The organism is Streptomyces sp. NPDC058459, assembly GCF_042721685.1.
Classification (GTDB): domain Bacteria; phylum Actinomycetota; class Actinomycetes; order Streptomycetales; family Streptomycetaceae; genus Streptomyces.
In genome coordinates, this window is record NZ_JBHXLV010000016.1 from 1 (window position 1) to 54,932 (window position 54,932).

The window sequence follows — 54,932 nt, forward strand, 5'->3', positions numbered from 1 at the left end:
GCCTCGGAGGGGCTGGGCGCGCCGGTGAAGGCGGGGATCGCCACCGGCGTGGTCGCGGTGGCCGCCGCCGTCGTGGCGCTGGCACTGGTGAACGACAGCCGGCCCGCCAAGGAGATCGCCGAGCCGTCGCCGTCCGCGCCGGTGATCCGGCAGACCCCGCCGCCCGCGCCCCCGCCGGCCGAGCAGCGGCGGCCCGCGCCGAACCCGCCCGCTCCGCCCGCCCCCGCCCCCGCCGTGCCGGTGGCGGCGACGCCGGCCCCGCAGCCGGAGCCCACCCCGGCCCGCAGGCCCGCTCCGACCCCGACCCCAAGGCCCATTCCGACCCCGGAGCCGACCCCCACCCCGACCCCGACGCCCACTCCGACCCCGACCCCGACGCCTCCGCCGCCGAAGGCGTACGAGCTGAGCGAGCTGAGCTACGACCTCACCGGGGACGGCTCCGGGCCCGAGGTGCGGCTCGGCACCGGCGGCTGGGTGTGGCAGCGGTACGGCATGTCGATCGGCGGGCGGCACTACTCCCCCGGTGTCACGGTGCGCGGCGGCTCCTCGGTGACCGTCGACCTCAACGGCGAGTGCGCCGCGTACGACGCGGTGGCCGGCGTGGACGACCTGACGCTGGGCCTCGGCGAGGTCGCCTTCGCGGTGTACGCGGACGGCGTCCGGCTCTGGCGGTCCGGCACGGTCTCGGGCGGCGACCCGGCGGTCCCGGTCCATGTGGACCTGGCCGGACGGAAGACGGTGCGGCTGGTGGTGGAGCCCCGGGGCACGAGCCTCGACGACGCGGCCCTGGCGGACTGGGCCGAGTCCCGCTTCAGCTGCGGTTAGGGCCGGCCCCCGCCCGTAGCGCCCCCCGCTGCGGGGTGATGCCGGCCGGGACCGCGCGGGCGCGGGCCGGGGTGCCGGTCCAGCAGGTGCCCCGGCGGGACAGCAGGCGGTTCAGCCAGAGTTCGAGGGAGACGAGTTCGGCGAGGCCGTCCAGCGGGAGGGGTTCGCCGGCGGCGGCTTCCCGGAGGGCCTTGCGGACGACGCGGGCCTCGACCAGGCCGGCGTCAGCGAGCAGCGGGGTGTCGAAGAGGTCGACCAGGGTGTCGGCGGCCAGGCGCAGACCCGTGCGGGCGGCGGCGGCCGAGGAGGCGTGGGACGGGGTGCCCCAGCCGGGGGGCAGGTCGGCGACCCCGGCGCCCTCCAGCACCGAGCGCAGTACGGCGGCGCGGGCGCCGGGTTTGACGCGCAGGGCCTCGGGGAGGTCACGGCAGGCGCGGACGACCTGGTTGTCGAGGAAGGGGGCGTGCAGCCGCTGCGAGCGGACCTCGGCGGCCTGTTCGAGGACGCGGAGGTCGGCCGCGTACCGGGCGAGGACGGTACGGGCGCGGAACTCGCCGGGTCTCTGTCCGGGCCCGCCGGCCGCCCGGTCGGCCCCGGTCTGGAGCAGAACCGATACTTCAGCCAGCGCCTCCCCGGTGAGCCACCGGGCGGCCGGACCGGGTCTCGCCCAGGTCAGCGCGGCCAGCGAGGCGCCGACCGGCCCCTTCGGCTCGTCGAACCGCCGCCGCATCAGCCGCTCGGCCAGCGCTTCCAGACCGGTGCGGTACGGGGTGCGGGACAGCCGCCGGGCGGCGCCGTACACCCGGGCGGGGACCAGGACCGAGCCGTCGGCGCGGGTGAGGGCGGCGACCGGGCGGACCAGATGGCGCCGCCGGCGGTCCAGCAGCAGGTCGGCCAGGCGGGCCGGGTGGGCGTCCAGCACCTGGCGGGCGCCGTGGCCGGTGAAGTGGTCGGCGCTGCCCGCCGCGAGCCGGGCGCGGTGCCGGGCGGCGGTGACCAGGGAGGGGCCGGGCTCGTCGGTGAGGGGTCCTTCGAGGTCGGCGTAGGGGAGGGTGTCCTCGGCGCCGGTGACCACCATGTGATGCAGGCGGGGGTTGGCGGCGAGGGCTCCGGCGCGCTCGAGTTCGGCCTCGCGTCCGCCGACGGCCAGGTCGTTGAAGGTGACGGCGAGGAGGCGCTCGCCCGCGCCGGTGCCGTGTCCGAGGAGGGTGCCGGGCCGGCCGGGGAGCCCGGCGGCGAGCAGGGCCAGGGTGCCGGAGGCGGGGCCGCCGGAGAGGTCGGCGCCGATGCCGGGCACCGGCATGCCGCGCGCCGCCCGGCGTTCGGCCGGGCCCATGCCGGGCACCGGTCCGGGGTCGAGTCCGGGTGCGTGCCGGGGTGCAGCGAGCCGGACCCGTACGGCTTCCACCAGGGCGTCCCGTACGGCGTCCACCGCGCGGTCGGGGTCGGCGGGGGGTGCGGCGACGGCGAGGGAGGCGACCGGCTCGTAGCCGGCGATCTCGCGCGCTCCGGCGCGCAGCACCAGCGCGTGACCCGGCGCGACGCGGCGTACGCCCTCGTAGGGGGTGGTGTCGCGCAGGGCGGCGGGTGCCTCGGGGGCGGCGAGGAGGGCGGCGAGGTGACCGAAGTCGAGGTTGGCCTCGGTGAGGTCGGCGAGCGGGAGGGCGGCGGTGGCGTAGGCGGTGCCGCCGTCCCAGGGGGCGTGGAAGACCGGGCGGGCGCCCGCGAGGTCACCGCAGACGGTGATGCGCCGGCCGGCCTGGACCACGGCGGTGTAGCTGCCCGGCCAGGCGGTGAGATGGCGCAGGGCGCCGCCGCGCGCGGTGAACAGGCCGCGCCGCAGCTCCTCGTCGGAGGCGCCGCAGATGCCGAGGACGGCGATGCGGTTCTGCGCGTCGGCGTGGACCACGCGGACCTCGTCGGGGCGCCAGTCGCCCACCGCCCACAGCGGATCGGGGTCGCCCCACAGGAGATGGGAGCCGACGGGGCGCAGGGTCTCGCCGTCGTACCCGGTGGCGCCCGCGGAGTCGGCACCGAGGGCGCGCGCGGCGGTGCTGCTCCAACCCACCAACCACCGCATCGACGCCTCCACAGGCTGTGGACCACCAGAGCACCGCACGAACGGACCCATGCTGCCACGAAGAACGCGCGGGGGAAGGGTGGTGGCGCCGCCTTCGATCGAGGGAAATCAGCAGGAAACGCGGTGGGACCCGGCGTGCGGCCGGGGCGGGCCGGGGCACGGCGGGCGGAGGGAACTCCCCTCCTGCCTGCGGGGGATGAAAAACGGACGCGGGACGGGGCCGATGCGAATGCGCCCCGCTTCACTCCCCCAGAACGCCCTTCGCGCCCTCAAGTGCCATGGTGGGAACGGGAATCAAGGAAGCGGAACGGCGGTAGTTTTCGGCCAATTTGGCGACCAGGCGCGGGATTTGAGCACGCTCCGTACAGGCCCTGCGGAGCGCACGGCGGTCCGGTGAGCGCGCTCGGCCCGGGAGGCGGGCGTCGCCTCCCGGACCGGTCCGCCGCCCGCGGGGATGTAGGCGGCGGCGTCCCCCAGCCCGCTGCACTCAAGTACAGCGGGCCGACCCACGCAGAGCCATGGAACCGCTCCCCCGGTGGCCGGAGAAGAGCGCACGGACAGGCGCACGGCCACACGCGCGGGGGCACGCCGCGACGCTCTGTGCACGGTGCGTACAGGGCCGCACTCCCGTACGGACCGCAATCGCGCCATCCGGAACAATGCCCCTTAACGCTTGGGATGCGGCGAACTACGCTGTGTTTACGAATGCCGCGTGGTTATGCCAGCGGGGCAGCCGTCTGTGTCGAGGGGTGGCGCATGTCCAGGGAGCAACGCGGGCCGAACGAGAAACTCGGCGCCGTTCTCGCCCTCGCGGGAATCAGCAACGCGGGCCTGGCGCGGCGGGTCAACGACCTGGGCGCGCAGCGGGGTCTGACGCTTCGGTACGACAAGACCTCGGTCGCGCGCTGGGTGTCGAAGGGGATGGTGCCGCAGGGTGCGGCGCCGCATCTGATCGCGGCCGCGATCGGGCAGAAGCTCGGCCGGCCGGTGCCGCTGCACGAGATCGGCCTCGCCGACGCCGACCCGGCGCCCGAGGTGGGGCTCGCCTTCCCCCGGGACGTGGGGCAGGCGGTGCGTTCGGCGACCGACCTGTACCGGCTCGACCTGGCCGGACGCCGTGCCGGGTCGGGGGGCATCTGGCAGTCGCTGGCGGGGTCCTTCGCCGTGAGCGCCTACGCGACGCCCGCTTCCCGGTGGCTGATATCCCCCGCCGACGGTTCGGTCGAGCGGGAGGCGAACTCCGCCGAGGGCGCCGTCGCACCGATCAGAGTCGGCCACAGCGATGTGCGGAAGCTCCGGGAGGCCGCCGAGGACGCCCGGCGCTGGGACTCCAAGTACGGGGGCGGCGACTGGCGTTCCTCGATGGTGCCGGAGTGCCTCAGGGTGGAGGCGGCCCCGCTGCTGCTCGGCTCCTACTCCGACGAGGTGGGCCGCGCCCTGTTCGGCGCGGGCGCCGAACTGACCCGGCTGGCGGGGTGGATGGCCTTCGACACCGGCCAGCAGGAGGCGGCCCAGCGGTACTACATCCAGGCGCTCCGGCTGGCCCGCGCGGCGGCCGACCTCCCGCTCGGCGGCTACGTCCTCGCCTCGATGTCCCTCCAGGCGACCTACCGGGGCTTCGGCGACGAGGGCGTGGACCTCGCCCAGGCCGCCCTGGAGCGGAACCGGGGGCTGGCCACCGCGCGCACGATGAGCTTCTTCCGGCTGGTCGAGGCGAGGGCCCACGCGCGCGCGGGCGACGCGCACGCGGCAGGCGCCGCCCTGAAGTCGTCCGAGGGCTGGCTGGAGCGGTCCCGGGAGGGCGACAGCGACCCCTCCTGGCTCGGCTTCTACGGCTACGACCGCTTCGCCGCCGACGCCGCCGAGTGCTACCGCGACCTCAAGGCACCCCGCCAGGTCCGCCGCTTCACCGAGCAGGCGCTGTCCCAGCCGACCGAGGAGTTCGTCCGCTCGCACGGGCTGCGCCTCGTGGTCTCCGCCGTCGCCGAACTGGAGTCGGGCAACCTGGACGCGGCCTGCGAGCAGGGCGTACGGGCGGTCGAGGTGGCCGGCCGCATCTCCTCCGCGCGCACCACCGAGTACGTGAAGGACCTCCTGCACCGCCTTGAGCCCTACGGGGACGAACCCCGGGTGGTGGAGCTGCGCGAGCGGGCCCGCCCGCTGCTGATGGCTCCGGCATAGCCGGCACAAGCCCGCTGTGGCGCGGTTTGAAGGCGTTGTCAGTGGCGCAGTGCACTATCGAGGCCGGGAGGTGGTGCGGATGCGGGCTGACGCGTACGACTGCGATGTGCTGGTGGTCGGCGGCGGCATCGTCGGGCTGTCGACGGCGTACGCCCTGACGCGCGCCGCGCCCGGCACGCGGGTCACCGTGCTGGAGAAGGAGCCAGGACCGGCCCGCCACCAGACCGGGCGCAACAGCGGGGTCGTGCACAGCGGCATCTACTACCGGCCCGGCTCGCTCAAGGCGCGGTACGCGGTGCGCGGCGCGGCGGAGATGATCAAGTTCTGCGCGGAGTACGGCATCGACCACTCCGTCACCGGCAAGCTGATCGTCGCCACCGACCGCGCCGAGCTGCCCCGGCTGCACGCCCTGGTGCAGCGCGGCCGGGAGAACGGCATCCCGGTCCGCGAGCTGGGCGGCGCCCAGATCGCCGGGTACGAGCCGGAGGTGCGCGGCCTGGCCGCGATCCACGTCGGCACGACCGGCGTCTGCGACTTCACAGCCGTCGCCCGGCAGCTGGCCCGCGCCTCCGGCGCCGAGATCCGGTACGGCGCGCGGGTCGTCCGGGTGGACCGGCGCCCCGAGCGGGGCGTGGCGGTGCTGACCTCGGCCGGCCAGGTGGTCCGCGCCCGCGCCCTGGTCAACTGCGCGGGCCTGTACTGCGACGAGCTGGCCCGCCTCACCGGGGACGAGCCGGGCGTGCGGATCGTGCCGTTCCGGGGCGAGTACTACGAGCTGGCCCGCCCCGAGCTGGTGCGCGGCCTGGTCTATCCGGTGCCCGACCCGGCGTTCCCCTTCCTCGGCGTCCATCTGACCAAGGGCCTCGACGGCGGGGTGCACGCAGGCCCCAACGCGGTCCCGGCGCTGGCCCGCGAGGGGTACGGCTGGGGCGTGGTCCGCCCGCGCGAGCTGGCGGGCACCGCGAGCTGGCCCGGTGCGTGGTCCCTGGCCCGCAGACACTGGCGGTACGGCGCGGGCGAGCTGTACCGGTCGGTGTCCAAGGGCGCCTTCCTGGACGCGGTGCGCCGGCTGGTGCCCGGGGTGGAGGAGCGGGACCTGGTGCGGGCGCCGGCCGGGGTGCGGGCGCAGGCGGTGAGGCGGGACGGGACGCTGGTGGACGACTTCCTCATCCGGGAGGGCGCTCGCGCGGTGCACGTACTGAACGCCCCGTCCCCGGCGGCCACGGCGTCCCTGCCCATCGGCCGCGAGGTGGCCCGGCGCACGCTGAAGACGCTGCGGGCCCTGTGAGGGGCGCCGTGACCGACCGCACGGCCCTCGGCGGCGGGGGGCGGGCCGGTGGAGCGCCTAAAATCGGACCCACTGTGTCTGACTCCGTGAACACCCCCGAAGCCGCCCGGCCCGCCGACGCCGAGCCGCGCACCGCGCTGCCCTCGGCGCCCGGACCGTCCGCCCGGACCTCCCGGAGCAAGGGCGAGCCCCGGTTCCCGGACGGCCCGCGGCCCGACCCCGCCGGATCGCACTTCGAGCGGCGCATCCGCAGCTTCCAGCCCCGGCGCAGCCGGGTCACCACCGGCCAGGCCGACGCGCTGGCCCGGCTGTGGGCCCAGTGGGGGCTGGACATCGACGGGCAGCGGGTCATCGACCTCGCGGAGCTGTTCGGCAACGCGGGCCCGGTCGTGCTGGAGATCGGCTTCGGCATGGGCGAGGCCACCGCGCAGCTGGCGGCGGCCGCCCCGGAGACCGGCATCCTCGCCGTCGACGTGCACACCCCCGGCCAGGGCAATCTGCTGAACCTCGCCGAGCAGGGCGGCCTGACCAACATCCGGGTCGGCAACGGCGACGCGATCATCCTGCTGCGCGAGATGCTCACCCCCGACTCCCTCGACGGGCTCCGCGTCTACTTCCCCGACCCCTGGCCGAAGAAGCGGCACCACAAGCGGCGGCTGATCCAGCCCGAGTTCCTGAACCTGGCCGCGACCCGGCTGGCGCCCGGCGCGATCGTGCACTGCGCGACGGACTGGGAGCCTTACGCCGAGCAGATGCTGGAGGTGCTCACCGCGCACCCCGACTTCGAGAACACCGTCCCGGACGGCGGTTTCGCACCGCGCCCCGCGTTCCGGCCGCTGACCCGGTTCGAGGGCCAGGGGCTGGACAAGGGCCATGTGGTGAACGACCTGCTGTTCCGCCGCGTACCGCACGAGAGCACGTAACCGCCTGCGGGCCGGAGAACGCCCGAGGCCGTCCGGTCCGGTCACCGTTAGGGTCGATGCCGTGGCCATCAGTCCGCCGTATCCGCACGGCTCCCCCCGACCTCCCTGGTGGCGGCGGGAGTGGGTGCGGCACGGAGCGCCGGCCGCGCTGCTGGCGCTGTCCGGGCTGGTGATCCTGGCGCTGGTGCGCCGGCAGACGGGTACGGAGGGCTTCCTCGTCGGGCTGGGGCTGGCCGTGGTGCCGGTGCCCTGGCTGACAGCCGCGTTCCGCTGGCTGGACCGGGTGCGGCCGGGGCCCTGGCGGAACCTGGTGTTCGCGTATGCGTGGGGTGCGTGCGCGGCGGCGCTGATCGCCATCGTCGCCAACAGCTTCGCCACCCACTGGATCGCCACCGCCACCGCGGACCCGGCGGACGCCGACACGCTCGGCGCGACGGTGATCGCTCCGGTGGTGGAGGAGTCCGCGAAGGCGGCCGCCGTGCTGCTGGTGTTCGTGTTCCGCAGACGGGACTTCACCGGGCTGGTCGGCGGCGCGGTGACGGCCGGGGTGACCGCGACCGGTTTCGCGTTCACCGAGAACATCCTCTACCTGGGCAACGCCTTCGGCACCGACCGGTCCATCGGCACCTCGGGCCTCGTCTCGGTGACCGCCGCTACCTTCTTCGTGCGCGCCGTGATGTCGCCGTTCGCGCACCCGCTGTTCACCGTGCTCACCGGCATCGGTTTCGGCCTGGCCGCGCTGCCCGTCCGGCGACGGCCGCTGGTGCGCGTGCTCTTCCCGGTGGGCGGGCTGCTCCTCGCCATGAGCCTGCACGCCCTGTGGAACGGCTCGGCCGCCCTCGGCCAGTTCGGCTTCCTGGTCGTCTACGGCGGCTTCATGGCCCCCGCCTTCGGCCTGCTGGCCTGGCTGCTGATCTGGTCCCGGCAGCGCGAACTGCGCGTGACCCGAGAGGAACTGCCCGTCTACGTCCAAGCCGGGTGGCTCGGCCCCGCCGAACCCTTCGCGCTCGGCTCGCTGCGCGCCCGCCGGCTGGCCCGCGACCACGCCCGCCGCTTCTTCGGCGGCCGCCCGGCCGCGCGCGCCGTGGTCCGCTACGAGAGCGACGCCACCGAACTGGCCCTCCTGCGCCACCGCGCCCGCGCCGGCCGCGTCGGCACCGAATTCGCCGGCCGGGAACGGGAGCTGCTGGCCGCGCTGTGGCAGAACAGGCATCCCGCCCGCCCCGCCCTCGACCACGCGGCCCGCGCCACCGCTCCCCCGCCGGCCCCGGTCCCGTACTGGCAGCGCTACGGCCACCCGGCGCCGCCGTACGCGGGGTACAACCCGTACCGCACGTGAGGGTGCGAGTGCGGTTCCGGGGGCGCCCGTCCACCCCGGGGGCGCGGGGGCGCGACCAGCCACGACGGACCGTCGATCGCGCACGCGCCCCCGGCCGGGCTCAGGCAGACGCCTCCGTCAGCCGCTCCAGCTCCGCGGCGGTCAGGGTCAGCTCGGCCAGGTCCAGCAGCGCCGGGAGCTGGTCGACCGTGCGGGCCGAGGCGATGGGCGCGGCGACCGTCGGCTGGGCGGCGAGCCAGGCGAGGGCGACGGTGGCGACGGCGGTGTCGTGGGCGGCGGCGACCTCGTCCAGCACGGCCAGCACCTTCCGCCCCCGCTCGGACTCGAGATGCTTGGCGGCGGAGCCGGCACGCGCGCTGTCCACCGTCGTACCGGGCCGGTACTTGCCGGTGAGGAAGCCGGAGGCGAGCGCGTAGTACGGGACGGCCGAGAGGCCCTCGCGGGCGGCGACGTCCTGGAGCGGGCCCTCGTAGGTGTCGCGGGAGACCAGGTTGTAGTGCGGCTGGAGGGCGACATAGCGGGCCAGGCCCGCGCGGTCGGAGAAGTCCAGGGACTCCTTCAGCCGCTCGGCGCTGATGTTGGAGGCGCCGATGTGGCGGACCTTGCCCGCCCGCACCAGCTCGTCCAGCGCGCCGATGATCTCCTCGACCGGCACCTCCGGCTGGTCGAAGTGGGTGTAGTAGAGGTCGATGTGGTCGGTGCCCAGGCGGCGCAGGGAGGCGTCGGCGGCGGCCTTGATGTTGGCGGCGGACAGGCCCTGGTACTCGGGGTGCTGGCTGACCTTGGTGGCGATGACCACCCGGTCGCGGACGCCCCGCGCACGAGCCCACTCACCGATGAGCGTCTCCGACTCGCCGCCCTTGTTGCCGTCGGCCCAGGCCGAGTACGCGTCGGCGGTGTCGATGAAGTTGCCGCCCGCGGCGAGGTAGGCGTCGAGGACGGCGAAGGACGTGTCCCGGTCGGCGGTCCAGCCGAAGACGTTGCCGCCCAGGGCGAGCGGGAAGACGTCGAGGGAGGAGGAGCCGAGCTTGCGCTGAGAAGCAGTCATGCCTCTAGTCAACGATCACCCGGGCCCCGTCCATTCCGCGTCTCAGGGATTGAGCCCCTTGCCGTGCAGCCAGGCGGCGGGGTCGATGCCGGTGGGCTGGCCGCCGGGGTGGACCTCCAGGTGCAGATGGGGTCCGGTGACGTTGCCGGTGGCGCCGACGCGGCCGATGACCTCGCCGGTGGCGACCTTCTGCCCGGCGCTGACGCTGATCGAGGACTGGTGGCAGAACCACAGCTCGGTGCCGTCGTCGAGGGTGAGGATCGTGCGGTAGCCGTACGCCCCCGCCCAGCCGGCCTCGGTGACCGTGCCGCTGTGGATCGCCTTGATCAGCGTGCCGGTGGGCGCGGCGAAGTCGAGCCCGGTGTGGTACCCGGAGGACCACATCGAGCCGGCCTGCCCGAAGGTCGAGGTGATCGTGTACGAGGAGGTCGGCAGCGTGTACTGCTTGGCCAGCGCGGCCAGCCGGGCCGTCTCGGCCTTCTTCTCGGCGTCGGCCTCCGCCTTCTCCTTGGCCTCGGCGGCCTTCACGGCGGCTTCCTTCGCGGCCTTGGCGGCGGCGTCGGCGGCCTGCTGGTCGGCCTTGGCGACGGCTGCGGCGGCGGCCCGGCTGTCGGCCTTGCTCTGCTGCCGCTCGGCCTGGGCCATGATCCGGCTGCGCAGTGCCTCGCCCGCGTCGGCGGCGGAGTCGTCATTGGCGACGGTGGCCGTGGCGGTGGCGGTGGCGACCCCGGAGAGGGAGGCGGCGGGCGTGTCCGTGTGGTGGTGCCCGTCGATCAGGGAGTCCACGGAGGGCAGGTCGGGCAGCGCGAGGGACACGGGCGGCTTGCCGGTGTTGGCGCTCGCCATGCCGCCCGCGCCGACGGCTGCGATGACGCCGACGCCGAGGACGGTGGAGCTGCGGGCGAGTCCGCCGCCGCGCTGTTTGGTCACCCGGTGGCGGCCGCGTACGGCGGCACCGAGGGAAACGGGGGAACCGAGAGACACGGACTCCTCGGTGGGGTTCCACTCCTCCCACGCGCCTTCCGGGGCACGGGGGGCGCCATAGGCGAAGGGCTCACTCGCGACCGGCGCGAACGGGGCTTGTGGGGCAGGCCGGTTGGACGCCACGCGGGCGCACTCCTTTCCCTCCTCCGCCTACCGGGTTAGCTGACGGGTTCGGAGCAGGAAGGTCTCCTACGCGCGTAAACCCGACGTGCTCCGAGGGCGGTGCACGGCGGATCGGGGCGCGATTCACCCCATGATGGTGGGTCCCCGGTTCCCTTGCGGGATTAGGCGTGGGCGCACGGCGCCGTCTCTGCTGACGGCTGTGACGACCGCACTGCGTTATCGAACGTTAATAGACACGCGCCCTGGATTCCAAGCCCGTCCGGCTTGATCGTTTGCAATTCCGACCGGGTGTTTATCCGCCAGGAACGGCACGAAAAGGGCGAGTTGACAGCGCTTCAGGAGTCACGGGGGTCTCGCTGGTGACTCAAAAACACCACGCACCCCGGGAAAGCACCGGAAAACACTCGGAGCCGGAATCCGATGTACTGGATTCCGGCCCCGAGTTTCAGTAGCGGGGACAGGATTTGAACCTGCGACCTCTGGGTTATGAGCCCAGCGAGCTACCGAGCTGCTCCACCCCGCGTCGTTGTGTCTGAAGCATACGTCATCCGGAGGGTCCGGCGCACACACCCGGCCGTGACGTGGGCCTCAGCGCGAGAGGTGGGCGTTCGGCCGCTGTGCGAGAGCGGCGTACTCGGGCACCGTCACCACCACCGCGCCCCCGGCGCCGAGCACTCCGGCGCCGTCGGCCGCGGTGACGAAGGTGTCCGGCTCGCGCCAGGCGGTGACCACCCGGCGCACCCCGGCCGCCAGGATCAGCCCGGCGCACGGAACGGGGCGGGAGGCACGGTGCGCGCAGGGCTCCAGGCTGCTGTAGACGGTGGCGCCGGGCAGGCGCGGGTCGGCGGGGTCCAGCTTGGCGAGCGCGGCCTCCTCGGCGTGCACCACCGGGTCGCCGCCCTCGCGGGAGTGTCCGCGCGCCAGCTCGGTGCCGTCCGCCGCGACGACCACCGCGCCGACGCTGAAGGCGGTGGCCGAGGGCGGGCAGAGCGCGGCCAGCTCACAGGCGGTGCGCAGCCAGCGCCGGTCGGCGGCGGTGTCCAGCGGGCCGGTGCCGGGGGCGGTGGGCTCGTACGTCATCAGGACGACGTCCTCGATCCGGCGCGTGCCCGTCAGCCGCAGCCGGCCGCCCTGGTAGGCGCCGGGGCCGAAGAGGCGGGGGGCGGCCGGGTCGCCGACGAGGAGCGGGGCGAGGACCAGCTGGAGTTCGTCGGCGAGGCCCTGTCGCAGGAGCTGGGTGTGCACGGTGCCGCCGCCCTCGACCATCAGCCGCCGTACTCCGCGCACGTCGTGCAGATGCGCGAGCAGCGCCCGCCAGTCGAGGCCGGCGCCGAGCGGGACCACGTCGGCGGTGTCCCCGAGGAGGCCCGCGGCCCGCTTCGCCCCCTCGTCCGTCGTGTAGACGAGCCTGGCCCCGCCGGAGTGCCAGAAATTGGCCCCCGGGTCCAGCTCACCGGTCCCGGTGACGGTCACCTTGAGCGGGTACTCCGTCCGCCCTTCGGCCAACCGCGCCGCCCGCCGCTCGGCCGAGTTGACCAGGAGCCGGGGGTTGTCGGCGCGGATGGTCCCGGCGCCCACGAGGATCGCGTCCGCCGACGCCCGCACCTCGTCCACCCGGTCGAAGTCGGCGGGGCTGGACAGCAGCAGCCGCTCGGGGCCGGTGTCGTCCAGGTAGCCGTCGAGCGAGACGGCGGCGGACAGCAGGACATGGGGGTAGGGCATGGAGGCGCTCTCTTTTGGCTCTGGTGGCTCTGGTCGGCTCTGGGCTCTGGGCTGTGCGGCTCTGGCTGCGCGGGGTGTGCCTGTGCGGGTGTGCCTGTGCGGGGTGTGCCTGTGCGGGGTGTGCCTGTGCGGGGTGTGCACCCCTTTTCTACTCCGTACCGGTGCGCGTGCCGCCCAGGGAGGGATGAGTACGGCTACTCATCCCCGGGCGCGCGGCCTGTCCCACTGTGGAGGTCACCGAACCGAAGGAGACCTCGTGCCGCCCACCGTCCGCCCTCGCCGCCTCTTCACCCTCGCCACCGGCAACTGGTTCTCGCGGGGCTATCTCGCCGTGGTCGCCGTGGCGATCGGGTTCTTCCTCTGGGCCGTGTACCTGTCACCCGACCCCGGTTTCGCCGGGATATGGCCGCTGATGGCCACGGCGCCGCTCAGCGTCCTCGTCGTCGCGGTGTCCGGGCCCCTGGAGGGCCTGCCGAGCCCGCTGCTGTTCACCGCCGGTACCGCCCTGGCCGGCCTCTGCAACGCCGCGCTGCTCGGCCTGCTGGTGCGCTCCCTGCGGCGCTGAAACCCACGGCGGGTATGGAGCGAGGAAAAAACTGCATAAGCCACCGGATGGCATGGCCTCATCAGCTACGGTGCCCCTTTGGCCATCTCCTTCACCAATTCCCCCTGGAGACGGGGAAGTCGTGAAGGCTCAGCAGGTCAGTCATCCAGGGGAAGGCATCCGAACCGGTATGAGAGCGCGTTGGTGGGGGACGGGCACGGTAGTCGTCGCGGCGGCCGTGTGCGGGACGTTGGTCGTACAGGGGGTGGGCGGGGACTCCGGGCAGGACGGCAAGGCCGTCGCAGGGCGTCCCGCCATCACTACCGACGGCATCGTGTACCTGAAGTAGCCCCACCCCGCGACGGCGGCGCCCCCAGCTCAGCACCTCTCCGGGCTGGGGGGGTTCCCGCAAAAACGTCGGCTCATCCGCATCCGGGACTTCGTCGCCCGCCATCGGGAACCCCGGCCACCGGTAGCGCGTTCCCCCATCGCCGCTGCGGGTGTCCCTGGCGGTTTCGGCGGCCGCCCGAGAGTGGCTGCCGGCCGTACGCGAGCGGGCGCTCGACGCGGCGTACCAGGGGTTGCTGGAGAAGGAACTGGTGCGGGAGCAGGGACGACGGGTCCTCGGCACCTTCGGATCGGTGAAGTACCCGGTCACGGGCCGGTCGGACTCGTGGCGCTGCGCGGACGACTGGCAGCGGTCCTGGCGCGGGGCCAGGACCCTGATGAGCGTACGGCGGCACTGATACACCCTGCTGCACCACGCGGGCCTCCAGGCCGTCATTCCGCGGGACCCCGCGGCGGAGACACCCGAGTACCGCCTGACATCGACCACCGAGGGACAGGGCCCGGCCGCGGCACTCGGCGACACGATCCGCACCACGCTGGCCGCCCGCACCACGGTCATCGCCTCGTCCGCCGTCTTCGGAGGGTGAGGCCGTTTCGTCATGTCTGGACCCGATGCGGGCGGAGTGCCGAGCCGGTAGCCTCCCCCGCATGGCTGATCACCTGACCATCTCCACCGCGACCGAGACCCGCGAACAGGCCGTTGCTCTCGCTCAGTCCGCCGTGCAGGCCCGGCTTGCCGCAGGCGCCCAGATCATCGGACCTGTTGCCAGCGTCTTCTGGCATGACGGGGAGTGCGGCACCGGCGAGGAGTACCAGCTGCTGCTTACGACCAGCACCGCCCGCTACGCGCAGTTGGAAGCGCTGCTGGTGGAGCAGCATCCATGGACGAACCCCGAGGTCCGAGCCACACCGATCGTCACGGGCGCGGCCACCTATCTGGACTGGGTCGACCGCAGCACCGCTGACTAGACCTTCTGCGCCATCAACTCGGCCACCGCCGGCACCGTCGCATACTCCGCTGCAAGTGCGGACACGACATGTGCAATGCGGTGGCGGGGCCGTGCCGACGCGACGCCGTCAGCTAGCTCGATGGCGCGCGCGGTGATCCGGGCTGCCTCTTCGACCTCACCTGCGTGGGCGTATGCCTCGGCAAGCCACGTCGAATACAACGCCTTGTCCCGCGCGTGTGCATCGTCGAACTGAGCGAGGGCACGCACCAGCAGCGGGACCGCACGCAGGGGCCGTCGCAGCTCCGTCCAGCACCGGCCCGCCATGATGTCCAGCTCAGTGTGATCCACCCACGCCGCCCAGTCGGGTTGCGGCTCCCCAGCCTCGGCGCTGCCGAGCGCCTCTCGGGCGGCGGTGAGAGCCCGATCTGTGGCATCTGAGTCCCCGGCGACGGCAGCCGCGTAGGCGTACCGCTCCCACAGCAGGGCCCGGACAGTCGCCGGAGTACGAGCGGTGACGGCCTCGCAGGCGCGGCCCGCAGTGGCGGCAGCCACGCGTGGGTTGGCGGCCACTGCCTGGTAGTCCATGAACGCAAGTGCGTTCCCCGCGAGGTCAACCGCACCGGCCTGCTCAGCCGCTGACCGGCTCTCCCGGTACAGGGTGCTTGCGTCCTGCTCCCGGCCACCGTCGAAGCCGGCCCAACCTGCCTGCTGCGCCTGCTCGGCGCACAGGGCAAGCAGTTCGCGGCCTACGCTTTCGCTGTAGGAGCCAGTGCGCAGGGCTCGCTTGGTGTCCTGGTATTCGGCAACGTAGACACGGTAGGTGTCACCGCCGCCGAGCAGGTCGTCCAGGCGGCGCAGGCGGGCGACGCGCTCCCGCAGCCGCTTGACGGCGGCTTCCCCGATCCGGCCCGGCGCCGAGGACGACGAGAGCCCCACGGGCAAGGTCGCGGCCAGGCCGGCCGCCCCGGCGGTCTGGAGAATCGCCCGTCGCCCTACGGAATGTTCAGCTGCGGTCTCCCACGGCCGGGGTGCGAGGCCGACCATGCATCCGGGGACTCTCATCGCGTCGGCTATGGCCGCGATCTTCTCGTAGGTCTCCACGCGGCCTCGCCCACGGGCGAGTGCACCGACCCGTTCCGGCTTGATACCGCACTCGGCCGCCAGCTTCGAGTAACTGATACCGGCCTCCGAGCGGGCGAGCCGAAAGACTGTGCCGAAGTCGTGCGTCCGCAGCGCCTCGCGCAGCTCGGGCAGGTCAAGAACGCCGGCGGGCAGGGCCGTAGGCGGCTCGATCACCGTCATATTTCCTCCCGAGCGTGGCGGCCTGGCTCGCCGGCCGGCCTACCCATGGTGGGGATACCCATCGACGGGATGGTCACTGCCCCGGAAGCCCGCATGGTGAGTATCAGTCCCCAGCCACCGCGCTACCGGCCCTGGGGTTCGGCCGACCTCTAGGGAGTCGACATGGCGCACCGTACCGCCGCACCCACCACACCACTACTGCCTCCCCTCCTCGGGCCGGCCCGGCGGCGAGAGGAGCCCGAGCCGCCCGACACCGTGACCGCCTGGCTGGCAGGCGCACACCCCCAGCCCGAGCGGGTGCTTCGACACTGGGACGAGGGGCACGACGAACTCATGCCGCTGGGCGGGCGCTTCGCCGCCGTGCGCGTTCCCGGCCGCATCATGCACACCGCCGCAGGAGACGGCTCCCCCGAGGCGGTCGCCGCCCTCGCCCGCGACATCCTGCGAGGCCCCCTCATCACGGGTATGTACGCCGAGCAGCGAACCTACTGGGCGCTCGTGCCCAGCCGGGCCCACGTCTACTGGCCCAGCTACCTCACGGACACCCCACACCTCGGGACGGGCAGCTACCTCACCATGCCACCGCCCTCCTGCACCACACCGCCCACCGAGGCCGAGCTGCCCACCCCCTACTGGGTGACCTCACCGCGGTACCGCTACGACCTCTGCTCCCGGGAGCAGGTCTTCAACGTCATCACCCGCGTCACATCCCGAGACGGAGGCACTACGTGATCTGCGCACGCTGCAACAAGCCCATCGAGCGGGACGAGCTGTCAGAGAAGGTGGAGCACTTCGGCGGTACGGGGGTGGGGGCAACGATGGATGTGCACGCCCGCCGGTGCCGGCCCGCCCCGCAGCAGACCTGCCCGAGGCGACGCAGCCACTGACCCCCGACCGGTCAGGGCCGGGCGCGGGCCGGCAAACGGACCGAAAAGTCCAGACGAAACGGGAAGGGCCCCAGTTCAACGGCTGCTGAACTGGGGCTTTCCGGTAGGCCCTGTGGGACTCGAACCCACAACCAATGGATTAAAAGTCTGCGGCTCGACCGAAAGCCCCAACCCCGCCGCATTCACCTCACCCCACCAAACCTCAAGAAGCGCAGGTCGGTGGGCCGTTCTTGTAGGCGCGGCACGGCAGTTCACCCCACCAAACCCCACCACGTATGACGCTCTTGCCTGGCGTTCGGGCCAGCGGCGGGCCAGCAGAAAGGGCCCCTGACCCGCAGGTCAGAAGCCCTTCGCTCGCCACCCCAAATGTACGCTGCGGACTGCCGGATGTCAGTGCGGGCGCCTACTCTGGGAGGGTCCCATCAGCGCTCGTTGGCTGCGACGCTGCACTCGGCCGCTGCTCTGGCACAGAACCCGGAGCAGGGGCCGTTCCATGCTCCCGCCGTGCTCGGGGCACGGCCGCTGCGGCCGCCTCGGTCAGCTCGTCCTCGTACTCCTCGAACAGCTCCATGTAGGTGTCCGAGGTGAGGGTGATCGTGGAATGCCTCAGCTTCACCTTGGCATCGTGGAGGTCGCCGCCGCCAGCCTTCACCAGCGCGGCAGCACCGTGGCGGAGATCGCGCAGGTTGATGGGCGGCAGGCCGGCCCCGTCGGCGATGCGGCGGAACGCAGTACTGACCGTGTCCGGGTGCAGCCACGCGCCGTCCTCCTGGACGAACATCTTCCCGGTGTCCGCCCAGTCCGCCGTCTTCTTGCCCTGCTCGCGGTCCGCCGCAGCCTTCGCGTTCCACGCAGCCCGCTCGCGCTGCTGGCGTTCCTGGTGCTCTATGAGGACGCGGACGGTCCCGGCATCGACCTTGACCACGCCGATCGAGCCGTCCGTCTTGGGCTCGGTCTCGATTGGCGTCCAGCCGTCGACCACGATCTCGGCAGACACGCGGATTTCTTTCCGAGTCGCCGAGAAGTCCGACCACCCCTGACCGACTCCCTCACCGCGGCGCAGGCCATGATGGGCGACCAGGTGGAAAAAGGCGTACAGCCGGTCCGCCATCGCCGCGTCCAGGAAGGCACCGAGCTGCGCGGGCGTCCACACCATGACAGGGCTCGGCCGGACTCCAGTCTCCCGCCAGCGTGCGACTCGCTCGTCAGTCCAGAGGAGACCCTTGGGTCGGGCAGCCGAAGCCAGTTCAACGTGGGAGGCAGCGTTGAAGGTGATGAGCTGCGCGCCGATCGCCTTGTTCAGCGCCATGCGTAGCGTCCGTCGGATCGCCTGCTTGGTGGCTGGTCCGGTGATACGGCGGTACGGCGGCAACTCGGCGAGCTTCGCCCGCTCGGCGGCCAGGCGCTCGCGCTCCCTCGTCGGCGGTCGTCCCGGCCGGGGCCAGGTGGCACGCGCCATCTGCTCCCGGCGAGCAGCGTTCTCGGCGCGGACGGTGTCGTTGCGGTCATCGATGGCGTTGAACATGTCCTGGCAGTGGCCGACGCTCAGCCGGTCCAGCCGTAGGTGCCCAAGCGCCGGACCGAGGTGCACACGGATGTGGCTCCCATAGCTGTTGTTCGTGGTGGGCCGGGTCTTCTTGTTGGCCATGACGTGGTCGAGCCAGTCGCCGACGGTAGTGCTGCCGTCCAGCGGGACGCCGACCCCCAACTTGCGGGAGACATCAGCGATCTCGGGGAGGTCCGCGCGGCGGGCGTTGATGTCGGCGAGGAAGTCGCCGATCCGCTGCGCCTCGGTCTCGTCACCGGCGAGGTCCAGGATGGACTGGAGTCGGGTGAGGTCTGCCTGCGCATCGGTGACCAGCTTGTAGCCGGTTCGACGGAAGGTTCGCCGCGTCCCGGTCTCGCTGGGTGGCAGCTCCTGGCGGACTGCGGGGGCACCGTGGTTCTTGCGTGTCAGCTTGGGGCACTTCTGGCCCAGCAGCTTGCCATCCGGAGCGCGGCACTCGCAGCGCTTGAAGACGCTTCCGGCGCGGCGTGATGCGGGCATGGGTGCCCCTCCTGTTGTGCAACGTGAGCAAATGGCGCGGCGGATCGGCGGGCCAGCGGGCGGGAGAGGACGCCCAGGGCCACCGTGTCCGCAGCAGCGATGTGGCTACTCTGGCCGCTGTTCGGGCGGCTTATGAATCTGGCCTACATGAAGCACTCCTGTCTGAACCGCCCAGTTGAGCACGCGGTTGAGGTCGCTGAGGATCTCGTCCACCTTCGCCTCCGGGCGCACTCCGAGGGCCAGGCCCTCGGGAGTGCTGATTGGCGTGATCCCCTCCCCTTCAGGCAGGTCGTCGCTGGCGAAGAACCAGACGCGTGGCGCCATCTGCCCTCCCTCATCTTCCGCTCAAGCGTTCGAATTAAAGCGCGGACCAGCGAACCTGCACCGCCGAACCTCGGCCATGATCGCACCGTGCGTCACAAATCTCTACGGCCTGCTTTCAATCATCACTCAGAGTGAAACGCTGGGGGGTGGCTGGATTAGACATCCCCGCTCTCCGGCGGCACAAGCGTGTCGATCAATCGCAGCAGCCGATCGCGCTGTTCGGCGGGAAGCTGGTCCAACTTCCTTACGTATGCGGTGGCTTCACCCGATCCGCTCCGTAGGGGATCGACGCCATGGAACTGACTGCCGGCCGCATCTTGGAGTCGCTCCAGCGGGAGCCAGGTTGCGGCGGCAAGAGCCTTCAGTTCCTCATAAACGGGGGGCGTGACCCGCTCTCCCTTCTCCAGGCGGTAGATGTAGCCGCGCGTGACCCGCGTTCCACTGTCCTGGTCTACCGCCTTCGCGGCGAAGGTATCCAAGCTCTCCCCCAACTCGGCGCGGCGCGCCCGGATCAGGTCGCCGAGTTGGGTTCGACGTTCAGGGCTGCTCACTGTCTCACTCCGCGTTCCATCCTTGGCCGCCATGGCAATCATCCTGCCACTCCTGTGGTTTCAGTCATTCAAAGCCTGTTCAAGGGTTTCCCCCATCGCTGAGGCTTACGGGCTGGTCAGTCCCTCTGTTCATTCATCGCGCTGAACGGATTGTTCAGCAGGTTGGGTGAGCGCGCCAGGTGGCGTTGCGTCATTGGCCGGTTACAGGCGCGCGCCCCCGTCTCATTCAACAAGCTAGACATTCTGTTCAACCCATGGAATGCTGCACTCACCTCGTTCAGCGAGATGAATGATCTATTCCATGAGGTGAACGTGAGCCACGAGAGCAGCACCCCGCCCACCATGTGGGCCGTCGCCAGCAGCGACCGACTAAAGATGCTGATGGAGCGCACGGGCACCGGTGAGTCCATCACCAGCAGGGCCCTCGCCGACGCAGCCGGAATCGCGCACGGAACGGTCGGCGCGCTCATGGCCGGCACCCAGCGCGCCGTCCCGGAGGACAAGGCCAAGGCCATCTGTGCCGCAATCGGCGTCGACCTCCTCGTCTTGTTCATCCCCCTGGAGCGCGCCGGCCGGGCCTTCATCCCGTCGCAGGCCACCGCATGACGGCGCCCATGCCCGCACTCACCCCGGAGCAGGTCCTCGCCCTGCCCGCGATGCCCGGTGTCAAGCAGGCGTTCGCCGCGATGAACATTTCTGAGGGGACCGGCTACAAACTGATCAACGACGGCACCTTCCCTGTCGAGGTCATCGAGTTCGGCCGCGCGAAGCGGGTCCGCAAGGCCGACCTGCTGAAGTTCCTCCGCCTCTCGGAGATCAGCCCGGCGGGGGGCGGGTCATGACCGAGCCCCTCACAACCGCAGGTGTCCTCGCCGACATCGAGGCCGCCCGGCTCCTCTCCGGCCCCGACCTTGGCGAGTGCTTGGAAGCACTCGCCAACATCGTGCGAACCACCAGCCACCCGGCCGCCGTACTCGCCTGGGCCATGGACATGTTCGGCCGCGAGACCCTGCGCCACCTCGCCCGGCAGTACCGCATCACCCTGCACGAGACGCGCGCAGAACCGGACGACCAGCCCTCCTCCGTGACCGTCATCTGGGTCACCGGCGGCGCGGGCATCGCCATCATTCCCGCAGGTCAGAAGGTCACTACCACGCTCCTCCAGCTCCGCGAGCACATCACCGAGCGCGACGAGGCGATCCAGGGAGAGCGCCGGTGGCAGGCCGCCGCGCAGGGCGGAGCGGGCGAGTGACCGGCCAGCGGGTCGATGGCGAGCTGGTAGTCGACCTCGTCGGCCGGCGGGCCCGCTACGACTGCCTGCGCCTCGGCTGCCCGCACCCCCGTGAAGGCCCAGTGCACATCGCCGACCAGATCCCTGACCCCGACGACGGGATCAGGCGTATCCGCCGAGGCGTGGCGGGCCTCGCCTCCTGGATCTCCGGCGTCTCTGAACGCCACTTCGCGCAGCACCACGGGAGCACCTCTTGACCGACTCACAGACCTCCGATCTCCGGGCCGCAGCCCGCGAGCTGGATGACGCTGGCCTGTGCGTGCTGTCCATCAAGGCCGACGGCAGCAAGGCGCCAGACGTCCGCAGTTGGACGCCGTACAAGCTCGAACGCTCGACCGCCGAGGACCACGACCAGTGGTTCAGCGGCGACCGCCCCCACGGAATCGCTGTGGTCTACGGTGCCGTCTCGGGTGCGGTGGAAATGCTGGAGTTCGAGGGTCTGGCCATCCGCGAGGGGCTGCTGGACGCTGTCACCGAGATCATGGATGGCTCTGGGCTGGGAGAGCCCTGGGCTGCCGTACTCGGAGGCTGGGCCACCGAGTCACCGTCCGGCGGCCGGCACTATCGCGTCCGTGTCGAGGGCGCCGATGTCCCTGGTAATACGAAGCTCGCCAGCCGCCTCGCCCGTGAAGACGAGTACACCGACGAGGAGCGGCAGCGGCTTCGGGAGAAGCCGGGCACGCGCATCGTCCGGGTCCTGATCGAGACTCGCGGCGAGGGCGGGTACGGGCTGGTCGAACCGTCCGGCGGCACAGTGCACGCTTCCGGGCGCCCGTACGTCCGCCTCGCCGGCGGCCCGGCGAGTATTCCCGTCCTGGACGCCGAGACCATGGCGTCGATCCGGGACGTCTGCCGGATGCTCGACAGGCTGCCACGGCCCGAGCCCGCGAAGGCGGCACCCCGTCCTGCTGTGCCCCGGCAGGACGGAAGTCTGAGGCCGGGCGACGACTTCGAGGCCCGCGCGTCCTGGGAGGACATCCTCCGTGGAGTCTTCCGGCCGCTCACCATCCGCGGCACTGAGACGTACTGGGGGTGGGCCGACGGTGTCGGCGGCGTGAAGGCCACCACCGGCCGAGACGAGCACGACCGCCTGTTCGTCTTCGCCACCGGCAGCGAGTTCACACCCGAGGTTCCGTACAGCAAGTTCGGTGCCTATGCCCTGCTCGACCACGGCGGCGACCACAAGGCGGCGGCCAAGGAACTGGCCCGTCAGAACTACGGCAGCCGCCACCTGGCGCCGGTCGGGGCCCCTCGCCCCGCGTCTGCCCCCGGGCAGCCGGGCCCCGGCGAGGTGCCCGCCGAAGACGACCAGGCCGAGGCGGCGGAGCAGGCCGACACGGGCGACCGGGAGGGCTACGACTACGCCGCCAAGTTCGACCTCCCCGCCACGGTGCGCACCCCGTACGACTACCGGGTCACCAGCCGGGGGGTTCAGGTGCTCAGCACCAGCGGGGAGAACTGGCTGCGTGTCACCTTCGCCCCGCTGGTCATCAGCGCCACTTTCGAGGACCCCGAGGGTGACCAGTACGTCGAACTGTCCTGGATCGATCGCAGCCTGGGGCGGCCACGCCGCATCTCCCGCATCGTCAGCCGCGAGACCGCGAAGCGCGGGCGGAAGCTGATCGAGACGCTGGGCTCGGCCGGCCTGCCCGCGGTCGAGGGCGACGCGCGGGCCGTGGAGAAGTGGCTAGCCGAGTTCGAGGCCGCCAACTTCGGACGCATTCCGTCGGAGCAACTGGCGCGCTGGCTGGGGTGGCAGGACGACGGCACCTTCGTCTCGTCTCCTGAGGACGGCATCAAGGTCGACGTTCCGTTCGAGGAGCAGCGCGGTCCGGCCCGTGCGCACGCCAGGAAGGGGACCCTGGACGGCTGGCGGGACACCGTCGCGCATCTGGCCAGCTACCCCGTGCCTCGCGTGGCCGTGGCGGCCGCCCTGGCCGCGCCCCTGCTGAAGCCTCTGGGCCTGAACTCGTTCACGCTGGACATCTCCAGCCGGTCCACTAAGGGTAAAACGACCGCTCTTCAGTGCGCGCTCAGCGTATGGGCCGACCCCTCCGAGCACGCCTCGGCGATGTCCAACTGGCGCACCACGCTGTACGCGATCGAGAAGCGCCTGAACCTGGTGCGCGGCATCCTGACCGTCTTTGACGAGACCATGGCCGTCACGGACGACACCCTGATTGACGAGGTGCTGTACCAGCTCCCGATGAACCACGGGAAGGCCAGGTCCGGCGGCGCCTTCGGCAACATGCTGCCCTGGGAGACCATCCTCCTGTCGTCCGGTGAGCGGCCGGCGCTCTCCTTCACTACCAGCCAGGGCGCGGCGGCCCGCATCCTCGGGACGACCATCGCTCCGTTCGGTGAGGGAGGCGGGCCTACGGCGGCTGCCGCCCGCGAGGGCGTCCTGGCCAACCACGGTCACGCGGGACCGGAGTTCATCCAGTACATCCTCAGCGGCCTCGCCCAGCCGAACGGCCGGGAGAAGCTGAAGGAGCACCACCGCACGCTGGTGGACGAGTTCCGTGGCAGCGGCGACATGACGAACCGTCGGGCCCCCATGGTCGCCGCTCTGGTCCTCGCCGAGACGCTCGCCTGCCGCACCGGTCTCCTACCGTACGAGCCGCTCGCGCACGACGTGTGGCGCGGTCTGTTCACCGCCCACAACCCGACCGACAACCGGCCCGATATGGCGCTGGACGTCCTGCGGGAGTACGTGGCGGGGCACGCGCACGAGCTGTTCAGCGCGACTCGCGCGGTCCTGAACGAGAAGCCCCCGTACTCCGGTTGGCTCGGCGTCCTGTCCACCAAGGACGGCGTCACTGAGGTCGCGCTCCTCCCCGAGCGGGTACGGAAGATCCTCGCCGACGCCGGGTACTCCCTCGACGCCGTGGTCGGTAGCTGGGTCGACTCCGAGTACCTGAAGACGCTGAAGAGCCAACGGCCTGCGCACCTCGTGCCCCGGCGCTTCGACGGTGTCCGCGCGAAGTGTCTCGCCTTCACGCCCAAGGGCCTCAGCTTCGGCGATGAGGACGAGCTGTCATGACGGCCGCCACCGTGGTGGTACGCACCGACTGCGTACCACCCAGCCGCCCGAGTCTCCGCAGGTCAAAGGAGTTCCGGATGCCTCTTTCGGGGTGGTACGCAGTCGCCCGGAAATGGCACCCCTCAGGTGTGTGCGCATGTGCGTGTGCGTGCGGGCGTGCGCACACGCATCGACCCCTGTCTGTTTCTGCGTACCTGCGTACCACTGTCTCTAGAGAGAGACATAAGAGCAGCTCAGAGCCGCTTTGTGCCCGGTACGTAGCCGGTACGCAGCCGGTACGCAGTGCGTACCGCTCCTCTCCCCCTTCCACCGAATTGAGGTGACCCATGTCCTTCACCCCCCGCCCGTACCAGCTCGACGCCATCGAGGCGCTGCGCAAGGGGTGGGCCGACGGCCGCAACCGCTTGGCCGTCGTCCTCCCCACCGGCGCCGGCAAGACGGTCGTCTTCTCCCACCTGGCCCACCAGATGCTCGACAGCCTCGGCGGACACCGCGTCCTGGTGATCGCTCACCGGGAGGAGCTGATCGAGCAGGCCGCTTCCAAGCTCTTGGCGGTCGACCCCATGCTCCGCGTGGGCATCGTCAAGGCCGCCCGTGACGACCACGCCGACGCCGACGTGATCGTGGCCAGCGTCCAGACCCTGGCCGTGGCCCGCCGGCGCGAGGCCATCCGGGACATCGGCCTGATCATCGTGGACGAGTGCCACCACGCCGCCGCCCGCACGTATATGGATGTGCTCAGGCACTTCGGAGCCTGGGACGGCGTCCCGGTCGCGGGCTTCACCGCCACCATGACCCGCACAGACGGCGGCCTCGCCGAGGTCTGGCAGGACGTCGTCTTCCGCCTGGACATCCTCGACATGATCAGCGACGGCTACCTGTGCGACGTCCGCGGCAAGCGCGTCACGGTCGACACCCTGGACCTGAACAAGGTGAAGACCCGGGGCGGCGACCTTATGGACGGCCAGCTCGGCAAGGCGCTGGAGGAGTCTGGCGCGCTGGACGCCATCGCCAAGGCGTACCTGGAGCACGCGGCCAACCGGCCCGGTGTCGTCTTCACCCCGACCGTGGCAACCGCGCAGGCCGCTGCGGACGCGCTCCAGCGGGTCGGCATCACGGCGGCGCCGGTCTGGGGCGACATGGGCCGTGATGAACGCAAGGCGACGCTCGCCCGGTACACCGCCGGTGAGGTCCAGGTTCTCACCAACTGCATGGTGCTCACCGAGGGGTTCGACGCCCCCCACACGTCCTGCGCCGTCATCGCTCGGCCTACCAAGTCGCCTGGCCTGTACGTGCAGATGGTCGGCCGCGCGCTTCGGCCGGCGCCGGGTAAGGCGGACGCCCTGGTGCTCGACGTCCTGGGCGCGTCAACCCGGCACAAGCTCGCCAGCATGGTCGACCTGACCGAGCGCGAGATCGGCGAGGAGACCAAGGGCCGGAGCCTGCGCGAGGTTGCTGAGGAGGCCACGGCCGCCGAGGAGCGCCGCCAGCTCGCCGCGCGGGTCGAGGTCGAGGAGATCTCGTTGTTCGGCTCCAGCCAGATCCGGTGGCTCAGGACGACCGCCGGGACCTGGTTCATCCGCCTCACCCCGCAGGCGTTTCTGTTCCTGGTCCGGGACGCCGAGACCCGCCTGTACCGGATGCGCCGCTGGACGGACGGGGCTGGCGTCCAGCCGCCGCGCGACGACACCGCACGGCCGCTGCCGGACGCACTCGCCTGGCTGGAGCAGCAGGCCAAGGTGCTCGGCGGGTCAGGGGCGTTTGTCTCCAAGGCGTCCCGCTGGCGGGCCGGCCAGCCCAGCCCGAAGCAGGTGGGTCTCTGCCGCCGCCTCGGTATCGCGGTGCCGCGCGGCGCCAGCTCCGGCGATGTCGCCGACCTCATCGACCAGGACCGCGTCAGCCGGGTCCTGGGCCAGCTCATCACCACTGCCTGACGGTCCGGGCCTGTCGCTATCAGGCCCGGACCGCCCGCCCATCACATCACGGAGGAATCTATGACCGACCGTTCGGCTCTTCGTTCAGTCAGCTGCGGCAACCAGGCGGTGCGCTCATGAAGGTTCGGGCAGACATCGCCGAGCTGCTGTACGCCGGCCTCTCCGACAGCGCCATCGCCCGTCAACTCGGCGTCGACCGAGCGGCAGCCGTGGCCCCGGCCCGTGCGGCCCTCAGGCTACCGAAGGCCAAGCCCGGCCCGAAGGCGTACGCCAGCGCGGAAGACCTGTTCTGGCGCCGCGTCAAACCGACGGACGACGGTCACATGGAGTGGACGGGTTTCCACGTCGGCCGGACTCCGGCCATGCGCCACGGTGGCAGAAACCTGACGGCCTGCTCGATCGCCTACCGCATCGCCAACGGCCGCCCCGCTAAAGGGCAGGCGCGGCCGTCCTGTGGGCGCGACCACTGCGTGATGCCGGGCCATCACGCCGACCAGGCCGACCGGGCCCACGCCCGAGCCCGCTCGAAGGTCATCCAGGCGTGGGCGGGGGGGCTACGGCGGGCCGGCCGGGCACTGGAGCGCGAGCGGGAGAAGCGCGTGGACGCCCTGTATGCGCAGATCTTCGGGACGCCCGAGTGACCGCCCGCCCGCGCTGTACGGCCGGCCATTTCCTGCCCGCTGGTGTCCGGCCGGGCGCTGCCTACGAGCACGCCCGCCCGGCCGGGGCCCGCTACTGGCCGGACATGTGGGGGCAGGGCCTGGCCCGCCGCCACACCACCCGTATCCGCACCGTCCACCTCACCGGGAGCTACCTGTGACCAAGCTGCACCTCGTCATCAACACCCCCGAGCCCGGCGGCTGGAACGGACGCCTCGACGTCGGCGAAGCCCTCGAAGCCGCCCACTGGACGACCGACCCGACGTCCGGAGCCCTCCGCCACCCGTCCGGCGCCGTCTGGGTCGTGGTCAACGACGCCGACGACTCCGGCCTCGACCTGCCCAACGGCACCGTCATCGAGTTCCCCGGCAGCACCCCCACCGTCGTCATCGTCGCCGCCTGCCTCGCCGCGGCCGCCACCCCGGCGGTGTCCCGGTGACCGCCCCGTTCCCCGGCCTCCGCCCGGCCTACGTGGCCGGCGCCGTCTTCCTCACCGCCCTCGCCTACACCTCCGTCCAGCACGGTGCGCACGGGTATGCGGCCGCCTTGTGCTGCACGGCCGCCCTGCTGCTGACCGCCGCCCGCCGGGAGACCCTCGCCGCCCGGCAGGCCCGGACGGTCGCGGTGCGCGCCGAGCGTGCCGCCCGCGCCCGCGCCCGCGCGCTCGCCGACGACCAGCAGCTCGCCGACGTGTACGCGCGCGGCTGGCTGGACCTACACGCCTCCTGCTGCCTGACCGCCTGGCACACCGGCGGCACCGACCACGACACCCGTCACTGCACCCGGAAGGACACCAACCGATGACCGAGCAGCGGTACACCGCCGACACCATCACCGACGACGCCCTGGACGCGCTGTACGCCGAACTCGTCGCCCTGGGCGAGGAACTGGGCGGCCGCAACGAGGAGGCGCGGGAACGCTGGGTGCGCAAGCAGGAGGAGCAGCTCGGCATCAAGTGGGCCGACTTCCGTGCGGGCAACTGGCAGATGGACCTGGCGGCCGGCCGGGACTTCGCCGCCGCCTACGTGGCCGCCGCCAGCGCCCTCCTCGGTGACGCCCCGAACTACAGCGAGACCCGCCTGGAGTTCGACGTGAAGATCGCCGAGTCCCCCGAGACGTACACGCTGGTCGTGCAGCGGCACGGGCCTGGTGTGCTCACCCCACACGAGGCCCGGCAGCGCGCCGAGGCCGAGCGTGACCGCTACCGCGCGGCGTGGCAGTCCGCCCGAGAGCGAGCGCAGGCTCACCACGACGGCACCCTCCGGCTCGTCGCCGACCGGGAGACCTACCAGCGCTGGCTGAAGGAGGCCGAGGCCGAGGTGGGGCAGTGGCGGGCGACCTTCGGCCGTGACGCCCTCCCCGGAGCGCTCCGCCGCCTGGAGGGCGCCGAGACCGTCATCGAGCGGGTGCGCGTCATCGGCCGCCGCCTCGCTGCGCACGCCGCAGGCTTCCAGGACGTTCTGGACGAGAGCGACCACGGTCCGTGGGGCAAGACGGTCGGCGCCGACATTGCCGAGCTGACCGCCACCCTCGACGGCACCGCGCAGCCCACCGCCGCGAAGGAGCGCTGATGGCCTCCCCCTGGACCTGGTACGGCGACTGCCCCAAGTGCGGTCGGGCCGTGGCCCTCGTCAACCCCCGTCACGGCGACGGGTCCACCCGTCACACCCGCTGGCACAAGAACAGCCAGGGCGACTGGTGCCGCGCCGAAGTCGAGGCCGGATGGCGCCGCACCCGCGAACAGCAGCCCACCCAGTAGCAGCACCGGCCGCCCGCAGGGAGCGCGGGCGGCCGGGCCAGCCCCACAGTCCCACACCGCCCGACACGAAAGGCACAAGCATGACCACGCTCGCCACCCTCCTGGACACCGGCCTCGGCTGGCTCTTCGACACTGTCCAGCCCGGCGACTGCCACCAGCACCACCTCGGCATCGTGCTCCACCTGCCCGAGGCGAACCGTTGGTACGGCTTCATCCCGGAGGGCACGCGCGCCCTGCCCGTCGTCTCCGTGGCCGTTACCAAGGTCGACTGGATCGACGACGGACCTCTCCAGGTCCCGGCCAACCCGCTCCGCCCTGACGAGCTGCCCGCCCTCGCCGGGGAGCTGCGCGACCGCGGCTTCGAGTCGTTCGGAACCTGGAACGGCCACCCCGGGGCCACCGGAAGCGTTGGTCTCATCCGGCCCGCGCACCCCACCCTCGTCGGCGCAGTCGACCGCTATCGCCGCGGCTGCATCACCCACCCGAAGCAGTCCGTGTTCTGCGACTGCGAGGACTGGCGAGCCGAAGCCGCCCGCGCCAACGACCCCACGCGCTCCACCGCCTGAGCGTACGACTCTGGCCGCCCGCGATCTCACCGCGGGCGGCCGGCCAGCCCCCACAGTCCCACACCGATGGAGAACGATCGTGAGCACCTGCGAGCTGTGCGACAGCGAGACCGGTAGCCGGTACCTGTGCACCCGCCACCGTGACCGGCTCGGCGAGCAGCTCGCCGCGCTCCCCGCCCTGTACGCCGAAGTCGGCGAGTACCTCGTCCCCCGGCAGACCGGATGGGGCGACCTCGTCGCCACCCGCGCAGCCGCCGGCCCCCGGTCCCCGATCAACGAGGACGTGCTCGACACGGTCAACTGGGGGCGGGCCACCGAGGTCATCAGCTCCTGGCGCACGGACATCCGCCGCGTGCGCTGGCCGCACCGGAAGGGGGCGCCCGCCGCCCGCCTGGACGCCGACTGCGCATGGCTGGTGCGCGAGCTGGACTGGATCGCCGGGAACTACCTCGCCGCCGGCGACCTCGCCCGCGAGGTGTGGACGCTCTACACGCAGGCACGCTCGGTCGTGGGCGACCCCGAGCCCCGCGTGCAGCGGCTCGGCTACTGCGTGGCCACCGTGGACGACCAGGGCACCGTGTGCGACGCCGTGCTCAAGCGCCTGCCCGGCGAGCCGGTGCGCTGCCGCTGGTGCTCGACGGAGTACCGGACCGAGACCGATCTGCTGCTGCTCCGGCACTACCAGCCGGAAGAAGTCGCGTGACGAGGCGGGCCCCGGCTGCGTCGGCCCACGTGAGCAGCGAGTCGAGGAACGGACGGGTGAAGGAGCGGACCGCTGGCAGGCCGAGGTGCCGGCGGACCGCCTCATCCACCCCGCAGGGTCCGCAGATCCGCAGCTCGCACACCCGGGACACCGCGCCCGTATCCCCCGCGAAGGCGGCCAGCGGGCCGGCGCATCTCGGGCACTGCTCGGCGGTCAGCGGCACGTGGCACCCCTTGGTCGGTGAGCTGATCACTGCCCAACGAGCGGGTAAGCGGCGGGTGTCGGAGCGAACAGCCCGAACCCCTTGCCCGTGGCACTAGTGTCACGCTAAGGTATGTGACGTGCCATCAACCGATTGGCGCGAGCGAGTTGCGGCCGAAGACCGTGAGCAGAAGCGACTGCTGAACCTGATCTCAGACAGTGCCCGAAGGCGAGCGGCAGCGCTCGAAGACGGAGTACGCGAGCTGAAGACCAGAGAGGCGGTCGCCGAGGATCTCGGTCTCGACTCCAGCGCAGTACGAAGATCCATCCTTCGGTACGGCACGGGCACCCTACGCCCAGGTCGGACCCCGACCACAACCGAATAGCCCGGAAAGCGGGCAGCCCCCGGCAAGCCGACCCTACCGGCCGCCGGGGACCACCACTTGATCAAGAGGAGTACAGCCTCATGACCCAGCGGAACCTTAGCGCGCCCAAGAGCGCGCAGGTCACCCACCCGACCCGCAGGCTCATCGCTGCGGGCATCATCCGCCGCACCCCGGCCAACGCGGCCGCCGCCCAGCAGCACCGGCTCGCGCAGCTGCACCGGGCCTGCCAGCGGGACTACGCGGACGCCACCCCCGCCCGCACCGGCCAGACCCACCGCACGCCCAGCCTCTACGGCACCGCGGCGGTGACCCGGTGAGCGCCAACCTGACCGACCCGGTCCGTGACTTCCTCGCCGCCATCAGCGAGGTGCTCACACTGCCCGAACCGGCCGCCACCCTGGGCGACCTGATCAAGTTCAAGTCCGAGGTGGACACGCGGACCCACCGTGTGCAGCTCGCCATCCGCGACCTGCTCGACGGGAGCAGCGACGACCTGGCATGGGAGGCCGGCTACCTGCGCCGTCACGCTGGCCTCCCGGTCCGCTACCGGACGCCCGAGCAGCACCTCACCGAGGTGCGGGCCCTCGCGCGAGGTGAGGGCCAGTGAACGCGCTCACCTGGGCCCAGGCCCACCCCGCACCGGCCGCCGGAGCCGTCGCCCTGGCCCTGGTCGTCACCCTGCTGCTGGCCCGCGCCGGCCGCCGTGCCGTCGGTCGCACCCCGGCCGCTGTGGTCGTGGCCTCGGTCGGCGCCATCGCCTGCACCGCCTACTCCGGCGACACCTCCTGGCGGTTCGCCGCACACCGCCTCGGGATGACCTCCCACGGCGAGCGCTCCGCCCTGTTCCTCGCCGCCGAGCTGGGCTTGTTCGCCTGCGCTCTCATGGCCCGGCAGAACCTCCGTGAACGCGGAGCCCCCGGCACGCCCGGCCTCCTCGTCTGGTTCATCACCGGCGTGCAGGTCATCCCGGCCTACTCCGAGTCCGGCATCGTCGGCGGCACGGTCCGTGCGGTCGTCGGCCCCGTCATGGCCGCGCTGCTCTGGCACCTCGCCATGGGCATCGAACTCCGGCACCGCCAGCCCGGCGCCCTCACCAACTCCCTGCCCGCCCTGCTGGCTCGCGAGCTGCGGGAGCGTCTGCTGTCTCGGCTCGGGCTCGCCGTCCGCGACCGCACCGCCGAACAGATCACCCGCGACCGATGGACCGTGAAGGCCGTCGACCTCGCCGCCAAGCTCGCTGACATGGGCCCGGAGCAGCGCGGCCGGGCCCGCACCGCCCGCCGCCTTTCCGTCGCCGTCGGCAAGGCACAGGCCGGCGCGAGCGAGGAGCAGCGGACCAAGCTCCTGGACCTGCTCGCCGCCCGCCGGCACTCCGCCGCGCTCGCCACCATCGACCTCGCCTCCCCGTGGCAGGACACTCCCGAGGACACCCAGGACACCGAGGACGCGCCCCCGTCCGCGAGCGTCCCGCCGTTTCCACGGCCCGTCCCTCCAGGTGCCCGGCTGCTGCCGATCGTCGCCCGCCCGGCCCCGGCGCCCGAGCCGGAGGCAGACACCGAGGACGCGGCCGAGGACAGCGAGGACGACCCGGACGCACCCCCGCCCGAGCCGCCCCTCATGACCACCGCCGACGTAGCCGACCACTACGGCCTCAAGCCGTCCTCGGTCCGCAACTGGGTCGCCGCCGGACGCATCCCCGTCCACTCCAAGGACGCCGCCGGACGCAACTTCTTCCACCCCGACCAGCTCCCCGACTTCCAGGTTGGAGTCCCAGCATGAAGGCCATCCTCTTCGGCTCCCTGTTCGCCGTGCTGCTGCTGTGGACGCCCGCGCTGCCGCTCGCCGCCACCGCCCTGGCCCACCTCGCCCAGCCCGCCGTCATCGCGTTCGTCGCCGGCCTCGCCGTCCGGCCCGCGCTCGGCCGCCAGGTGCGGGGGTGGACGGCATGAGCGACGCCCTCAACAAGGCCGAGGCCGCCGTCACTGAGGCGTCCGAGAACACGGCCGCCGTACAGCTCGCGCTCGCTGCGGTCGAGCTGGCCAAGACCGCGGCCGCCCAGCAGCAGACCGCCCTGCCCGCCCCGCGCCCCGCCGCCCGGCCCGTCGGCCTGTACGTCGCCGCCGGCATCGGCGGAGCCGTCGCCCTCACCGCCCTCGCCATGGCCGCCGCGCTCCTCGCGGTCGCCGTCGCGGTCGGCGCGGTCTGCGCCACCGTCTGCCTGCTCGTCCTGCGCTCCATCTTGCAGGACATGCAGGCCGGCCGCCGCAAGTGACCCGGCGCCGGCCGCCCGGCAGGACCACGGTCCGCGTCCTGGTCCTGCTCGGCCTCACCCTCACCCTGACCAGCCTGTACATCGTCATTCACTGAACCGAGAGGAGCCCGTCATGGGCCAGTCCAACAGCACCGGCGACTACGAGCAGAAGCACACCGCGTGGCGCGAGGCCAGGCGGGACCTGGACGCCGCCCGCAGCAAGGAACGCTACAGCGTGGACCCCGCCGTCAACCAGGACCGCGGCGCCGAGCAGGCCGCCGTCCGAGCGGAGATCCGCAAGGCCGAGCAGGCCGAGCAGACGGCACGCGCGGCCCTGCGCTTCCCCTGGGAGCGCTGACCATGGCCAGCGACCCGTTCGCCCAGCTCGCCCCCTACACGCTGGGGGAGACGGCCCGCATGGTCGGCCTCGGCGTCCGCATCACCCGCCGCCAGGCCAAGGGCAAGCCCACCGCCCGGCTGGAAGCCCGCGCCGACCGCATCCAGGCCGAGGCCGAGGACCGCACGGCCAAGGCCCGCCGCAAGAAGTAGCCACGCCACGGGGCGGCCGTCACCCGGCCAAGGACTGCCGGCCGTCCCGTGCCCCCGGCACCCAGACGAGCAACCGGAGACGCACAGCATGACCCTCAGCCTGATCAAACCGACAGAGGACACCCAGGACACCCCCGCGTCCCCGCCGTCCTCCGCCCACCCCGAACGGCGCCGCGCCCGCTACCAGCGCATCGCCCGCGCCGCCCTCCAGGACGACCGCGTTCGCACCGCGGGACGCCTCACCGTCCGCCACGCCTCCTACACCCTCGGCGGCGTCCGCACCCTCGGACGCCGCACCTGGGACTCCCGCACCAGCTCCCGCTACGAGCGCATGATCCGCGCCGCCGAAGCCGCCGGCCTCCTCGAAGAGGTCAAGGAGTGGGAGGCCAGGTCCGCCCAGTTCCAGGCCGCCCGGCACAAGCGGCGCATGGACCTCCTCCAGCTCGCCCTCAACGCGCCCAAGGCCATCGCCTCCGGCGCCGTCGCAGGCGGCGGCATCCTCCTCCTCCTCGGCCTGCTGCTCGCCTGGGGCACCGGCGACGTCCACGACGTCTTCACGCCCACCAAAACCGTCGTGGACCTGGTGCGCACCGTCGCGTTCATCGCGGGCGTCGTCTGGGGGCCGTTCCTCGCCGCCGCCCCCTGGATCGGGCTCGCCGCCTGCTGGGCTGTTGGCCGGCACCGCCACACCGCACCCCAGTGGGCGCTCCCCGCCAACGCCCGCACCTTCGGCGACGCCATCACCCCCTCCAGCGTCGTCGTCGCCTTCCGCGACCTCGGCATCTCCGCCCTCCGCAAGGCCATCGAAGGCATGGGCGACGTCGGCGCCGCCATGCTGTCCGGCATCAAGATCGCCGGATGCGGTGTCGAGGTCGACGTCACCCTGCCCTCCGGCGTCTCCACCGAAGAAGTGCAGGCCAAGCGACGCAAGCTCGCCGAGAACCTCAACCGGCACGAGCACGAAGTGTTCATCACCATCCCCCCGGCGCCGCGCACCGTCCGGCTGTGGATCGCCGACTCCGGCGCCCTGGACGAGCCCATCGGCCCGTCCCCGCTGATGCTGGACGAGGACGCCACCGCCGACTACTACACCGGCAGCGCACCGTGGGGACAGAACCTGCGAGGCGACGCCGTCGGCGTCTCCGTCATGCAGCGCCACATGCTGCTCACCGGCCTGTCCAACCAGGGCAAGACCGCAGGTCTGCGCGCCATCGCCCTCTGGCTCGCCCTCGATGACACCGTCGACTTCTACATCGCCGACCTCAAGGGCGTCGGTGACTGGCGGCCCTTCGACGGCCTCGCCCAGGTCCTCATCCAGGGACCCACCGACGACCACGTAGCCCAGGCCGTCGACATGGTCGAGTGGGGCGTGGACGAGATGCAGAAGCGCATCGCCCTGCTGGAGCAGTCCGGTGCCACCGACGGCGTCACCCGCGAGATGGCCCGCACCGACCCCCGCTTCCGCCCCGTCGTTCTCATCGTGGACGAAGCCCAGGTCGCCTACGGCTGCGGCGCCAAGGACGAGGAGAACCGGCCCTACGGCGGCTCCAGGTCCACCAGCCGCTACTTCATGGCCGTCAAGCGCATCCACGACCAGGGCCGCGCCGTCAACGTCACCATCTGGGAAGGCACCCAGGACCCCACCGACGAGAACCTGCCCAAGCGGTCCCGCGAGGGCAACCACATCCGCGGCTCCCTTGCCCTCGGCACCGAGTCCCAGGCCAAGATGGCCCTCGGCGAAGCCCCCGTCGACGCCGGCGCCGCCCCGCACAAACTGCGCCGCGGCCTCGACAAGGGCACGTTCGTCGTCGCCGGTGAAGGAATCCCCATGGAGGCCGGGCAGGCGTCCGTCACCGTCCGCACCCACTTCATCAGCGGCGAGGACGCCGTCACCCTCACCGACCGGGCCAAGGCCCGCCGCAACAACGTCGCCACCGTTCACCAGCTCGAAGTCGCCAAGCCCATCGACCACCTCGCCGACCTCGCCGCCGTCGTCGGCCGGGACCGCAGGGTCCGCACCACCGAGATCCTGCACCGGCTCAAGGCCCGCGATCACGCCGTGTACGAGCACTGGACCGGCGCCCGCCTCAAGGCACTGCTCGCCGAGTACGGCGAGGAGCCCGGCACCCTCGACGGCTACCCCGTCGTCCGGCTGGAGAGCGTCGAACGCGCGCTGGAGCGGCGGGCGACGGAGCTAGCAGAGGCTCAGTGATGCGGCAGTGGGCAGTGACTTTCCACTCCGGAGATCACTGCCCCACCCCACTGTCCTTGACCAGCAGAAACAGCGCACAAGTGAGGCAGTGAGTCGAGGCAGAGTGTGCGCCGGATGACCTTCGGATCGGGCGCCCGCGCAGGTGCCACAAGGTCACTCACTGCGGGCATCATGGGGCCATGGAGTCGCAGATCATCCGGCCCGGCCACCTCACGGCCCACCAGACCGCAGGCGCCCTCGGCATCAGCCTGGCCGGCGTCCGGCAGCTCGTCCGCCGCGGCCAGCTCACCCGCTCCGGCGGCACCGAGCGGCAACCCTGGTACCCCGCCGCCGACGTCACCGCGCTGGTGCTCAAGCGCCAGACACGCGCTGCCGCTTGACCGCAGGTCAGCGACGTGTCACGATCCCGGTGTACAACTGTGCCCACAGACACCGAGGCCCCGCCCACCCGGCGGGGCCTTCGTCATGCCCGGAGGCATCATGCCCGCCAAGGTCCAGGCGCCCCGGAGCGCCGCCGAAGCCGCCCACCTCCTCGCCAGGCAGGGCAAGCACGTCCACATCGTCAGCGAGGGCCAAGGCATCTGCCTCAAGCAGGTATGCGACCTCCTGCCCGTACTGCCCATCTGGTGCGATGGCCACTGACCGGAGCGAGCTGACCAGCTACGAGTACCGGCAGATGCGCGCCCGGCTCCTCGCCGAGACGGACGTGTGCGTCGTCTGCGGCCACGCCAGCGCCGACGCCATCGACCACGTCATACCGGTCAGCAAGGGCGGCGCACGGCTGGACCCCGCGAATCTCGCGCCCATCCACGGCGTGGCCGGCTGCCCGGTGTGCCTGCGCAAGTGCAACAGCGAGAAGGGCGACCGGCCGCTCGCCGACGTCGTCCAGCTCGTGACGAGCGTCGACTGGTTCGCCGGACCGTAGGGAGAGCGCCATGGTGCACCTCGGCCCGCTAGCGAGGAGCGACGGGGACACCGTGGCCGCCAGCCTGGTCGACGCGCTCACGGACTGGGACATGATCGCCTGCACTCCGAGCTGTGCCCGCCCGTGGCGCCGCTGGCGCTGGCAGGCGCCGCGCGTATGGACCTGCCCCGGATGCCGCACGTGGTGGACGGCCGAGGGCCGCAAGTGGGTCGAGGTGCTCAGCCCGTCGCAGGTCAGGCGCTTGGAGGCCGAGCTAGGTCTGACAGACGGCCGGACTTTTTAGAAATCGGACATATCGCAACCCCGCGCCCAGCTTTTATTTTTCTCCCCCCGGGCCAATGACAGCCGGATGATCATGGAAGGGGGGTCGGCATGGGCGCCGTCGAGGATGCCGTGCGGAGCGACATCGAGCAGCTCGGAGACCTGGTCGGCGTCGAGCCGTCGCTGACCGAGCTGGCCTTCGCGCTGGCCGGCCGCATCGACGCCGCACGGACCGGTGAGTGCGAGAACTGCGGTGAGCCGGTCGCCCAGGATGACCGGCTGCTCCCCCAGTTGGCCCGCGAGCTGCGGCAGACGCTCGCCCAGATCCTGGAGGGACGGGCGCCGGACGATGACGACGACCTCGGAGACCTGGGCTCCCCCGAGTAGCTTCGCCGAGGATCTGTTCGACCGGTACGGCCTGACCTGTCCTCCGCGCTGGGGCACTCCTCGCCACCCGGACCGGCCCTCGCTCGGGCCGAAGCTGTGGAAGGTCATGACCAAGCTCGGCGCCCCGCCGATGCCCTGGCAGAAGTACGTGTCCGACGTCGCCCTGGAGCTGGACCCGGTCACCGGCAAGTTCGCGCACCGCGAGGTCGGGCTGTCCGTCTCCCGGCAGCAGGGCAAGACCGAACTCACGCTGGGCGCGCAGGTGCACCGGGCGATGGCCTGGCCCCGGCAGAACATCGTGTACGCCGCCCAGACGAGGGGCATGGCCCGGCAGCGCTGGGAGGACGAGTTCTGGGAGAAGATCTCCAGCTCCGACCTGGCCAAGTACGCCCGCATCCGGAAGAGCAACGGCAACGAGGCGATCCTGTTCCCCGGCAAGCGCTCGCGGATGGGCATCACGGCGAACACCGAGAAGGCCGGCCACGGGCCGCCGCTGGACCTGGGCTTCATTGACGAGGCGTTCGCGCATGAGGACGACCGGCTGGAGCAGGCGTTCTCCCCGGCGATGCTGACCCGGGCCATGGCACAGCTGTGGTGGGCGTCGGCCGGCGGTACCACCAAGAGCGTGTGGCTGAACAAGAAGCGGGAGAAGGGCCGGGAGCTGATCGAGGCCCTGTTCAAGGCGCTCGCCGAGGACGCGGCGGCGGTACGCCCGCGGGCCTGCTACTTCGAGTGGTACGCCCCGGAGGACATGGACCGGGCGGACCCGGCGACGTGGCGGGCGACGCTGCCCGCGCTCGGCTACACGGTGACCGAGGAGGTCATCCAGGCCGAGCTGGAGAAGATGGCGCCGGCCGAGTTCGACCGCGCCTATCTGAACCGCACCCGGAAGCCGACTCCGCCCTCTGACCCGAACGTGCCCAAGGCGGCATGGCCGGGCCTGGTCGATGCGGCCAGCAGGCCGGTGCCGTCCAGCGTCGCGCTGGCGCTGGACGTGTCGCAGGACAGGCAGCGGGCTGCGATCGCCGCGGCGTCACTGCGGGCCGACGGCAAGGTGCACCTGGAGGTCGTGGCGCACCGGCCCGGTACGGACTGGCTGGTGCCCGCTGTGGCGAAGCTGCACAAGCTGTGGAGCCCGGTGGCCGTGGCGGTCGCTTCCGCCGGCGCCCCAGCGGGGTCGCTGATCGCCGACCTGATCGCGGCCGGGATCGACGTACCCGAGGACAAGGACGAACCGCAGCGCGGGGACCTCGCGGTGATGCGGTCGGGTGACATCACCGAGGCGTGCGGCCAGTTCGCGGACGCCCTGAACCAGGGCGCGGTCGTGCACCTGGACCAGGTGCCGTTCACGGCGGCCGTGAACGGTGCCCGCACGCGCCGCAACGGTGACGCCTGGACGCTGGACCGCACCAGCTCGCTGACGGAGATCAGCCCGCTGTGCGCGGCCGTGTTCGCCCGGTGGGCGCTGCTCATCCGGGGGCCGCACGTCCTGGAGGACTACGACCCCCTTGACTCGATCTACTGAAGGAGGGGCCGTGCACGAGCGGACGACGACCGTGCTTGATGCCGCCGGGCTCCTGCTGCTCGCGGGCGGCGCGGGCGCAGGGGCGTACCGGTGGCTGGGCTGGGCGGCGCTCGCGGTGAGCGGCCTGGTGGTGCTGTCCGGGTCCTGGCTGGCAGGCCGTTCGGTGAAGGGCGGTAGGACGTGAGCCTGTTCCGCCGACGGGAGGTGACCGGCCCGATCCCGGAGCAGGGCATCCCGCCCCGGCCTGGCATCGGCGGTGGGGCCACGGCGGTCACCAACGAGACGGCGCTGCGCCACTCTGCGGTGTGGGCCTGCCTGCGCCTGCGCGCCAACCTCATCTCCACCATGCCGGTGGACCTGTACCGCAAGGTGAACGGCATCCAGGTCGAGGTGCCCAAGCCCGCGGTCCTCGTCACACCGGGCGGTGACGAGGTGGAGATGCCGGAGTGGCTGTACAGCTCGCAATTCGACCTCGACCGGTCCGGCAACTCCGTCGGTCTGATCACCGCCCGCGACGGATTGAACCTACCGGCCCGCATCGAGCTGGTCCCGAGCAGCGACGTGTCGGTGCGGGTGCGCAAGGGCAAGAAGCAGTACCGCATCGCGGGGACCCTCTTCGAGCCGGACGAGGTCTGGCACGAGAAGCAGTACACGGTGCCGGGCCTGCCGGTCGGGCTGTCGCCGGTGGCGTATGCCGCGTGGTCGATCAGCGAGTACCTGTCGATCCAGCAGTTCGCCATGGACTGGTTCCGCAACGGCGCCATCCCCTCGGCGCACCTGAAGAACACGTCCAAGACGCTCACGCCCGATCAGGCCGACGGAGCGAAGCAGCGTTTCAAGGCAGCCGTGATGAACCGGGATCTGTTCGTCACCGGCAACGACTGGGAGTACGACATGATCCAGGCCGAGCAGGCGGGCGTGGACTGGATCTCCGCGAAGCAGTTCGGCATCGGCGACATCGCCCGGTTCTTCGACTGCCCCTCCGACCTCATCGACGCTGCCGTGTCCGGCAGTTCGGTGACCTACGCCAACATGACCCAGAGGAACTTGCAGTTCCTCGTCATGTCGCTGGGGCCGGCCGTGTCCCGCCGGGAGCAGGCGCTGAGCCGTCTCTCCTCCCGGCCCAGGTTCGTGAAGCTCAACCGCAACGCGCTGCTGGCGATGGACCCGCAGACCCAGGCGTCGGTGCTGAAGACCCGCATCGACTCCCGGACACTCACCCCCTCGGAGGCTCGCGCGTTCTACGACCAGCCGCCGCTGACCGAGGACCAGAAGGCCGAGTTCGACCGGCTCTTCGGCAAGGGCACCAGCCCGGCGCCCACCACCGCGACCCCGCAACCAGGAGGGACCCCCTCATGACCAGCATGGCGATCCTGCGGCAGCAGGCTGCCCAGGCCCGCGCCGGCGCGGCGGGCTCCACCGCGATGGCCGTGCCCCGCGACCGGCCCGAGTCCCCCGAGATCCGGTTCACCTCGCAGCTGCGCGCGAAGAAGGTGACCCGCGATGACGGCATGGACTGGTACCAGGTCGAGGGCTACGCGAGTGCCTTCGAGCAGGGCTACGAGATGTGGGACATGTTCGGCCCCTACACGGAGATCGTCGCCCAGGGCGCCGCCGACAGGACGCTCGGCGCGGACCCCGAGGTCGTGTTCCGGTTCAACCACGCGGGCACCCCGATGGCCTCCACCCGCAACACACGGCTGGAGCTGTGGGCCGACGACCACGGCCTCGGACAGCGCGCCTGGCTGAACCCCAAGCGGTCCGACGTGCAGCTCCTCGTCCAGGCCATCGAGGACCAGGACGTGCGCGAGCAGTCGTTCATGTTCCGGATCACCTCAGGCCAGTGGTCCCCGGACTACACCGAGTACCGCATCACCGAGTTCGACCTCGAGCGCGGCGACGTCGGTCCGGTCACCTACGGCGCGAACCCCCACACCACGGTCGCCGCCCGCTCCGGCGAGTTCCTCGACCTGATCCCGAACCTGCCCGCGCTGGTGGCACGGGAGGCGTACTCCCGTCTCGCCCAGCGCTCCGACCTGTCGACCGCGCCCGCGCCGCAGACGCCGGCGCCCGCACGGCTGGAGCCCCCGGCTCCGGCCCGTTCCGGCCGGTCGATCTCCATGCTCCGCACTCAGCTCCTGGTCGACAACGGCGAGAGCTGAGCTTTCCCAGACACAGCGCGCTGTCCGGCAGACGCCCGGAAGCTCCGCCCTGTGCCGCCCGGCAGATGACCCGGGTGGGCCGTGGCCCCGCTGTTGCTGCACCCACCACCTCTCATCTGCACGAAGGGACACACCCATGCCCGGAACCATCGACGACCTGATTGCCTCGATCGAGGTCGAGCTGGAGGCCGCGCAGAAGCGGCTGAAGAAGTGCGGCGCCGAGGTCCAGCTCATCCTGGACAAGGCGCAGCAGGACGGCCGTTCCAACCTCACGGCCGAGGAGGACACCCGCGTCGCCGAGCTGTTCGCGGCCCGCGACCAGGCCCGCAACGACATCGCCGGCATCGAGAACAAGCTGGCGACGACGAACAAGCTGAAGGTCGAGGAGCAGGAGCGCGAGGCGAAGCAGAAGGAACAGCGCGCCACTCCGGCCGCGCAGCGCAAGCCCGCCTACGACCAGGTCGCTCGCGTCGGCCAGGAGGAGCGGACCTACCGCAGGGACCTGGACCCGAACGGCAAGAGCTTCCTCATGGACGTCTCCCGCCAGTTCCTGTACCAGGACGTGGAGGCGTCCCACCGCTTGGCGCAGCACATGCGTGAGGAGCGGGTGGAGCGGGCCGAGTACCTTCAGCGGGCCGTCGGCACCGGCGCGTTCGCGGGCCTGACCGTGCCGCAGTACCTGACCGACATGTACGCCCCGGCGACCGCGAACCTGCGCCCCTTCGCGGACGCCTGCAACCGGCACGACCTGCCGGAGTCCGGCATGGCGGTGAACATCTCCCGCATCACCACGCCGACCAGCGCCGGACTCCAGGCGGCGGAGAACACGGCCGTGGCCGAGCAGGACATGGACGACACCCTGCTCACCGTCCCGGTGCAGACCGCGGCCGGGCAGCAGACCGTGTCCCGGCAGGCCATCGACCGCGGCACGGGCATCGAGGACGTCACGATGCAGGACCTGTTCAACCGGGTCGCCACCGTGCTGGACTCCACCCTGATCAACCAGTCCGTCACCGGCCTGTCGGCGATCTCCCAGGCCACCGCCTACACCGACGCCACGCCGACCGGCGCCGAGCTGTACCCGAAGATCCTCGGGGCGGCGGCCGGCGTCGAGCAGGCCCTGCTGGCGATGGGCCGCCCGTCCCACGCGGTCATGCACTCGCGGCGCTGGTACTGGCTGTCCAGCCAGATGGCCTCCGTCTGGCCGATGATCAACTGGTCCAACCTGCCGGTCCAGGCCGCCGGCCAGGCGAACGCCGCCAGCTCCTACAACTCCGGACCGCGCGGTGTCCTGCCCTGCGGGCTGGAGGTCATCGTGGACAACAACGTCCCCACGAACCTCGGTGGCGGCACCAACGAGGACGAGCTGTACGTGGTGCCCAAGGACGAGTGCCACCTGTGGGAGGACGCCAACGCGCCGATGTTCATCCGCGCCGAGCAGGCCAAGGCCGCGTCGCTGGGTGTGCTGCTGGTCGCGTACTCCTACTTCGCCTACACCTTCGGCCGGTACACCAACGGCATGCAGAAGGTCAGCGGCACGGGCATGGCCCAGCCCCAGTTCTGACCCCGTGCGGGGCCCGGCCCGGGTCGGGCCCCGCTGCTCAGCACCCCGGAAGGAGTGAGCCATGGGGCTCAGGAACGTCACGGCCGACGTCGCGCTGCCCTCGGCGGCGCGGGCGGCCGGCACCTACATCAGCGGACCCGTCGCGGCGGCGGGCGCGGCGGCCGACGTGCTGCTGTCCGTGCACTGCACCGCCGCGACCGGGACCACGCCCACGCTGGACGCCTCGCTGGAGGAGTCCGCCGACGGCGCCACGTGGACGGCGGTGCCCGGCAGCGGGATCGTCCAGCTGGCCGGCGCGGGCAACCGCGTCGTCTACGCGGCCGTGAGCAAGAGCTACGTCCGCGTCACGTCCACCGTCGCCGGCACCACGCCGAGCGTCACGTACCGGGCGGCCGTCTGGATCCGCCCCGAGTAGCAGGAGGAACAGCACGATGGCACGAGACGAGAACATGATCGCCGCGCTGAAGCGGGAGCGGGCCAACTACGTGGCGCTGGGCGCCGAGGACCGGGTGGAGCAGGTGGACGCCTCGCTGCGCCACTACGGCTACGACCCGGGCCCGCGCGAGGACGACGGCCCGCAGGGGCGTACCGCCGCACCGCAGCAGCAGACCGCCGACCCGGGCAGCCCGGCCCCGGCGTCCGACGTCCAGGCCGCGGTGAAGAAGCCAGCCGCGAAGAAGCCGGCCGCGCAGCCGTCTGCCGTGCCGCCTGTGCAGTGATGCCCGGTGGCGACGTATGGAACTCTGGCCACGCTGCGCAAACGGATCGGCTCCGAGCCTTCGGACACCAGCCGGGATGAGGATCTGACCAGCGCGCTCGCGGCCGCCTCGCGGTACATCGAACGGGCCACCGGCCGTCGCTTCTGGCTGGACGCGATCGCCGTGGCCCGCACGGTCCGCACCGCCGGCCGGGTGGCGTGCCGGGCGGATGGCGACCTGCTACTGGTCGAGGACATCGGCGACACCGCCGGCATGACCGTGGACGCCGGGGCGCCCGGCTCGTGGACGGCTCTGCACGACTGGGAGACTCAGCCCGACAACGCGCAGGCTGACGGCCGTCCGGTCACCGGCCTGCTGCGCGCCGGGCTGTGGCCTGACCGGATCCGGGTCACCGCACGCTGGGGCTGGCCCGCCGTCCCGGAGGACATCACCGAGGCGTCGCTCATCCAGGCCCAGCGCCTGTACAAGCGCAAGGACAGCCCCGAGGGGATCGTCGGGTCGGCCGAGTGGGGCGTGCGCAACCTGTCCCGCCGGGACCCGGACGTGTGGGCGCTGATCGAACCGTTCATCCTGCCGGGCTTCGGCTGAGAGGAGACACCCCGTGCAGATCTCCGCAGTGCGGGACGCGCTCGCCGACGCCGCCCATGCGGTCGTCCTCCCGGACGGCATGAGCAAGCTGACCTGCTCCGGCTACGTGCCGGACTCGATCCTCGCCCCGCACTTCTTCGTCGCCGAGTACGAGCAGGACTTCGACAAGGCGATGGGCCGCGGCCTGGACGAACTCACCTTCACCTGCCGGGTGCTGGTGGCCCGCGCCGACGACCGCCCCTCCCAGCGCCTCCTGGACAGCATGCTGTCCGGGTCGGGCCCGGCCTCGCTGAAGCAGGCCATCGAGGTGGCCCGCGGGGCGCCCGGCGAGTACGCGCTCGGGGGGCTGGCCCACGACCTGCACGTGATGCGGGTGCAGGGCTACCGCTGGTACGAGCACGCCGGCGCGACCTACGTCGGCGCCGAGCTGTCCATCAAGGTCATCGGAGAAGGGAGCAGTTGATGAGGATCCGCATGCTGGTCGTCATGCCCGAGGGGGCGGCGCGCAACGGCGAGCCCTGGCCCGCCCAGGGCGAGACCTTCGTCGTGCCGGCGGCCGACGGCGCGCACTTCGTCGCCTCCGGTATCGCCGAGGAAGTGGACGACCCCGACGACCAGGACGGCCCGGTGCCCGAGCCCGACCCGGACCCGGAGCACGCCACGGTGGCTGAGGTGCCGGAGCAGCGGGCCCGGCGCCGCAGGAGCGCCGAGCCGGACGAGGAGGGGTGACGTGGGCAAGACAGTCCTGACCAACGTGCGCACCTTCGCGGTCGGTGTGGACCTGACCAGCCAGAGCAACAAGGTCGAGCTGTCCTCGGAGGTCGAGGACAAGGACTCCACCAACTACGCCAGCCAGGGATGGAAGGAAGTCCTGGGCGGGCTGGCCTCCGCCGAGATCTCCGCCGAGGGCCAGTGGGAGGCGGGCGACCCGACCCGTGTCGATGACGCGTCCTGGGCCACGCTCGGCGGTGTCGGCCCCTGGTCCGTCAGCGCCAACAACGGCGCGGCCGTGGGGGATCTGGCCTACTTCACGTCGGCGCTGCGCTCGGACTACAAGCTGGGTGACGAGGTCGGTGAGGTCGCCCCCTGGTCCGGGACCGCCAAGTCGTCCTGGCCGCTGGTGCGCGGGCAGTTCGCCCACCCGCCGGGCCTCGCCCGTACCGCCACCGGCGCGGGCACCGGCATCCAGATCGGGGCCGTCGCCGCCGGCCGCCGTCTGCACGCCGCACTGCACGTGCTATCGGCGTCCGGCACGACACCGAGCCTGACCGCGCGCGTGGAGTCCAGCGTCGACAACACCTTCGCCGCGCCCACGACCCGGCTGACGTTCAACCCGGCCGCCGCCCCAGGCGGGCAGATCCTGCGCACCGCCGGTACGGCCGTCACCGACTCCTGGTGGCGGATCGCCTGGACGATCTCCGGGACCACGCCGTCGTTCCTGTTCGTCGCCGCGCTCGGCATCCAGTAGCCGCAGCGCTCGTCCGTCTCCGCCCGGCCCGGACCAGGGCCGCACCCACGCCCTGGAAGGGAATCCTCATGGCCAAGATGGTCCTGCTCGCCCAGTACCTCAGCATCAACGGGAACGTCCTGAACTCCTCCACCAAGAAGGCCGAGGTGTCGGTCGAGGTCGAGGACAAGGACGTCACCACCTTCGCCTCCGCCGGGTGGAAGGAAGTCCTCGGCGGCCTGAAGTCCGGCGAACTCGCCTGCGACTTCTTCCAGGACTTCGCCGCCTCGCAGCTCGACGCGATCATGTGGCCGCTGCTCGGCACCGTCGTGCCGTTCGAAGTCCGCGCCGACCAGGGCGCCGTGTCCGCCACGAACCCGAAGTTCACCGGCAACATCCTGATCAAGGGCTGGAACCCGATCGAGGGCTCGGTCGGCGACGAGGCCACCGTCGGTCTGACCTTCCCCACCTCGGGCGCTGTGGCCCGCGCCACCACCTGATGGCCGACGGCCCGCCGTTCCGGCTCGGCGTAGAAACCCATGAGGGGCTCGCCGCGCTGACCGCCGCGATCCGCCGCGAGGCCGACGGCAGGCAGCTGCGCAAGGAACTCGCGCGGAACCTGCGCGACGTCCTGAGGCCCGCGGCCGCCGAGGCCAGGAGCGGCATCATGGCGATGTCGTCGGCGGGCCTGCCGACCGCGCCCGCCCTGCGTTCCTCCATCGCCCGCCGTATCCGGCCCGAGGTGAAGCTCGGCGGCCGCTGGTCCGGCGCCCGCGTCAAGGCGTTCAAGACGAAGAACCTGCGCGGCTTCCCCAACGCGCCCAAGCGCACCAACCGGGCGGGCGGCTGGCGGCACCCGGTGTGGGGCAACCGCGAGGTCTGGATCCAGCAGCACGGAAAGATCGACTGGTTCGATCACGCCTTCGCCGGACGCGAGGGCCACTACAGGGCCGCTGTCGAGGCGGCCATGGAGAACATGGCCCGGCGTATCGCCGACCGGGCCGGATAGGGAGAGCGATGTACCTGGTCTACAGCCCGGAGGGCTCCGAGGAGCCGCAGCGCTGGCGCTACAACCCGCGCAAGATCATGTCGGCCGAACGGGAGGCCATCGAGCGGCGCACGGGCCGGACCTGGAGCGAGTTCACCAAGGACGTCGTCCAGGGCAGCAGCCTGTGCCGGCGCTCGCTGCTGTACGCGTTCCTCAAGCGCGACCATCCGGGCGTGAAGTGGGACGACGTCGACTTCGCCTGGGACGAGCTGAAGCTGGAGTACACCAAGGCGGAGTTGATCCAGATGCGCGAGGGCATCGCGGAGAACTTCACCGGCGACGAGCGCGCGGCCGTCCTGGAGAAGCTGGAGGCGGAGATCGCCGACGCCTACGACGACCCGGAGGACGAGGGAAAAGCCCTGCCGCCGATCGCCGACTGAGCCGCCTCGGCGACGCCGCGCACCTCCTCGGCATGCACCCCCGCGACTGGGACCACTGCACCACCGAGGAGACCGACCTCCTCCTCGACTGGCTGGACGCCTACGAGGAAGCCCAGCAGAGGGCCAGAGACAAACTCGACCGGGGCTAGCCGACGCCCCCCGCAGTAAGGGGGGTGGACGCCTGTGAGCGATACCTCGCTCGTCTTCAACCTGGTGGCCCGCGACCGCACCGGGCAGACCCTGAACCAGGTCAAGGAGAAGTTCTCCAGCGCGGCCGAAGGGATCTCCGCCGGGGTCGGAGCCGCGCTCGGCGCCGGCATCATGAACTCCTTCAGTGTGCAGGAGGCGCAGTCCAAGCTGGCCGCCCAGCTCGGGCTGACCGAGGCGGAGTCCGGCCGGATCGGGAAGGCCGCCGGCCAGCTGTACGCCCACGCGTATGGCGACTCGATGGACGAGGTCAACGCGGCGGTCGGCTCGGTGATGTCCTCCATCAAGGGCATGTCGAGCGCTTCCAGCGCGGACCTCCAGACGGCGACGCAGGCCGCGCTCAACTTCGCCAAGACCTTCGACATCGAGGTCGACCGGGCGGTACAGAGCGCGGGCACCCTCATCAACTCCGGGCTGGCGAAGAACTCGACGCAGGCGTTCGACCTGATCACGGCCGCCTCGCAGAAGGTGCCCGCGCAGCTGCGCGAGGACGTCCTGGACGCCTCCGACGAGTACTCCCAGTTCTTCAACACCCTGGGCTACTCCGGCGAGCAGGCGTTCTCCCTGCTGGTCGACGCCAGCAAGAAGGGCACGTTCGGCATCGACAAGGCCGGAGACGCGATCAAGGAATTCACGATCCGCTCCACCGACATGTCGACGTCGTCGCAGGCCGCCTACAAGGCGGTCGGACTGGACGCCCGCAGCATGTCGAACGACATCCTGGCCGGCGGCTCGCGGGCACAGGGCGCCACCCAGAAGATCATCAGCGGGCTGCTGGGCATCAAGGACCCCAGCAAGCAGGCCCAGGCCGCCATCGCCCTGTTCGGGACGCCGCTGGAAGACCTGAACGTCAAGGACATTCCCGCCTTCCTCACCTCGCTGAAGGGCGCTTCCGGCAGCATGGACGGCTTCGGCGGGGCGGCCAAGCGCAGCGGGGACACCCTGCGCGACAACGGAGCCACCGCGCTGGAGGAGTTCAAGCGCAAGGCCATGTCCACCGTGACTGACGTGGGCGGCTCCTTCGCCCAGTTCGCCATGGACAACCAGCAGGTCTTCACCCCGCTGCTCTACACACTGACCGCCCTGGCCGTCACCGTGATGGTGGTGCGCGGGGCGATGGCCGCCTACGCCGCCGTGTCCGCGATCGTCACCGGCGCGCATGCCCTGATGACGGCCTCGACCTGGAGCGTCATCGGCGGCTGGATCCGCATGAACGCCGTCGGCCTGATGGCCTACGCGCGGATCGCCGGCGCGGCCGTCGTCTCGGCGGCCACCACCGCGGCGTCCTGGACCGGGTCGGCGCTCGCCGCGATGGGCACCTGGATTCTCTCCGTCCTGCGGGCCGCGACGGTCGCCGTCGCCCAGTACGCCCTGATGGCGCTGCGGGCGGGCCTGTGGGCCGCGATCACCGCCGCCGCCTGGACCGGTACCGCGCTGCTGTCGATCGGCATCTGGATCCTGGGCATCCTGCGGGCGGGAGCGGTCGCCGCCGTCCAGTTCACGATGATGGCGCTGCGCGCGGTGGCGTGGGCCGCGGTCATGGCCGCCCAGTGGCTGATCGCCATGGGCCCGATCGGCTGGGTCATCGCCATCATCATCCTGCTCGTCGTCGTCATCGTCGCCAAGTGGGACCTGATCAAGCGGTACACGCTCATCGCGTGGAACTGGGTCTGGGCCAAGGTCAAGGTCGCGGTCGCCGGCATCCTCGCCGCGGTCTCCTGGCTGGGACGGCTGCCCGGCATGGTCGCCGCCTTCTTCTCCCGGATGGCGTCGGCGGCCATCAGCCGGGCGCTGGCACTGGTGGCGTGGGTGCGCGGGCTGCCCGGCCGGATCAACGCCGGGATCGTCGGCATGAACTCCCTGCTCGTGTCCAAGGGCCGCGCGGTGGTCCAGGGACTCTGGTCCGGTATCTCCGCGATGGGCGGCTGGATCCGGGGCCGGATCATGGGCTGGGCCCGCTCGGTCATTCCCGGCCCCATCGCCAAGGCCCTCGGTATCGCGTCACCCTCCAAGGTGACGACGGCTCAGGGCCGGTGGATCGCCCGCGGCCTGATCGAGGGCCTGACCGGATCAGGGCCGCAGGTACGGTCCGCCGCGACGAAGCTGTCCGACATCGTGTCTGACTCGATGCGGCGCGGCGCCAGGAAGTCCCGCGCGCTGAACACCATCCACACCGGCACGAGCCAGCTCATGCGGCTGGCCACCCGGGAGGCGGCAGTCGCCGCCCGGCTGAAGGCCACGAACAAGGACCTCGCCGACCTGCTGAAGAAGCGGGACGCGCTGGCCGCCGACGTCCGCAAGGGCGTGCTGGACTCGGCGAACATCACGGCGGTCTCCGGCGAGGGACCGGTCACCGGGTCCACCATCCTGGCCAACCTCCAGGACAAGGTCGCCCGTGCCAAGGAATTCGCCCGCAACCTGATGACGCTGAGGAAAAAGGGCGTCAGGTCCGACCTGATCGCCGAGATCGCGCAGGCCGGCGTCGAGCAGGGCTCCTCGGCGGCCACCGCCATGGCCCTCGCGGACAAGCGGACCGTCTCCCAGATCAACGCCACCCAGGGCCAGCTGGTCACCGCCGCCGGGCAGGCCGGGAACGTCGCCGGGAACGCGATGTACGGGGCGGGGATCCAGGCCGCGCAGGGCATCGTGCGCGGCCTGAAGAAGGAACAGGCCGCCATCGAACGGCAGATGCTGTCCATCGCCCAGGGCATGCAGCGGGCCATCAAGAAGGCGCTGGGCATCCGGTCGCCGTCGCGGCTGATGGCCGACACCGTCGGCCGGTTCATCCCGCCCGGCATCGTGCGCGGCATGGCCCAGACCACACCCCAGCTCGACGCCGCGATGCACGCGCTGGTCAAGCCCGAACAGCCCGCGGCGGGCAGGCCGCTCACCGCCACCGGAATGGCACCGCAGATGGGCGCCCAGAGCGGCGGCCTGGTCCGCGTCCGGATCGACTTCACCGGCGCGGACGGCGAGATGAAGCGGATGTTCCGCCGGATGGTCCGGGTCGACGGCCGGGGCCGCGTGCAGATCCTCACCGACAACTGACAGGAAGGGGGCGGCTCGTGGCGTTCCCGCAGACCCCGCTGGACACCCGCATCGACCTCCAGATCGGCGGGGTGTGGACGGACATCACCCCCGACGTCTACACCGCCAACGCCATCTCCATCGAGCGGGGCCGCCCCGACGAGGCGCCGCGCACCGACCCCGGCAGCTGCAAGCTGGAGATCAACAACCGCTCGGGCAGGTACTCCCCGCGCAACCCCCGCTCCCCGCTGTACGGGCTCATCGGGCGCAACACCCCGCTGCGGGTGAGCGTGCCCGGCCCCACCTCCTACCTGGACCTGGACGGCACCGCCGTCAACAACGCCTCGACACCCAGCGCCGCCGCCCTGAACCTGACCGGTGACCTCGATGTGCGCTGGGAGGGAGAGGCCGACTGGAACTCCGCGGGCGCGCAGATGCTCATCGGCAAGTGGGGCGCGGCCGGGAACCGCTCCTACCACCTGCGCTTGCAGACCGGCCAGTTGTGGATGCACTTCTCCACCGACGGCACCACCGGCTACTCCGCCGGCAGGGTCCTGCCGGCACTGCCCGCGCGCGCCGCGGTCCGGGGAACCGTCGACGTCGACAACGGCGCCGGCGGCATCACCATCCGCCTGTACACCGCCGCCTCACTGGCCGGTCCCTGGACCGAGATCGGCGCCTACACGATCGGCACGCCCAGCACCGTCTTCGTCAGCACGGCGCCCCTCACCATCGCCCCGCAGCAGCTCGACCTCGCCACACCGCCCCGGCAGGCCGTGACCGGCCGCTGCTACCGGGCCGAGGTCCGCAACGGCATCGACGGCCCCCTGGTCGCCGCCCCCGACTTCACCGCGCAGAGCACCGGCACCTCCGCCTTCACCGACAGCGCCGGCCGCGCCTGGACCGTGAACGGCACGGCCGTGATCTCCAGCCGGCGTGTCCGCTTCACCGGTGAGGTCTCCAGCTGGCCGTCGCGCTGGGACGTCTCCGGCAAGGACATCCGGGTGCCCGTCGAGGCGGCCGGCGTGCTGCGCCGCTACGGCCAGGGCGCCAAGCCGCTGGAGTCCACGCTGCGCCGCCGCCTGCCCTCCGGGTCCCCGCTCGCGTACTGGCCGCTGGAGGACGGCGCATCCTCCAGCCAGGCGTCCTCAGGTATCAGCGGCGGGCGGCCGCTGCGCGTCTCAGGGATGACGTTCGGCGGTGACGCCTACCCGCCCGGCTCCGGCCCGCTGCCCTCCCTCGGGTCATCGGCATCCATGGACGGCCGGGTGACCGGCGCCAAGCCCGGCGGCTGGCACGTCGAGATGGTGTACCGGCTGCCGACCCTGCCGGCCACCGAACAGACCATGCTGACCCTGACCCTCGCACCGGGCACCGGAGGCGTCGCGCAAGTCGCGTGCCGGGTCTCCGTCAACGGGGTCCGCGTGCAGTGCCTGGACGGCGACGGCACCGTGCTCGCCTTCTTCCTCTACACCGACGCCGCGGCGACCGCCGCGTTCGCCGGCGTGTGGAACCGGCTGCAAGTGTTCTCCTCGGTCTCCGGCTCCACCACCACCGTCAGCGTGAGCTGGCGGGACGTCATCACCAACGCCTGGCGCACCTCCTCCACCAGCTACACGGGCACGCCCGGCACCCTCACCGGCGTCCGCAACACCTGGGCCGCCGCCTTCCAGTCCACGGCGATCGGACACCTGGCGGCCTGGGACATCGGCGGCACCACCGCGACCACACCCGGCGTCACGACCTTCGACCGCGCCGACGACGCCTACAGCGGCGAGACCGCCGGCAGCCGCATGATCCGGCTCTCCGGCGAAGAGACCATCCCCCTCACCGTTTACGGCCAGACCAACACCGAGGAACCCCTCGGCCCGCAGAAGCCGGACACCCTGCTGAACCTGCTGGAGGAAGCCGCCGACGTCGACGGCGGAATCCTCTACGAGCGCCGCGACCGGCTCGGCCTCGTCTACCGCGACCGCGCGTCCATGTACAACCAGACGCCCGCCCTCGTCCTGGACTACAACACGCCCGGCCACGTCGCCCCGCCGCTGGAGCCCCTGGACGACGACCAGCCCGTCCGCAACGACATCACCGTCACCCGGGAAGGCGGCGCGTCCGCGCGCGTCACCCTGGACACTGGCACCCTGTCCACGCAGGCCCCGCCAAACGGGGTCGGCGTGTACGACGAGGCGGTCACCCTCAACCTGTACACCGACGACCAGGCCCTCCAGCAGGCCGGATGGAGGCTGCTGCTGCGCACCGTGGACGAGGCCCGCTACCCGGTCGTCAACATCGACCTCGCCGCCGCCCCGTCCCTGGTCGACAAGGTGACCGCGCTCGACTCCGGCGACCGCATCCGCATCCTCAACCCCCCGCCCTGGCTGCCGCCCGGACCGATCGACCTCATCGTGCAGGGCTACAGCGAGAGCATCGGCCACCCCAACGACTGGAACCTCTCGCTGAACTGCACACCCGCCAGCCCGTGGACGATCGCCGAGACCGCCATTCTCGAGGACTTCGAGGACACCGTCTACGACATCCCCCTCACCGCCGGCGGCAACCAGCCCTGGGCACGCAGCCAGACCCGCGCCCAGAACGGCTCCTGGTCCCTGCGCTCCGGCACGATCAGCAACAACCAGACCTCGGACGCCACCGCCACCGTGCCGCCCGGCGCGACCGTCTGCTCGTTCTGGTACTGGGTCAGCAGCGAAACCGCCGGGACCGGCTTCGAGGGCGACCGGCTCCTGGTCCTGGTCGACGGCGTCCAGGCGCTGCGCGCGCAGGGCACCATCGGCTGGACGTACACCACCCTCGACGTGACCGGCGCGAACACCGTGACCTTCCGCTACACCAAGGACAACTCCGGCGCGGCCGGCGAGGACTGCGCACACCTTGACGACCTCGCCTTCCACCGCGCCCCGACCCGCGTGGACACCGACGGATCCAGCCTCGCCGCCGCCGTCACCAGCGCCGCCACCACCCTGACCGTCGCCACCAACACCGGCCCGCCCTGGATCACCTCCGCCGCCTACCCCGCAGACTTCCCGTTCGAGGTCCAGGCGGCCGGCGAGCGGATGCGGGTCACCGCCGTCGTGCCCGCCGTGACCGACACCTTCGGCCGCACGCTGAGCAGCAGCTGGGGGACTACCGACTCCGGCGAGACGTGGACGACGTCCGGCGGCAGCGCCAGCGACCACAGCGTCGCCAGCGGCACCGGGCGCCACTCCCAGGCCAGCATCAACATCTCGCGTTGGGCGCTGCTGGCGTCACCGATGGCCGACGTCGACCTGGTGGTGAGCGCGTCCACCAGCGTGCTCGCCGCGGGCGGACCGCACTACGTCGGGCTCGTGGCCCGAGCCGCAGACGTGAACAACCTGTACTACGCCCGGCTCGCCTTCAACACCGATCAGACCGTCACGCTCGTACTCCAGCGGCGCATTGCCGCCGGACAGACCGACCTGGCGTCAGCCACGATGGCCGGCGCGCACGCCGCGAACACGCCCTGGCGGATGCGGTTCCAGGTGCAGGGCTCCACCCTGCGGGCGCGGGCGTGGCGGGCGTCCGACCCGGAGCCGGCCAGCGCGTGGCACGTCGTCGCCACGGACACGTCGCTGACGGCCGCCGGGTCGATCGGAGTCCGGACGATCCTCAGCTCCGCCAACACCAACACCCTGCCGGTCGTCGCCTTCTACGACGACGTCGCGCTGCTCAACCTTCAGAAATTCACCGTCACCCGTGCGGTCAACGGGATCGTCAAAGCCCAGAACCTGGGCGCTGACCTGCGGCTGGCCCACACGGCCTGGGTCGCGCTCTAGGAGGATCTGATGACCCTGTGGCAGCCCGGCATGACGATCACCGCCAGCCGGATGCAGGACGCGACCCCATGGGTGCCGCTGACCTCGGTGGGCGCCTACCAAGGTGGGGCGAGCGACGGACCCGCCCAGCCCATGGTCCGTGATTCCTACGTCCGCGACGAGCTGGTCCGCGAGTTCAAAGGGATCATCAACTTCAGCGGCGTCACCACGGCCGCGTACACCTTCTTCACCTTCTCGACCGCCTACCAGCAGGCATACGAACGGAACTGGGCGGCCGCAGGTTTCGGGCAGACCGGCACGTTCCGCGTCTACCTCAGCACAGCCGGGAACTGGGCGATCACCGGACAGGCCGGGTCGGTGACCTCGATCCGCCTCGACGGCTTCGAGATCAAGTCCGCCACCGGCACCCTCCCGGCGTCCTGACCCACCACCCCCACCACCCCCGCCCCGCGCCAGACGGCCGGGGCTTCCTTCATGTCTGGAGTCCACATGGCGCCACCCCTGACCGCCGCGCAGATACTCGCAGCCCTCCGCGCCGAAGGGCTCACCGTTCACGAGGTGAAGTCCTGGCGCACCCACAGCCGCGCCGGGCACGGCGCCTGGGGCCCGCTGAACGGCGTGATGATGCACCACACCGCCGGGGTCTCCGGCATGGTCGACTACTGCTACAACGGCAACACCGACCTGCCCGGCCCGCTCTGCCACGGCGTCATCGACAAGAAGGGCGAGGTCTGGCTCGTCAGCTCCGGCCGCGCCAACCACGCCGGAGGCGGCGACCCCGCCGTGCTCGCCGCCGTCGTCGCCGAGAACTACGCCGTCCGGCCGCCCGCCACGCATCAGCATCAGGGCAGCGCGGGCGCCGTCGACGGCAACCCGCACTTCTACGGCTTCGAGTGCGTCAACCTCGGCGACGGCAAAGACCCGTGGCCCGCCGCACAGGTGCAGGCCATGGTCCGCGCCGGCACCGCCCTGTGCCGGGCGCACAAGTGGGGGGCGAAGTCGGTGATCGGCCACAAGGAGTGGTCCGACTGGAAGTCCGACCCCGCCGGGCCCGCAGTCGCCATGCCCACCCTGCGCGGCTACATCAAGGCCGCGCTCGCCGCGAAGCCCGGCACCTGGACGCTCACCCCCGCGAAGCCCCCGGCCCCGCCCACCCCCACACCGCCGCGCACCACCGAGCAGCGGCTGACCGACATCGAGAAGCGCCTCACCGCGCTGGAGAAGAAGGGCTGACCATGGACAGCAAGTTCATCCTGGACCTCGCCGAGCGCGCCGGCTGGACCGGCGCCGAGGCCGCACTCGGCCTGACCATCGTGGAACTCGGCGACCTGCCAGTCTGGTGGGCGGCCCCGGCCGCGCTGCTCGCCGCGTCCGCGAAGGCATGGGTGGCCAAGCACGTCGGCCGCAAGGGCACCGCGTCCACGCTCCCGGCCAGCGCGGACCCGGCGAGCGCCTGACGAAGGAGGGCCGATGGCTGACCTGCTCGGATTCAGACCATCCGACCTGGGCGCCGCGGCCCTCGTCGGACTGATCGTCCTCATGGTGCTCACCGGACGACTCGTCACCCGCCGGCAGCTCGATGACGTGCGCGCCGACAAGGACGCGCAGATCACGGCTGAGCGCGACGAGAAGGCCACCTGGCGCGAAGCCCACCGGGTCTCGGAGGAGGCACGCCGGGAGGCACAGGACCAGGCGGGCGAGCTGCTTGAGCTGGCCCGGACCGCCGGCCACTTCTACAAGGCGCTCCCGCAGGCCGCCGGGGAGGTGACCGCGGATGCGCTGGATCAGGCGCCTGCTGGGCCACCGTCATGAGCGGGCCCGGCCGGCGGAGTCCGAGGGGCAACGCGCGGCGACAGCGGC

General features: G+C 71.8%; 64 protein-coding genes, 1 tRNA gene and 1 riboswitch (1 of these 66 running past the window's edge). Of the genes, 56 read left to right on the forward strand and 9 right to left on the reverse strand.

Annotated elements, in window-relative coordinates; translation table 11 throughout:
• A partial coding sequence (locus ACFWN1_RS05575) for an NPCBM/NEW2 domain-containing protein (RefSeq protein ID WP_384358503.1) occupies positions 1-825 on the forward strand: 825 nt, incomplete at its 5' end.
• Here the strand turns inward: ACFWN1_RS05575 and ACFWN1_RS05580 are convergent.
• Positions 812-2,905 (reverse strand): asparagine synthase-related protein, encoded by a 2,094-nt coding sequence (locus ACFWN1_RS05580; RefSeq protein WP_384358505.1) that lies wholly within the window; start codon positions 2,903-2,905, stop codon positions 812-814. The genes ACFWN1_RS05575 and ACFWN1_RS05580 overlap by 14 nt on opposite strands.
• A gap of 756 nt (positions 2,906-3,661) precedes the next feature.
• On the opposite strand from ACFWN1_RS05580, the gene ACFWN1_RS05585 reads away from it, so the two are divergent.
• The 4 genes from ACFWN1_RS05585 (at position 3,662) to ACFWN1_RS05600 (ending at position 8,636) form a co-directional block, all read left to right on the forward strand.
• Positions 3,662-5,086, forward strand: a complete 1,425-nt coding sequence (locus tag ACFWN1_RS05585; protein ID WP_384358507.1) for an MFS transporter — start codon at positions 3,662-3,664, stop codon at positions 5,084-5,086.
• Between the two features lie 79 nt (positions 5,087-5,165).
• Positions 5,166-6,374 carry an L-2-hydroxyglutarate oxidase gene (lhgO, locus tag ACFWN1_RS05590; protein WP_384358509.1) on the forward strand — a complete coding sequence of 403 codons (1,209 nt, stop codon included), beginning with the start codon at positions 5,166-5,168 and terminating at the stop codon, positions 6,372-6,374.
• A 74-nt stretch (positions 6,375-6,448) separates the two neighbouring features.
• A complete protein-coding gene (trmB, locus tag ACFWN1_RS05595) occupies positions 6,449-7,297 on the forward strand; it encodes a tRNA (guanosine(46)-N7)-methyltransferase TrmB (RefSeq protein WP_384358511.1) in 849 nt (282 codons plus the stop codon).
• A 61-nt stretch (positions 7,298-7,358) separates the two neighbouring features.
• Positions 7,359-8,636 (forward strand): PrsW family intramembrane metalloprotease, encoded by a 1,278-nt coding sequence (locus ACFWN1_RS05600; protein WP_384358513.1) that lies wholly within the window; start codon positions 7,359-7,361, stop codon positions 8,634-8,636.
• A gap of 100 nt (positions 8,637-8,736) precedes the next feature.
• Here ACFWN1_RS05600 and ACFWN1_RS05605 read toward each other — a convergent pair whose 3' ends face one another.
• The 4 genes from ACFWN1_RS05605 to ACFWN1_RS05620 form a co-directional block, all read right to left on the reverse strand.
• On the reverse strand, positions 8,737-9,684 hold the full coding sequence (locus tag ACFWN1_RS05605; protein ID WP_384358515.1) for an aldo/keto reductase: 948 nt from the start codon (positions 9,682-9,684) through the stop codon (positions 8,737-8,739).
• 42 nt (positions 9,685-9,726) lie between these two features.
• Entirely contained in the window at positions 9,727-10,791 is a 1,065-nt protein-coding gene (locus ACFWN1_RS05610) for a M23 family metallopeptidase (protein ID WP_384358517.1), read from the reverse strand.
• Positions 10,792-10,800: 9 nt separating this feature from the next.
• Positions 10,801-10,969: riboswitch (cyclic di-AMP (ydaO/yuaA leader) on the reverse strand.
• Positions 10,970-11,240: 271 nt separating this feature from the next.
• A tRNA-Met gene (locus ACFWN1_RS05615) sits at positions 11,241-11,314 on the reverse strand.
• Positions 11,315-11,379: 65 nt separating this feature from the next.
• Positions 11,380-12,513 (reverse strand): dihydrofolate reductase family protein, encoded by a 1,134-nt coding sequence (locus ACFWN1_RS05620; RefSeq protein WP_384358519.1) that lies wholly within the window; start codon positions 12,511-12,513, stop codon positions 11,380-11,382.
• Between the two features lie 256 nt (positions 12,514-12,769).
• Here ACFWN1_RS05620 and ACFWN1_RS05625 point away from each other — a divergent pair, with 256 nt between their 5' ends.
• The 3 genes from ACFWN1_RS05625 to cutA all read left to right on the forward strand — a co-directional run bounded on the left by ACFWN1_RS05625 (position 12,770) and on the right by cutA (position 14,374).
• Complete coding sequence (locus ACFWN1_RS05625) at positions 12,770-13,078, forward strand: SCO4225 family membrane protein (protein ID WP_384358521.1); 309 nt, start codon at positions 12,770-12,772, stop codon at positions 13,076-13,078.
• Positions 13,079-13,557: 479 nt separating this feature from the next.
• Positions 13,558-13,803, forward strand: a complete 246-nt coding sequence (locus ACFWN1_RS05630; RefSeq protein WP_384358523.1) for a hypothetical protein — start codon at positions 13,558-13,560, stop codon at positions 13,801-13,803.
• A 250-nt stretch (positions 13,804-14,053) separates the two neighbouring features.
• Complete coding sequence (gene cutA / locus ACFWN1_RS05635; RefSeq protein ID WP_384358525.1) at positions 14,054-14,374, forward strand: divalent-cation tolerance protein CutA; 321 nt, start codon at positions 14,054-14,056, stop codon at positions 14,372-14,374.
• Here the strand turns inward: cutA and ACFWN1_RS05640 are convergent.
• Positions 14,371-15,657 (reverse strand): helix-turn-helix domain-containing protein, encoded by a 1,287-nt coding sequence (locus tag ACFWN1_RS05640; RefSeq protein WP_384358527.1) that lies wholly within the window; start codon positions 15,655-15,657, stop codon positions 14,371-14,373. The two genes, cutA and ACFWN1_RS05640, sit on opposite strands and share 4 nt — an antisense overlap.
• 162 nt (positions 15,658-15,819) lie before the next feature.
• Between ACFWN1_RS05640 and ACFWN1_RS05645 the strand changes: the two genes are divergently transcribed.
• A complete protein-coding gene (locus ACFWN1_RS05645) occupies positions 15,820-16,389 on the forward strand; it encodes a hypothetical protein (RefSeq protein WP_384358529.1) in 570 nt (189 codons plus the stop codon).
• A 558-nt stretch (positions 16,390-16,947) separates the two neighbouring features.
• Here ACFWN1_RS05645 and ACFWN1_RS05650 read toward each other — a convergent pair.
• The 3 genes from ACFWN1_RS05650 to ACFWN1_RS05660 all read right to left on the reverse strand — a co-directional run bounded on the left by ACFWN1_RS05650 (position 16,948) and on the right by ACFWN1_RS05660 (position 19,508).
• A complete protein-coding gene (locus ACFWN1_RS05650) occupies positions 16,948-18,591 on the reverse strand; it encodes a tyrosine-type recombinase/integrase (RefSeq protein ID WP_384358531.1) in 1,644 nt (547 codons plus the stop codon).
• Positions 18,592-18,696: 105 nt separating this feature from the next.
• On the reverse strand, positions 18,697-18,915 hold the full coding sequence (locus ACFWN1_RS05655) for a hypothetical protein (protein WP_384358533.1): 219 nt from the start codon (positions 18,913-18,915) through the stop codon (positions 18,697-18,699).
• 155 nt (positions 18,916-19,070) lie between these two features.
• Positions 19,071-19,508 (reverse strand): hypothetical protein, encoded by a 438-nt coding sequence (locus tag ACFWN1_RS05660; protein WP_384358535.1) that lies wholly within the window; start codon positions 19,506-19,508, stop codon positions 19,071-19,073.
• Positions 19,509-19,778: 270 nt separating this feature from the next.
• On the opposite strand from ACFWN1_RS05660, the gene ACFWN1_RS05665 reads away from it, so the two are divergent.
• The 47 genes from ACFWN1_RS05665 to ACFWN1_RS05895 form a co-directional block, all read left to right on the forward strand.
• A complete protein-coding gene (locus tag ACFWN1_RS05665; RefSeq protein ID WP_384358537.1) occupies positions 19,779-20,072 on the forward strand; it encodes a helix-turn-helix domain-containing protein in 294 nt (97 codons plus the stop codon).
• A gap of 8 nt (positions 20,073-20,080) precedes the next feature.
• Entirely contained in the window at positions 20,081-20,308 is a 228-nt protein-coding gene (locus ACFWN1_RS05670) for a DNA-binding protein (protein WP_384358539.1), read from the forward strand.
• Positions 20,305-20,718, forward strand: a complete 414-nt coding sequence (locus ACFWN1_RS05675; RefSeq protein WP_384358541.1) for a hypothetical protein — start codon at positions 20,305-20,307, stop codon at positions 20,716-20,718. Before ACFWN1_RS05670 ends, ACFWN1_RS05675 begins: the two co-directional genes overlap by 4 nt.
• On the forward strand, positions 20,715-20,954 hold the full coding sequence (locus ACFWN1_RS05680; protein ID WP_384358543.1) for a hypothetical protein: 240 nt from the start codon (positions 20,715-20,717) through the stop codon (positions 20,952-20,954). Before ACFWN1_RS05675 ends, ACFWN1_RS05680 begins: the two co-directional genes overlap by 4 nt.
• A complete protein-coding gene (locus ACFWN1_RS05685; protein ID WP_384358545.1) occupies positions 20,951-23,800 on the forward strand; it encodes a DUF927 domain-containing protein in 2,850 nt (949 codons plus the stop codon). Before ACFWN1_RS05680 ends, ACFWN1_RS05685 begins: the two co-directional genes overlap by 4 nt.
• A 326-nt stretch (positions 23,801-24,126) precedes the next feature.
• Complete coding sequence (locus ACFWN1_RS05690; protein ID WP_384358547.1) at positions 24,127-25,734, forward strand: DEAD/DEAH box helicase; 1,608 nt, start codon at positions 24,127-24,129, stop codon at positions 25,732-25,734.
• A 116-nt stretch (positions 25,735-25,850) separates the two neighbouring features.
• Entirely contained in the window at positions 25,851-26,375 is a 525-nt protein-coding gene (locus tag ACFWN1_RS05695) for a hypothetical protein (RefSeq protein ID WP_384358549.1), read from the forward strand.
• Positions 26,372-26,554 carry a hypothetical protein gene (locus ACFWN1_RS05700; RefSeq protein ID WP_384358551.1) on the forward strand — a complete coding sequence of 61 codons (183 nt, stop codon included), beginning with the start codon at positions 26,372-26,374 and terminating at the stop codon, positions 26,552-26,554. The genes ACFWN1_RS05695 and ACFWN1_RS05700 overlap by 4 nt, the downstream gene beginning before the upstream one ends.
• The gene (locus ACFWN1_RS05705) at positions 26,551-26,832 is read left to right on the forward strand and encodes a hypothetical protein (RefSeq protein ID WP_384358553.1); all 282 of its coding nucleotides are present in this window, start codon (positions 26,551-26,553) and stop codon (positions 26,830-26,832) included. Before ACFWN1_RS05700 ends, ACFWN1_RS05705 begins: the two co-directional genes overlap by 4 nt.
• On the forward strand, positions 26,829-27,197 hold the full coding sequence (locus ACFWN1_RS05710) for a hypothetical protein (protein WP_384358555.1): 369 nt from the start codon (positions 26,829-26,831) through the stop codon (positions 27,195-27,197). Before ACFWN1_RS05705 ends, ACFWN1_RS05710 begins: the two co-directional genes overlap by 4 nt.
• Positions 27,194-27,964, forward strand: coding sequence for a hypothetical protein (locus ACFWN1_RS05715; RefSeq protein ID WP_384358557.1), 771 nt, complete (start codon positions 27,194-27,196; stop codon positions 27,962-27,964). Before ACFWN1_RS05710 ends, ACFWN1_RS05715 begins: the two co-directional genes overlap by 4 nt.
• Positions 27,964-28,152 carry a hypothetical protein gene (locus ACFWN1_RS05720; protein WP_384358559.1) on the forward strand — a complete coding sequence of 63 codons (189 nt, stop codon included), beginning with the start codon at positions 27,964-27,966 and terminating at the stop codon, positions 28,150-28,152. Before ACFWN1_RS05715 ends, ACFWN1_RS05720 begins: the two co-directional genes overlap by 1 nt.
• An 80-nt stretch (positions 28,153-28,232) precedes the next feature.
• A complete protein-coding gene (locus ACFWN1_RS05725; RefSeq protein ID WP_384358561.1) occupies positions 28,233-28,718 on the forward strand; it encodes a hypothetical protein in 486 nt (161 codons plus the stop codon).
• 79 nt (positions 28,719-28,797) lie between these two features.
• Entirely contained in the window at positions 28,798-29,421 is a 624-nt protein-coding gene (locus ACFWN1_RS05730) for a hypothetical protein (RefSeq protein ID WP_384358563.1), read from the forward strand.
• Positions 29,422-30,088: 667 nt separating this feature from the next.
• Positions 30,089-30,325, forward strand: a complete 237-nt coding sequence (locus ACFWN1_RS05735) for a hypothetical protein (RefSeq protein ID WP_384358565.1) — start codon at positions 30,089-30,091, stop codon at positions 30,323-30,325.
• Positions 30,322-30,615: a hypothetical protein gene (locus ACFWN1_RS05740; RefSeq protein WP_384358567.1), complete on the forward strand. Its 294-nt coding sequence runs from the start codon at positions 30,322-30,324 to the stop codon at positions 30,613-30,615. The genes ACFWN1_RS05735 and ACFWN1_RS05740 overlap by 4 nt, the downstream gene beginning before the upstream one ends.
• Positions 30,612-31,787, forward strand: a complete 1,176-nt coding sequence (locus ACFWN1_RS05745) for a helix-turn-helix domain-containing protein (RefSeq protein WP_384358569.1) — start codon at positions 30,612-30,614, stop codon at positions 31,785-31,787. Before ACFWN1_RS05740 ends, ACFWN1_RS05745 begins: the two co-directional genes overlap by 4 nt.
• Positions 31,784-31,957: a hypothetical protein gene (locus ACFWN1_RS05750; RefSeq protein WP_384358571.1), complete on the forward strand. Its 174-nt coding sequence runs from the start codon at positions 31,784-31,786 to the stop codon at positions 31,955-31,957. The genes ACFWN1_RS05745 and ACFWN1_RS05750 overlap by 4 nt, the downstream gene beginning before the upstream one ends.
• Positions 31,954-32,280 (forward strand): hypothetical protein, encoded by a 327-nt coding sequence (locus ACFWN1_RS05755; RefSeq protein WP_384358573.1) that lies wholly within the window; start codon positions 31,954-31,956, stop codon positions 32,278-32,280. Before ACFWN1_RS05750 ends, ACFWN1_RS05755 begins: the two co-directional genes overlap by 4 nt.
• A 112-nt stretch (positions 32,281-32,392) precedes the next feature.
• Entirely contained in the window at positions 32,393-32,617 is a 225-nt protein-coding gene (locus tag ACFWN1_RS05760; RefSeq protein ID WP_384358575.1) for a hypothetical protein, read from the forward strand.
• A gap of 2 nt (positions 32,618-32,619) precedes the next feature.
• Positions 32,620-32,808 carry a hypothetical protein gene (locus ACFWN1_RS05765; protein WP_384358577.1) on the forward strand — a complete coding sequence of 63 codons (189 nt, stop codon included), beginning with the start codon at positions 32,620-32,622 and terminating at the stop codon, positions 32,806-32,808.
• An 88-nt stretch (positions 32,809-32,896) separates the two neighbouring features.
• The gene (locus ACFWN1_RS05770; RefSeq protein ID WP_384358579.1) at positions 32,897-35,020 is read left to right on the forward strand and encodes an FtsK/SpoIIIE domain-containing protein; all 2,124 of its coding nucleotides are present in this window, start codon (positions 32,897-32,899) and stop codon (positions 35,018-35,020) included.
• Positions 35,021-35,199: 179 nt separating this feature from the next.
• Entirely contained in the window at positions 35,200-35,400 is a 201-nt protein-coding gene (locus ACFWN1_RS05775) for a hypothetical protein (protein ID WP_384358581.1), read from the forward strand.
• Between the two features lie 100 nt (positions 35,401-35,500).
• Positions 35,501-35,662 carry a hypothetical protein gene (locus ACFWN1_RS05780; protein ID WP_384358583.1) on the forward strand — a complete coding sequence of 54 codons (162 nt, stop codon included), beginning with the start codon at positions 35,501-35,503 and terminating at the stop codon, positions 35,660-35,662.
• Entirely contained in the window at positions 35,652-35,945 is a 294-nt protein-coding gene (locus ACFWN1_RS05785) for an HNH endonuclease (protein WP_384358585.1), read from the forward strand. The genes ACFWN1_RS05780 and ACFWN1_RS05785 overlap by 11 nt, the downstream gene beginning before the upstream one ends.
• 372 nt (positions 35,946-36,317) lie before the next feature.
• Complete coding sequence (locus ACFWN1_RS05790; protein WP_384358587.1) at positions 36,318-36,593, forward strand: hypothetical protein; 276 nt, start codon at positions 36,318-36,320, stop codon at positions 36,591-36,593.
• Positions 36,556-38,118, forward strand: a complete 1,563-nt coding sequence (locus ACFWN1_RS05795; RefSeq protein ID WP_384358589.1) for a terminase large subunit domain-containing protein — start codon at positions 36,556-36,558, stop codon at positions 38,116-38,118. Before ACFWN1_RS05790 ends, ACFWN1_RS05795 begins: the two co-directional genes overlap by 38 nt.
• Before the next feature lie 10 nt (positions 38,119-38,128).
• The gene (locus tag ACFWN1_RS05800; RefSeq protein ID WP_384358591.1) at positions 38,129-38,302 is read left to right on the forward strand and encodes a hypothetical protein; all 174 of its coding nucleotides are present in this window, start codon (positions 38,129-38,131) and stop codon (positions 38,300-38,302) included.
• Positions 38,299-39,477: a phage portal protein gene (locus ACFWN1_RS05805; protein WP_384358593.1), complete on the forward strand. Its 1,179-nt coding sequence runs from the start codon at positions 38,299-38,301 to the stop codon at positions 39,475-39,477. Before ACFWN1_RS05800 ends, ACFWN1_RS05805 begins: the two co-directional genes overlap by 4 nt.
• Positions 39,474-40,280 (forward strand): HK97 family phage prohead protease, encoded by an 807-nt coding sequence (locus ACFWN1_RS05810; protein ID WP_384358595.1) that lies wholly within the window; start codon positions 39,474-39,476, stop codon positions 40,278-40,280. Before ACFWN1_RS05805 ends, ACFWN1_RS05810 begins: the two co-directional genes overlap by 4 nt.
• A gap of 136 nt (positions 40,281-40,416) precedes the next feature.
• Positions 40,417-41,844, forward strand: a complete 1,428-nt coding sequence (locus ACFWN1_RS05815; RefSeq protein WP_384358597.1) for a phage major capsid protein — start codon at positions 40,417-40,419, stop codon at positions 41,842-41,844.
• Positions 41,845-41,905: 61 nt separating this feature from the next.
• Positions 41,906-42,259, forward strand: a complete 354-nt coding sequence (locus ACFWN1_RS05820; protein WP_384358599.1) for a hypothetical protein — start codon at positions 41,906-41,908, stop codon at positions 42,257-42,259.
• Positions 42,260-42,275: 16 nt separating this feature from the next.
• The gene (locus ACFWN1_RS05825) at positions 42,276-42,563 is read left to right on the forward strand and encodes a hypothetical protein (RefSeq protein WP_384358601.1); all 288 of its coding nucleotides are present in this window, start codon (positions 42,276-42,278) and stop codon (positions 42,561-42,563) included.
• Positions 42,564-42,569: 6 nt separating this feature from the next.
• Positions 42,570-43,151, forward strand: coding sequence for a phage gp6-like head-tail connector protein (locus tag ACFWN1_RS05830; RefSeq protein WP_384358603.1), 582 nt, complete (start codon positions 42,570-42,572; stop codon positions 43,149-43,151).
• Positions 43,152-43,164: 13 nt separating this feature from the next.
• Positions 43,165-43,614 (forward strand): hypothetical protein, encoded by a 450-nt coding sequence (locus ACFWN1_RS05835; RefSeq protein ID WP_384358605.1) that lies wholly within the window; start codon positions 43,165-43,167, stop codon positions 43,612-43,614.
• The gene (locus tag ACFWN1_RS05840; protein ID WP_384358607.1) at positions 43,614-43,880 is read left to right on the forward strand and encodes a hypothetical protein; all 267 of its coding nucleotides are present in this window, start codon (positions 43,614-43,616) and stop codon (positions 43,878-43,880) included. The genes ACFWN1_RS05835 and ACFWN1_RS05840 overlap by 1 nt, the downstream gene beginning before the upstream one ends.
• A gap of 1 nt (position 43,881) precedes the next feature.
• Positions 43,882-44,619 (forward strand): hypothetical protein, encoded by a 738-nt coding sequence (locus ACFWN1_RS05845; protein WP_384358609.1) that lies wholly within the window; start codon positions 43,882-43,884, stop codon positions 44,617-44,619.
• 68 nt (positions 44,620-44,687) lie between these two features.
• A complete protein-coding gene (locus ACFWN1_RS05850) occupies positions 44,688-45,098 on the forward strand; it encodes a hypothetical protein (protein WP_384358611.1) in 411 nt (136 codons plus the stop codon).
• Positions 45,098-45,607, forward strand: a complete 510-nt coding sequence (locus ACFWN1_RS05855) for a hypothetical protein (protein ID WP_384358613.1) — start codon at positions 45,098-45,100, stop codon at positions 45,605-45,607. The genes ACFWN1_RS05850 and ACFWN1_RS05855 overlap by 1 nt, the downstream gene beginning before the upstream one ends.
• An 8-nt stretch (positions 45,608-45,615) precedes the next feature.
• The gene (locus tag ACFWN1_RS05860) at positions 45,616-46,026 is read left to right on the forward strand and encodes a hypothetical protein (protein ID WP_384358615.1); all 411 of its coding nucleotides are present in this window, start codon (positions 45,616-45,618) and stop codon (positions 46,024-46,026) included.
• A gap of 183 nt (positions 46,027-46,209) precedes the next feature.
• Complete coding sequence (locus ACFWN1_RS05865) at positions 46,210-49,281, forward strand: phage tail tape measure protein (protein WP_384358617.1); 3,072 nt, start codon at positions 46,210-46,212, stop codon at positions 49,279-49,281.
• 17 nt (positions 49,282-49,298) lie between these two features.
• The gene (locus tag ACFWN1_RS05870; protein WP_384358619.1) at positions 49,299-53,072 is read left to right on the forward strand and encodes a hypothetical protein; all 3,774 of its coding nucleotides are present in this window, start codon (positions 49,299-49,301) and stop codon (positions 53,070-53,072) included.
• A gap of 9 nt (positions 53,073-53,081) precedes the next feature.
• The gene (locus ACFWN1_RS05875; RefSeq protein ID WP_384358621.1) at positions 53,082-53,495 is read left to right on the forward strand and encodes a hypothetical protein; all 414 of its coding nucleotides are present in this window, start codon (positions 53,082-53,084) and stop codon (positions 53,493-53,495) included.
• 66 nt (positions 53,496-53,561) lie between these two features.
• Positions 53,562-54,305 carry an N-acetylmuramoyl-L-alanine amidase gene (locus tag ACFWN1_RS05880; protein WP_384358623.1) on the forward strand — a complete coding sequence of 248 codons (744 nt, stop codon included), beginning with the start codon at positions 53,562-53,564 and terminating at the stop codon, positions 54,303-54,305.
• 2 nt (positions 54,306-54,307) lie between these two features.
• Positions 54,308-54,529: a hypothetical protein gene (locus tag ACFWN1_RS05885; protein WP_384358625.1), complete on the forward strand. Its 222-nt coding sequence runs from the start codon at positions 54,308-54,310 to the stop codon at positions 54,527-54,529.
• Between the two features lie 13 nt (positions 54,530-54,542).
• Complete coding sequence (locus tag ACFWN1_RS05890) at positions 54,543-54,884, forward strand: hypothetical protein (protein ID WP_384358627.1); 342 nt, start codon at positions 54,543-54,545, stop codon at positions 54,882-54,884.
• On the forward strand, positions 54,847-54,932 hold the beginning of the coding sequence (locus ACFWN1_RS05895; RefSeq protein ID WP_384358629.1) for a hypothetical protein. It continues 148 nt past the right edge of the window; only the first 86 of its 234 coding nucleotides appear in the window; the start codon lies at positions 54,847-54,849; its stop codon lies beyond the right edge, outside the window. Before ACFWN1_RS05890 ends, ACFWN1_RS05895 begins: the two co-directional genes overlap by 38 nt.

Excerpts from the sequence above, each read along its gene's own strand:
- ACFWN1_RS05580 (WP_384358505.1), bottom strand. The coding sequence starts at position 2,905 with ATGCGGTGGTTGGTGGGTTGGAGCAGCACCGCCGCGCGCGCCCTCGGT.
- ACFWN1_RS05585 (WP_384358507.1), top strand. The coding sequence starts at position 3,662 with ATGTCCAGGGAGCAACGCGGGCCGAACGAGAAACTCGGCGCCGTTCTC.
- lhgO (WP_384358509.1), top strand. The coding sequence starts at position 5,166 with ATGCGGGCTGACGCGTACGACTGCGATGTGCTGGTGGTCGGCGGCGGC.
- ACFWN1_RS05605 (WP_384358515.1), bottom strand. The coding sequence starts at position 9,684 with ATGACTGCTTCTCAGCGCAAGCTCGGCTCCTCCTCCCTCGACGTCTTC.
- ACFWN1_RS05620 (WP_384358519.1), bottom strand. The coding sequence starts at position 12,513 with ATGCCCTACCCCCATGTCCTGCTGTCCGCCGCCGTCTCGCTCGACGGC.
- cutA (WP_384358525.1), top strand. The coding sequence starts at position 14,054 with ATGGCTGATCACCTGACCATCTCCACCGCGACCGAGACCCGCGAACAG.
- ACFWN1_RS05640 (WP_384358527.1), bottom strand. The coding sequence starts at position 15,657 with ATGACGGTGATCGAGCCGCCTACGGCCCTGCCCGCCGGCGTTCTTGAC.
- ACFWN1_RS05645 (WP_384358529.1), top strand. The coding sequence starts at position 15,820 with ATGGCGCACCGTACCGCCGCACCCACCACACCACTACTGCCTCCCCTC.
- ACFWN1_RS05650 (WP_384358531.1), bottom strand. The coding sequence starts at position 18,591 with ATGCCCGCATCACGCCGCGCCGGAAGCGTCTTCAAGCGCTGCGAGTGC.
- ACFWN1_RS05655 (WP_384358533.1), bottom strand. The coding sequence starts at position 18,915 with ATGGCGCCACGCGTCTGGTTCTTCGCCAGCGACGACCTGCCTGAAGGG.
- ACFWN1_RS05660 (WP_384358535.1), bottom strand. The coding sequence starts at position 19,508 with ATGATTGCCATGGCGGCCAAGGATGGAACGCGGAGTGAGACAGTGAGC.
- ACFWN1_RS05670 (WP_384358539.1), top strand. The coding sequence starts at position 20,081 with ATGCCCGCACTCACCCCGGAGCAGGTCCTCGCCCTGCCCGCGATGCCC.
- ACFWN1_RS05675 (WP_384358541.1), top strand. The coding sequence starts at position 20,305 with ATGACCGAGCCCCTCACAACCGCAGGTGTCCTCGCCGACATCGAGGCC.
- ACFWN1_RS05690 (WP_384358547.1), top strand. The coding sequence starts at position 24,127 with ATGTCCTTCACCCCCCGCCCGTACCAGCTCGACGCCATCGAGGCGCTG.
- ACFWN1_RS05695 (WP_384358549.1), top strand. The coding sequence starts at position 25,851 with ATGAAGGTTCGGGCAGACATCGCCGAGCTGCTGTACGCCGGCCTCTCC.
- ACFWN1_RS05715 (WP_384358557.1), top strand. The coding sequence starts at position 27,194 with ATGACCGAGCAGCGGTACACCGCCGACACCATCACCGACGACGCCCTG.
- ACFWN1_RS05720 (WP_384358559.1), top strand. The coding sequence starts at position 27,964 with ATGGCCTCCCCCTGGACCTGGTACGGCGACTGCCCCAAGTGCGGTCGG.
- ACFWN1_RS05725 (WP_384358561.1), top strand. The coding sequence starts at position 28,233 with ATGACCACGCTCGCCACCCTCCTGGACACCGGCCTCGGCTGGCTCTTC.
- ACFWN1_RS05735 (WP_384358565.1), top strand. The coding sequence starts at position 30,089 with ATGACCCAGCGGAACCTTAGCGCGCCCAAGAGCGCGCAGGTCACCCAC.
- ACFWN1_RS05750 (WP_384358571.1), top strand. The coding sequence starts at position 31,784 with ATGAAGGCCATCCTCTTCGGCTCCCTGTTCGCCGTGCTGCTGCTGTGG.
- ACFWN1_RS05755 (WP_384358573.1), top strand. The coding sequence starts at position 31,954 with ATGAGCGACGCCCTCAACAAGGCCGAGGCCGCCGTCACTGAGGCGTCC.
- ACFWN1_RS05760 (WP_384358575.1), top strand. The coding sequence starts at position 32,393 with ATGGGCCAGTCCAACAGCACCGGCGACTACGAGCAGAAGCACACCGCG.
- ACFWN1_RS05765 (WP_384358577.1), top strand. The coding sequence starts at position 32,620 with ATGGCCAGCGACCCGTTCGCCCAGCTCGCCCCCTACACGCTGGGGGAG.
- ACFWN1_RS05770 (WP_384358579.1), top strand. The coding sequence starts at position 32,897 with ATGACCCTCAGCCTGATCAAACCGACAGAGGACACCCAGGACACCCCC.
- ACFWN1_RS05775 (WP_384358581.1), top strand. The coding sequence starts at position 35,200 with ATGGAGTCGCAGATCATCCGGCCCGGCCACCTCACGGCCCACCAGACC.
- ACFWN1_RS05780 (WP_384358583.1), top strand. The coding sequence starts at position 35,501 with ATGCCCGCCAAGGTCCAGGCGCCCCGGAGCGCCGCCGAAGCCGCCCAC.
- ACFWN1_RS05785 (WP_384358585.1), top strand. The coding sequence starts at position 35,652 with ATGGCCACTGACCGGAGCGAGCTGACCAGCTACGAGTACCGGCAGATG.
- ACFWN1_RS05790 (WP_384358587.1), top strand. The coding sequence starts at position 36,318 with ATGGGCGCCGTCGAGGATGCCGTGCGGAGCGACATCGAGCAGCTCGGA.
- ACFWN1_RS05795 (WP_384358589.1), top strand. The coding sequence starts at position 36,556 with ATGACGACGACCTCGGAGACCTGGGCTCCCCCGAGTAGCTTCGCCGAG.
- ACFWN1_RS05810 (WP_384358595.1), top strand. The coding sequence starts at position 39,474 with ATGACCAGCATGGCGATCCTGCGGCAGCAGGCTGCCCAGGCCCGCGCC.
- ACFWN1_RS05815 (WP_384358597.1), top strand. The coding sequence starts at position 40,417 with ATGCCCGGAACCATCGACGACCTGATTGCCTCGATCGAGGTCGAGCTG.
- ACFWN1_RS05820 (WP_384358599.1), top strand. The coding sequence starts at position 41,906 with ATGGGGCTCAGGAACGTCACGGCCGACGTCGCGCTGCCCTCGGCGGCG.
- ACFWN1_RS05825 (WP_384358601.1), top strand. The coding sequence starts at position 42,276 with ATGGCACGAGACGAGAACATGATCGCCGCGCTGAAGCGGGAGCGGGCC.
- ACFWN1_RS05840 (WP_384358607.1), top strand. The coding sequence starts at position 43,614 with ATGAGGATCCGCATGCTGGTCGTCATGCCCGAGGGGGCGGCGCGCAAC.
- ACFWN1_RS05850 (WP_384358611.1), top strand. The coding sequence starts at position 44,688 with ATGGCCAAGATGGTCCTGCTCGCCCAGTACCTCAGCATCAACGGGAAC.
- ACFWN1_RS05855 (WP_384358613.1), top strand. The coding sequence starts at position 45,098 with ATGGCCGACGGCCCGCCGTTCCGGCTCGGCGTAGAAACCCATGAGGGG.
- ACFWN1_RS05860 (WP_384358615.1), top strand. The coding sequence starts at position 45,616 with ATGTACCTGGTCTACAGCCCGGAGGGCTCCGAGGAGCCGCAGCGCTGG.
- ACFWN1_RS05875 (WP_384358621.1), top strand. The coding sequence starts at position 53,082 with ATGACCCTGTGGCAGCCCGGCATGACGATCACCGCCAGCCGGATGCAG.
- ACFWN1_RS05880 (WP_384358623.1), top strand. The coding sequence starts at position 53,562 with ATGGCGCCACCCCTGACCGCCGCGCAGATACTCGCAGCCCTCCGCGCC.
- ACFWN1_RS05885 (WP_384358625.1), top strand. The coding sequence starts at position 54,308 with ATGGACAGCAAGTTCATCCTGGACCTCGCCGAGCGCGCCGGCTGGACC.
- ACFWN1_RS05890 (WP_384358627.1), top strand. The coding sequence starts at position 54,543 with ATGGCTGACCTGCTCGGATTCAGACCATCCGACCTGGGCGCCGCGGCC.